Annotated in this window: 57 protein-coding genes and 1 pseudogene (2 of these 58 running past the window's edge); 26 read left to right on the top strand and 32 right to left on the bottom strand. The window is 68.8% G+C overall.

The window, feature by feature from the left end:
• Together ET475_RS10575 and ET475_RS10570 are read left to right on the top strand one after the other, a co-directional pair.
• On the top strand, nt 1-201 hold the 3' portion of the coding sequence (locus tag ET475_RS10575) for a cation diffusion facilitator family transporter (protein ID WP_129389675.1). Its footprint begins 765 nt before the window's first position; the window shows 201 of its 966 coding nt (coding positions 766-966); the start codon falls outside the window, past its left edge; the stop codon is at nt 199-201.
• Nucleotides 201-1,124 (top strand): TIGR03560 family F420-dependent LLM class oxidoreductase, encoded by a 924-nt coding sequence (locus ET475_RS10570; RefSeq protein ID WP_129389672.1) that lies wholly within the window; start codon nt 201-203, stop codon nt 1,122-1,124. Before ET475_RS10575 ends, ET475_RS10570 begins: the two co-directional genes overlap by 1 nt.
• On the opposite strand, the pseudogene ET475_RS10565 reads toward ET475_RS10570, so the two are convergent.
• Nucleotides 1,123-1,313 (bottom strand): annotated as a pseudogene (locus tag ET475_RS10565) (transposase domain-containing protein); the annotation flags it as partial. The gene ET475_RS10570 and the pseudogene ET475_RS10565 sit on opposite strands and share 2 nt — an antisense overlap.
• Before the next feature lie 98 nt (nt 1,314-1,411).
• The gene (gene tadA, locus ET475_RS10560) at nt 1,412-1,843 is read right to left on the bottom strand and encodes a tRNA adenosine(34) deaminase TadA (protein WP_129393874.1); all 432 of its coding nucleotides are present in this window, start codon (nt 1,841-1,843) and stop codon (nt 1,412-1,414) included.
• 51 nt (nt 1,844-1,894) lie between these two features.
• Between tadA and upp the strand changes: the two genes are divergently transcribed.
• Nucleotides 1,895-2,527 (top strand): uracil phosphoribosyltransferase, encoded by a 633-nt coding sequence (gene upp, locus ET475_RS10555; protein ID WP_129389669.1) that lies wholly within the window; start codon nt 1,895-1,897, stop codon nt 2,525-2,527.
• Nucleotides 2,528-2,566: 39 nt separating this feature from the next.
• Here the strand turns inward: upp and ET475_RS10550 are convergent, their stop codons facing one another.
• A complete protein-coding gene (locus ET475_RS10550) occupies nt 2,567-2,869 on the bottom strand; it encodes a DUF3467 domain-containing protein (protein ID WP_129389666.1) in 303 nt (100 codons plus the stop codon).
• A 22-nt stretch (nt 2,870-2,891) separates the two neighbouring features.
• Nucleotides 2,892-6,407, bottom strand: a complete 3,516-nt coding sequence (locus ET475_RS10545; protein WP_129389662.1) for a TM0106 family RecB-like putative nuclease — start codon at nt 6,405-6,407, stop codon at nt 2,892-2,894.
• A 158-nt stretch (nt 6,408-6,565) separates the two neighbouring features.
• On the opposite strand from ET475_RS10545, the gene ET475_RS10540 reads away from it, so the two are divergent.
• Complete coding sequence (locus ET475_RS10540; RefSeq protein ID WP_129389659.1) at nt 6,566-8,629, top strand: NAD(+) synthase; 2,064 nt, start codon at nt 6,566-6,568, stop codon at nt 8,627-8,629.
• Nucleotide 8,630: 1 nt separating this feature from the next.
• Here the strand turns inward: ET475_RS10540 and ET475_RS10535 are convergent, their stop codons facing one another.
• Nucleotides 8,631-9,230, bottom strand: a complete 600-nt coding sequence (locus ET475_RS10535; protein ID WP_129389656.1) for a hypothetical protein — start codon at nt 9,228-9,230, stop codon at nt 8,631-8,633.
• 119 nt (nt 9,231-9,349) lie between these two features.
• Here ET475_RS10535 and ET475_RS10530 point away from each other — a divergent pair, with 119 nt between their 5' ends.
• The 3 genes from ET475_RS10530 to ET475_RS17995 all read left to right on the top strand — a co-directional run bounded on the left by ET475_RS10530 (nt 9,350) and on the right by ET475_RS17995 (nt 13,470).
• On the top strand, nt 9,350-10,810 hold the full coding sequence (locus ET475_RS10530) for a phytoene desaturase family protein (RefSeq protein ID WP_129389653.1): 1,461 nt from the start codon (nt 9,350-9,352) through the stop codon (nt 10,808-10,810).
• A 125-nt stretch (nt 10,811-10,935) separates the two neighbouring features.
• Nucleotides 10,936-12,411 (top strand): lipase maturation factor family protein, encoded by a 1,476-nt coding sequence (locus tag ET475_RS10525; protein WP_129389650.1) that lies wholly within the window; start codon nt 10,936-10,938, stop codon nt 12,409-12,411.
• Between the two features lie 132 nt (nt 12,412-12,543).
• A complete protein-coding gene (locus tag ET475_RS17995; RefSeq protein WP_207205336.1) occupies nt 12,544-13,470 on the top strand; it encodes a hypothetical protein in 927 nt (308 codons plus the stop codon).
• 3 nt (nt 13,471-13,473) lie between these two features.
• Here ET475_RS17995 and ET475_RS10510 read toward each other — a convergent pair whose 3' ends face one another.
• Entirely contained in the window at nt 13,474-16,461 is a 2,988-nt protein-coding gene (locus ET475_RS10510; protein ID WP_129389647.1) for an AAA family ATPase, read from the bottom strand.
• On the bottom strand, nt 16,458-17,609 hold the full coding sequence (locus ET475_RS10505; RefSeq protein ID WP_129389644.1) for an exonuclease SbcCD subunit D: 1,152 nt from the start codon (nt 17,607-17,609) through the stop codon (nt 16,458-16,460). Before ET475_RS10505 ends, ET475_RS10510 begins: the two co-directional genes overlap by 4 nt.
• On the opposite strand from ET475_RS10505, the gene ET475_RS10500 reads away from it, so the two are divergent.
• From ET475_RS10500 to ET475_RS10490, 3 genes are all read left to right on the top strand, one after another.
• Nucleotides 17,580-18,518, top strand: coding sequence for an MOSC domain-containing protein (locus tag ET475_RS10500; protein WP_242497599.1), 939 nt, complete (start codon nt 17,580-17,582; stop codon nt 18,516-18,518). The genes ET475_RS10505 and ET475_RS10500 overlap by 30 nt on opposite strands.
• A gap of 69 nt (nt 18,519-18,587) precedes the next feature.
• Nucleotides 18,588-18,782, top strand: a complete 195-nt coding sequence (locus tag ET475_RS10495; RefSeq protein WP_129389641.1) for a hypothetical protein — start codon at nt 18,588-18,590, stop codon at nt 18,780-18,782.
• A 106-nt stretch (nt 18,783-18,888) separates the two neighbouring features.
• Complete coding sequence (locus ET475_RS10490) at nt 18,889-19,668, top strand: alpha/beta fold hydrolase (protein ID WP_129389638.1); 780 nt, start codon at nt 18,889-18,891, stop codon at nt 19,666-19,668.
• 38 nt (nt 19,669-19,706) lie between these two features.
• Here the strand turns inward: ET475_RS10490 and ET475_RS10485 are convergent, their stop codons facing one another.
• Together ET475_RS10485 and ET475_RS10480 are read right to left on the bottom strand one after the other, a co-directional pair.
• The gene (locus ET475_RS10485; protein WP_129389635.1) at nt 19,707-20,012 is read right to left on the bottom strand and encodes a GNAT family N-acetyltransferase; all 306 of its coding nucleotides are present in this window, start codon (nt 20,010-20,012) and stop codon (nt 19,707-19,709) included.
• A gap of 9 nt (nt 20,013-20,021) precedes the next feature.
• On the bottom strand, nt 20,022-20,594 hold the full coding sequence (locus tag ET475_RS10480) for a P-loop NTPase family protein (RefSeq protein WP_129389633.1): 573 nt from the start codon (nt 20,592-20,594) through the stop codon (nt 20,022-20,024).
• A 450-nt stretch (nt 20,595-21,044) separates the two neighbouring features.
• On the opposite strand from ET475_RS10480, the gene ET475_RS10475 reads away from it, so the two are divergent.
• From ET475_RS10475 to ET475_RS10455, 5 genes are all read left to right on the top strand, one after another.
• Entirely contained in the window at nt 21,045-21,782 is a 738-nt protein-coding gene (locus ET475_RS10475) for a winged helix-turn-helix domain-containing protein (RefSeq protein WP_129389630.1), read from the top strand.
• A 162-nt stretch (nt 21,783-21,944) separates the two neighbouring features.
• Nucleotides 21,945-22,913 (top strand): DNA-3-methyladenine glycosylase family protein, encoded by a 969-nt coding sequence (locus tag ET475_RS10470; protein WP_129389627.1) that lies wholly within the window; start codon nt 21,945-21,947, stop codon nt 22,911-22,913.
• Nucleotides 22,914-22,953: 40 nt separating this feature from the next.
• Entirely contained in the window at nt 22,954-23,373 is a 420-nt protein-coding gene (locus ET475_RS10465) for a VOC family protein (RefSeq protein ID WP_129389624.1), read from the top strand.
• The gene (locus tag ET475_RS10460; protein ID WP_129389621.1) at nt 23,370-23,936 is read left to right on the top strand and encodes a YdeI/OmpD-associated family protein; all 567 of its coding nucleotides are present in this window, start codon (nt 23,370-23,372) and stop codon (nt 23,934-23,936) included. Before ET475_RS10465 ends, ET475_RS10460 begins: the two co-directional genes overlap by 4 nt.
• Nucleotides 23,937-23,956: 20 nt before the next feature.
• Nucleotides 23,957-24,175, top strand: coding sequence for a hypothetical protein (locus ET475_RS10455; protein ID WP_129389618.1), 219 nt, complete (start codon nt 23,957-23,959; stop codon nt 24,173-24,175).
• A 59-nt stretch (nt 24,176-24,234) separates the two neighbouring features.
• Here the strand turns inward: ET475_RS10455 and ET475_RS10450 are convergent, their stop codons facing one another.
• The gene (locus ET475_RS10450; RefSeq protein ID WP_129389615.1) at nt 24,235-25,068 is read right to left on the bottom strand and encodes an aldo/keto reductase; all 834 of its coding nucleotides are present in this window, start codon (nt 25,066-25,068) and stop codon (nt 24,235-24,237) included.
• Between the two features lie 71 nt (nt 25,069-25,139).
• On the opposite strand from ET475_RS10450, the gene ET475_RS10445 reads away from it, so the two are divergent.
• Nucleotides 25,140-25,619 (top strand): MarR family winged helix-turn-helix transcriptional regulator, encoded by a 480-nt coding sequence (locus ET475_RS10445; protein ID WP_129389612.1) that lies wholly within the window; start codon nt 25,140-25,142, stop codon nt 25,617-25,619.
• Between the two features lie 62 nt (nt 25,620-25,681).
• Nucleotides 25,682-27,124: an MATE family efflux transporter gene (locus tag ET475_RS10440; protein ID WP_129389609.1), complete on the top strand. Its 1,443-nt coding sequence runs from the start codon at nt 25,682-25,684 to the stop codon at nt 27,122-27,124.
• A gap of 41 nt (nt 27,125-27,165) precedes the next feature.
• Here ET475_RS10440 and ET475_RS10435 read toward each other — a convergent pair whose 3' ends face one another.
• Entirely contained in the window at nt 27,166-27,549 is a 384-nt protein-coding gene (locus ET475_RS10435) for a DUF5655 domain-containing protein (RefSeq protein WP_129389606.1), read from the bottom strand.
• Nucleotides 27,550-27,648: 99 nt separating this feature from the next.
• Between ET475_RS10435 and ET475_RS10430 the strand changes: the two genes are divergently transcribed.
• A complete protein-coding gene (locus tag ET475_RS10430; RefSeq protein ID WP_129389603.1) occupies nt 27,649-28,284 on the top strand; it encodes an NADPH-dependent F420 reductase in 636 nt (211 codons plus the stop codon).
• A gap of 162 nt (nt 28,285-28,446) precedes the next feature.
• Here the strand turns inward: ET475_RS10430 and ET475_RS10425 are convergent, their stop codons facing one another.
• Nucleotides 28,447-30,240: a hypothetical protein gene (locus ET475_RS10425; RefSeq protein WP_129389598.1), complete on the bottom strand. Its 1,794-nt coding sequence runs from the start codon at nt 30,238-30,240 to the stop codon at nt 28,447-28,449.
• Between the two features lie 269 nt (nt 30,241-30,509).
• Here ET475_RS10425 and pgi point away from each other — a divergent pair, with 269 nt between their 5' ends.
• The gene (gene pgi, locus ET475_RS10420) at nt 30,510-32,186 is read left to right on the top strand and encodes a glucose-6-phosphate isomerase (RefSeq protein WP_207205335.1); all 1,677 of its coding nucleotides are present in this window, start codon (nt 30,510-30,512) and stop codon (nt 32,184-32,186) included.
• A gap of 147 nt (nt 32,187-32,333) precedes the next feature.
• Here the strand turns inward: pgi and ET475_RS10415 are convergent, their stop codons facing one another.
• Together ET475_RS10415 and ET475_RS10410 are read right to left on the bottom strand one after the other, a co-directional pair.
• Complete coding sequence (locus ET475_RS10415; RefSeq protein WP_129389592.1) at nt 32,334-32,537, bottom strand: hypothetical protein; 204 nt, start codon at nt 32,535-32,537, stop codon at nt 32,334-32,336.
• An 81-nt stretch (nt 32,538-32,618) separates the two neighbouring features.
• On the bottom strand, nt 32,619-32,981 hold the full coding sequence (locus ET475_RS10410) for a cupin domain-containing protein (RefSeq protein ID WP_129389589.1): 363 nt from the start codon (nt 32,979-32,981) through the stop codon (nt 32,619-32,621).
• A gap of 198 nt (nt 32,982-33,179) precedes the next feature.
• Between ET475_RS10410 and ET475_RS10405 the strand changes: the two genes are divergently transcribed.
• The gene (locus ET475_RS10405) at nt 33,180-33,728 is read left to right on the top strand and encodes a hypothetical protein (protein WP_129389586.1); all 549 of its coding nucleotides are present in this window, start codon (nt 33,180-33,182) and stop codon (nt 33,726-33,728) included.
• Between the two features lie 47 nt (nt 33,729-33,775).
• On the opposite strand, the gene ET475_RS10400 is transcribed toward ET475_RS10405, so the two are convergent.
• The 4 genes from ET475_RS10400 to ET475_RS10385 all read right to left on the bottom strand — a co-directional run bounded on the left by ET475_RS10400 (nt 33,776) and on the right by ET475_RS10385 (nt 38,327).
• Nucleotides 33,776-34,288, bottom strand: coding sequence for a DUF3817 domain-containing protein (locus ET475_RS10400; protein ID WP_129389583.1), 513 nt, complete (start codon nt 34,286-34,288; stop codon nt 33,776-33,778).
• 107 nt (nt 34,289-34,395) lie between these two features.
• A complete protein-coding gene (locus ET475_RS10395; RefSeq protein WP_129389580.1) occupies nt 34,396-35,019 on the bottom strand; it encodes a response regulator in 624 nt (207 codons plus the stop codon).
• Complete coding sequence (locus tag ET475_RS10390; protein ID WP_129389577.1) at nt 35,016-36,200, bottom strand: sensor histidine kinase; 1,185 nt, start codon at nt 36,198-36,200, stop codon at nt 35,016-35,018. The genes ET475_RS10395 and ET475_RS10390 overlap by 4 nt, the downstream gene beginning before the upstream one ends.
• A 12-nt stretch (nt 36,201-36,212) precedes the next feature.
• Entirely contained in the window at nt 36,213-38,327 is a 2,115-nt protein-coding gene (locus tag ET475_RS10385) for an MMPL family transporter (protein ID WP_129389574.1), read from the bottom strand.
• A gap of 161 nt (nt 38,328-38,488) precedes the next feature.
• On the opposite strand from ET475_RS10385, the gene ET475_RS10380 reads away from it, so the two are divergent.
• Both ET475_RS10380 and ET475_RS10375 read left to right on the top strand, forming a co-directional pair.
• Nucleotides 38,489-38,719: a heavy-metal-associated domain-containing protein gene (locus ET475_RS10380; protein ID WP_129389571.1), complete on the top strand. Its 231-nt coding sequence runs from the start codon at nt 38,489-38,491 to the stop codon at nt 38,717-38,719.
• Nucleotides 38,720-38,724: 5 nt separating this feature from the next.
• A complete protein-coding gene (locus ET475_RS10375) occupies nt 38,725-40,689 on the top strand; it encodes a heavy metal translocating P-type ATPase (protein ID WP_129389569.1) in 1,965 nt (654 codons plus the stop codon).
• On the opposite strand, the gene ET475_RS10370 is transcribed toward ET475_RS10375, so the two are convergent.
• The 6 genes from ET475_RS10370 to ET475_RS10345 all read right to left on the bottom strand — a co-directional run bounded on the left by ET475_RS10370 (nt 40,664) and on the right by ET475_RS10345 (nt 45,026).
• On the bottom strand, nt 40,664-41,359 hold the full coding sequence (locus ET475_RS10370) for a Crp/Fnr family transcriptional regulator (protein ID WP_129389566.1): 696 nt from the start codon (nt 41,357-41,359) through the stop codon (nt 40,664-40,666). The genes ET475_RS10375 and ET475_RS10370 overlap by 26 nt on opposite strands.
• 36 nt (nt 41,360-41,395) lie before the next feature.
• Nucleotides 41,396-42,037, bottom strand: coding sequence for a LysE family translocator (locus tag ET475_RS10365; protein WP_129389563.1), 642 nt, complete (start codon nt 42,035-42,037; stop codon nt 41,396-41,398).
• Nucleotides 42,034-43,230, bottom strand: a complete 1,197-nt coding sequence (locus tag ET475_RS10360) for an alpha/beta hydrolase (protein WP_129389560.1) — start codon at nt 43,228-43,230, stop codon at nt 42,034-42,036. The genes ET475_RS10365 and ET475_RS10360 overlap by 4 nt, the downstream gene beginning before the upstream one ends.
• Nucleotides 43,227-43,730: a MarR family winged helix-turn-helix transcriptional regulator gene (locus ET475_RS10355; RefSeq protein ID WP_165310874.1), complete on the bottom strand. Its 504-nt coding sequence runs from the start codon at nt 43,728-43,730 to the stop codon at nt 43,227-43,229. Before ET475_RS10355 ends, ET475_RS10360 begins: the two co-directional genes overlap by 4 nt.
• 135 nt (nt 43,731-43,865) lie before the next feature.
• On the bottom strand, nt 43,866-44,552 hold the full coding sequence (locus ET475_RS10350) for an alpha/beta fold hydrolase (RefSeq protein ID WP_129389553.1): 687 nt from the start codon (nt 44,550-44,552) through the stop codon (nt 43,866-43,868).
• A 6-nt stretch (nt 44,553-44,558) separates the two neighbouring features.
• The gene (locus ET475_RS10345; RefSeq protein WP_129389550.1) at nt 44,559-45,026 is read right to left on the bottom strand and encodes an SRPBCC family protein; all 468 of its coding nucleotides are present in this window, start codon (nt 45,024-45,026) and stop codon (nt 44,559-44,561) included.
• Between the two features lie 109 nt (nt 45,027-45,135).
• Between ET475_RS10345 and ET475_RS10340 the strand changes: the two genes are divergently transcribed.
• The gene (locus tag ET475_RS10340; RefSeq protein WP_129389547.1) at nt 45,136-45,600 is read left to right on the top strand and encodes a winged helix-turn-helix transcriptional regulator; all 465 of its coding nucleotides are present in this window, start codon (nt 45,136-45,138) and stop codon (nt 45,598-45,600) included.
• Nucleotides 45,601-45,624: 24 nt separating this feature from the next.
• A complete protein-coding gene (locus tag ET475_RS10335; RefSeq protein WP_129389544.1) occupies nt 45,625-46,344 on the top strand; it encodes a class I SAM-dependent methyltransferase in 720 nt (239 codons plus the stop codon).
• A gap of 94 nt (nt 46,345-46,438) precedes the next feature.
• Here ET475_RS10335 and ET475_RS10330 read toward each other — a convergent pair whose 3' ends face one another.
• The 5 genes from ET475_RS10330 to ET475_RS10310 form a co-directional block, all read right to left on the bottom strand.
• On the bottom strand, nt 46,439-46,675 hold the full coding sequence (locus ET475_RS10330) for a helix-turn-helix domain-containing protein (RefSeq protein WP_129389541.1): 237 nt from the start codon (nt 46,673-46,675) through the stop codon (nt 46,439-46,441).
• Nucleotides 46,676-47,128, bottom strand: a complete 453-nt coding sequence (locus tag ET475_RS10325) for a DUF2975 domain-containing protein (RefSeq protein ID WP_165310872.1) — start codon at nt 47,126-47,128, stop codon at nt 46,676-46,678.
• A gap of 215 nt (nt 47,129-47,343) precedes the next feature.
• Entirely contained in the window at nt 47,344-47,652 is a 309-nt protein-coding gene (locus tag ET475_RS10320; RefSeq protein ID WP_129389534.1) for a hypothetical protein, read from the bottom strand.
• Between the two features lie 3 nt (nt 47,653-47,655).
• The gene (locus ET475_RS10315) at nt 47,656-48,636 is read right to left on the bottom strand and encodes a GNAT family N-acetyltransferase (protein WP_129389532.1); all 981 of its coding nucleotides are present in this window, start codon (nt 48,634-48,636) and stop codon (nt 47,656-47,658) included.
• Between the two features lie 3 nt (nt 48,637-48,639).
• Nucleotides 48,640-49,689, bottom strand: coding sequence for a S66 family peptidase (locus ET475_RS10310; RefSeq protein WP_129389529.1), 1,050 nt, complete (start codon nt 49,687-49,689; stop codon nt 48,640-48,642).
• A gap of 474 nt (nt 49,690-50,163) precedes the next feature.
• Between ET475_RS10310 and ET475_RS10305 the strand changes: the two genes are divergently transcribed.
• On the top strand, nt 50,164-51,612 hold the full coding sequence (locus ET475_RS10305) for an aldehyde dehydrogenase family protein (protein ID WP_129389526.1): 1,449 nt from the start codon (nt 50,164-50,166) through the stop codon (nt 51,610-51,612).
• Nucleotides 51,613-51,814: 202 nt separating this feature from the next.
• Here the strand turns inward: ET475_RS10305 and ET475_RS10300 are convergent, their stop codons facing one another.
• On the bottom strand, nt 51,815-52,111 hold the full coding sequence (locus tag ET475_RS10300) for a hypothetical protein (protein WP_165310640.1): 297 nt from the start codon (nt 52,109-52,111) through the stop codon (nt 51,815-51,817).
• 200 nt (nt 52,112-52,311) lie between these two features.
• On the bottom strand, nt 52,312-54,138 hold the full coding sequence (locus ET475_RS17990; protein ID WP_207205334.1) for a DUF2207 domain-containing protein: 1,827 nt from the start codon (nt 54,136-54,138) through the stop codon (nt 52,312-52,314).
• Between the two features lie 36 nt (nt 54,139-54,174).
• Between ET475_RS17990 and ET475_RS10290 the strand changes: the two genes are divergently transcribed.
• A complete protein-coding gene (locus ET475_RS10290; RefSeq protein WP_129389520.1) occupies nt 54,175-54,612 on the top strand; it encodes a MarR family winged helix-turn-helix transcriptional regulator in 438 nt (145 codons plus the stop codon).
• A 23-nt stretch (nt 54,613-54,635) separates the two neighbouring features.
• Here ET475_RS10290 and ET475_RS10285 read toward each other — a convergent pair whose 3' ends face one another.
• Nucleotides 54,636-55,023 carry the 3' portion of an ABC transporter permease gene (locus tag ET475_RS10285; protein ID WP_129389518.1) on the bottom strand. The gene runs 347 nt beyond the window's last position, so 388 of the gene's 735 nt are visible here — the last part of the coding sequence; its start codon lies off the right edge, out of view; it ends in the stop codon at nt 54,636-54,638.

Below are 55,023 nucleotides of genomic sequence, written 5' to 3'. Positions count from 1 at the left end.
GAGCTGCTGGTGGCCGCCAAGCTCGCGTTCGCTGCCGACAAACCGCTGTCAGCGGTCGCCGCCGACATCGACACGGTCGAAGGGCGCATCCGCGCTGCCGTGCCGATCGCCCGGGTCATCTACCTCGAACCCGACGTCTACCGGCCCAGCGCCGACCCCGCGCCCTCGACCGAGGCGTTCATTGTGAAATCGGAGGATTGATGGAGTTCTGCGTGTTCACCGAACCCCAGCAGGGATTCAGCTACGACGAGCAGCGCGTGCACGCGCAGGAGGCCGAACGTCTCGGTTTCGACGGGTGGTTCCGCAGCGATCACTACATGCGCATGGGCGACGGGTCACCGCTGCCGGGCCCGACGGACGCGTGGACGACGCTGGCGGGGTTGGCCGTGCAGACCTCGCGCATCCGGCTCGGCACGCTCGTGTCGTCGGTGACCTACCGGGTGCCCGGGGTGCTGGCCATTCAGGTGGCGCAGGTGGACGCGATGAGCGGCGGCCGCGCCGAGCTGGGCCTGGGCACCGGCTGGTTCGAAGCAGAACACAAAGCCTACGGCATCCCGTTTCCGCCCAAGAGATTCGGGATGCTCGAAGAGCAGCTCGAGCTGATCACCGGACTGTGGGCGACCCAGGGTCGCTACGCGTTCGCCGGCGAGCACTACACGCTCGTCGACGCCCCGGCGCTGCCCAAGCCGGTGCAGGAGCGCGTTCCGGTGATCGTGGGCGGCGGCGGCGTGAAGCGCACTCCGGCGATCGCTGCGCGATTCGCGACCGAGTTCAACATCGGCTTCCAGCCCGAGGACGTGATCGCGGACAAGTTCGCGGGCGTGCGGGCCGCATGCGAGGCCGAGCAACGCGACCCGGCGACGCTCAAGCTGTCGGTCGCGCTGCCGACGCTCGTGGGTACGTCGGAGGACGAACTGTCACGCCGCGCGGCTGCCATCGGCCGCGATTCGGGCGCGATGCGCGGCGATGATGTCATCGCCGGCACACCCGACGAGGTCGTCGAGAAGGTCGCGCGGCTGCGTGCGCTCGGCGCGCAGCGCGTGTACTTCCAGCTGCCCGATCAGCGCGACCTTGAGCACCTCGAACTGCTGGGCTCGCTGCTGCCGCAGCTGCGCGCGCTCTGAGCCCGTCCGCGAGCTGGCCGAGGACGTCCTCATAGGAGCCCTCCGAGTACAACGCCAGCCCGATCGAGAAGTACGCCATCACCCGGGCCGGCAACGTCCGATGACACTGCTCGGTGCGGCCCCGCCTGAGCGATGGCCTCATCGACCAGCCCTGGCGCGGAACACCTGCGTCAACACACCGACCGACATCAAATCCGACAACAGGCGCTCAGATACCGGCTTCTTCCACCCCGCCCGCGGCGTACCCCCACGCAACACCGACACGTGCTAACTGAACGGTATTGGCGTCAGCGGCGGGCGTCGAAGAACGCACGTAGAAGGGCCGAGGACTCGGCCTCGCGCACTCCCCCGACGACCTCGGCGCGATACGGCAGACGGCGATCGCGCAGCACGTCGTAGACAGATCCGGCGGCCCCGGCCTTGTCGTCCCACGCCCCGAACACCACCCGGCCGATGCGCGCCTGCAGAATCGCCCCGGCGCACATCAGGCACGGCTCGAGGGTGACCACCAGCGTGTGGTCCTCGAGGTTCCAGGAGCCGAGGGATGCCGCGGCCTGTCGCAGAGCCATGACCTCGGCGTGCGCGGTGGGATCGCCGGTCTCTTCACGCTCGTTGCGCCCCTCGGCGATGACCCGCCCCGCCGAATCGGTCACCACCGCCCCGACCGGCACGTCGCCGGCCGCCCCCGCCGCGGCGGCGAGAGCGAGGGCGCGATCCATGGCGGCAGCGTTCGTCACGTGTTCAGCGTACGGCCCAGCTACCCTGGAAGCATGCGCGTGCACATCGCCGACCACCCGTTGATCACCCACAAACTCACGGTGCTGCGCGATGCGCGCACACCCTCGCCGGTCTTCCGCCAGCTGACCGAAGAACTCGTCACGCTGCTCGCGTATGAGGCCACACGCAATGTGCGGGTGGCGCCGGTGCAGATCACCACGCCGGTGACCACGACGACCGGTGTGCGCATTGACGAGCCGCGCCCGATCGTCGTGCCCATCCTGCGCGCCGGGCTCGGGATGCTGGAGGGCATGGTGAAGCTGCTGCCGACAGCCGAAGTCGGGTTCCTCGGCATGGTCCGCGACGAGCAGACGCTGCAGCCGACGACCTACGCCGAGCGGCTGCCCGCCGACCTGAGCGACCGGCAGTGCTTCGTGCTCGACCCGATGCTGGCCACCGGCGGCTCGCTGGGTGCGGCGATGGAGTTCCTCTTCGCGCGCGGCGCGCAGGACATCACCGCCATCTGCCTGCTGGGCACCCCCGAGGGCATCGCGAAGATCGAAGAGCAGGTCGGTGACCGCGACGTGACCCTCGTGCTGGGCGCGCGCGACGAGCGGCTCAACGAACACGGCTACATCGTGCCGGGCCTGGGCGACGCGGGCGACCGCCTGTACGGCACGGTCTGACGCCGGAGGGCGTCGCTCACGCCCCGTGCGCAGCCCGCGTCATTCGGGCGACCGCTTGCCCGTCTCCTGCTCCCAGTACTCGAGCTGCTGGGTGAGTGCCTTGGCGAGTTCGAACACCTGCTCGGGTGGGATCCGAATGCGGCTGACCACCCGCGCTGGCACGACGGCGACGCGTTCTCCGGTGTCTTCGTTTGTCTCTTCGCGCGGCGGCTGGGCAAGGGTGACGAAGTCCATGACGAAGACCGTCGGGGTGTGCCACACGTTCGCGAAGTCGGCGTAGTTGCCCGGGATGATGTCGGGCGGCAGGTCGATCTCGAACTGCTGGGGCAGATCATCGCTCATGCGCCCGAGTCTACGGGGCGGGTCACCGCACCCCGACAAGTCGCGCGAAAGCACTCAACCGCACAACGCCGTCGGGCGTGCGCGGTAGATCGTCGAGAAGCCCCGGCGCGTACACGAGGTACGCCGCGAACTTGGCGCGCGAGAGCGCGACGTTGAGCCGATTCTGCAACAGCAGAAACTCCAGGCCGCGCGGGGCGTCCTTACCGCTGGATGCGGCGAGCGAGACGATCGAGACCGCGGCCTCCTGCCCCTGGAACCTGTCGACGGTCCCCACCGGCACGTCGCCGAATCCGGCATCGGCAAGCGCCTGCTCGACCATGACCTGCTGCGCGTTGTACGGCGTGACCACGATGATGTCGCTCTGCTGAAGCGGCCGCGGCGTGACAACGATGTCGTCGACGACATCGGTCCACTCTCGACCGAGCAGCTCACGCACCAGACGCACGACCTCGGCGGCCTCTTCTGGCGATTGCGTCGCGTTGCCGTGGTGGCGCACGGCGAGCGGATGTACTCCGGGCTCCACCCCTTCCAAAGAACGCAGCGCAGCGCTCGGGCGCGACGCCAGCTCGCCGTCGTACGACAGCCGCGACACAGCGGATGCGACATCCGGATGCATCCGCCAGGTGTGGTCGAGAAAGAACCCGTACTCGGCAGGAAGCACCGCCGCGCCATCCATCACCCAGCCCAGCGCCGACGCGTCGACCGGTTCGGGATGGATCCCCTGGCTCACCTGCGGCAGCTGTTGCGGATCGCCCAGCAACAGCAGTCGTGGCGATGCCGCGGCCACCGCGATCGTCGATGCCAGCGAAAACTGCCCCGCCTCGTCGATCACCAGCAGATCGAGGGAGCGCCGCGGCACCCGGCCCGGATGGCTGAAGTCCCACGCCGTGCCGCCGACGACAAAGCCGGTCTCGGCGTGCTCGGCCGCGAAGCCCGCAAGGCCGTTCTTCGCAAACGCGGTGAACGAGACGTCGCCGTCGGCCCCTGCCTTGCGCGCCTTTCCGACCTGGGCAGCGGAGACCCCGGCATCGACGATGCGGTCGAGCATGTGCTCGACGACGGCATGCGACTGGGCGACGACCCCGATCTTCCAGTGATGCTCGCCGACCAGACGGGCGATCACGTGCGAGCCGACGTACGTCTTTCCGGTACCGGGCGGGCCCTGCACCGCCACGTAGCTGCGCTCGAGGTCGCGCAACGCGGCCACGATCGCCGGCACCGGCTCGGCGGCGCGGCCGTCGAGGGCACCCGAGCGCAGGCGTGGTGGGCGGCGGCGCAGAATGTCGCTGGCGGGGTCGTCGGGAAACCCGGGGGCCGCCGCCACCACGGCATCCGCCCACTCGTCGATCGCGATCTGCTGGTTGCCCGCGCGCGGCGGCGCCGCCGGAGTCAACGCAATCGGCAACTCACTCCAGGTCTGTCCGTCGACGGCGCTCTCGGCCACGATCGCGCCGTCGTCGAGAACCTCGAGCACCTCGACCTCGCGAGCCACGTGCACCCATCGCGGCATGGTGCGCGCGGCGAACGGCGCCGGCATCTCGTAGAGGGCGAACGGCCGGGTGCCCTCACTCAACCGCGTGCCCGGTGCCAGGTCGCCACGCAGCCGCAGGATGCGCCGCACCGAGCGCGGACCGGGATGCCACTGCTCCACCGTCTCGCTGCGTGCGGCATCGATCACCACGACGTCGCGGGTGTCTTCCCACACTGTCACCGGCTCGCGCAGACGGAGGAAATGCGTCGCCCAGAACGCCTTCGACTCGCGCGGGTAGTAGTCGATGGCGGCCGCTCCCAACCGCAGCGCCTCGATATCGGCCTGGGACGCGTCGGTCGCCGCGTCGGCCAGCCGACGCAACGCCTCGGCCTGCTCCCGCGCCTCGTAGACGACCTCGACCGATTCGATGTCGACCGACGGGCGCAACCCCGCCTCGCGCGCACGATCGACCAGCCAGTCCCGCAGGCGCCGGGTCGACACGCAGTCGTACCGGTTGTAGTCGGCCAGATCGTCGAACACCGTCTGAGCCGCGGCTTCCTGCCCCGCCTCGCGCAACGCGCGGGCTTCGACGTACTTGACGATCGAATCGTCACCGCGCTGCACATCACTCGTGCGCACCTGGTCGCCCATGTACAGCGGCTCGAGCTTCTTGATCGAGTACGACCGCGACCCCACCCGCAGCGCCCGGCGCACGATCGGGTACAGGTCGACGAAGACCCCGTCGCGCAGCAGGCCGTCGACATCGATCTCGCGCACGCCGTATCGCGCGGCCATCGCCAGCAGGTGCGTCGGCTCGTAGGGCGCGTAGTGGTAGATGTGCATCTCGGGATGCTGCCGGCGCACATCGGCGACGATGTCGAGAAAGCGCTCGAACGTCGCCTTCTCGGCGGCGAAATCGTGCGCCCACAGCGCCGTGTACTGCTCGTGGATGTCGACCCAGCCGAACAGGTAGTCGATGCCCCACTCGCGTCCGTCGCCCTCGGTGTAGAGCGGGTCGCCCTCGAAATCGAAGAACAGGTCGCCGCGGTCGGGCCGCGGCAGGGCACCCAGCGCCTTCGGGAAGACGACGTCGTAGGTGGGGATGGGCGCCCTGGTCTCGGGTTCGGCCTGCGGCGGATCCGCCGCGGCGGGAGCGGGCACTCCGGCCGGGCTGGCCAGCTGCAGCCGGGCCTGCGTGCGCAGACTGACGAACGTCTCTGCTCCCATCCGCTCGGGAGGACGGGATGCCGCCGCCAGCGCGTCGATCGTGCTGATACCGGCCGCGCGCAGCCGTTCGCGCTGCACGGGACGCATGCCTGCCACCAACAGCAGGTCGCGGTGCGCGACCACCTCTTGCTCGCACGTCGCACAGCGCCCACACGCGAGGACGCCGAGCTCACCACGGCCGTCACCCCAGGCGATGGCGGGATGGCTGAGCCCGGATGCCAGCCGACGATCGGCGATCAGCGCGCGCAGTCGTTCGCGACGCAACCGGAAGACCGGCATGAGGTCATCGACGCGGTGAGTGCTGGTGGTGCCGTCACCCAGCAGCAGGTCGACGTGGTCAGCGCGTGGCACCTGCAGCCGGTCGAGCTGGTCGACATATGCCGCCAACTGCATGAGGGCGGTGACGCGGGCGTGGCGGGCGAGCTTGGAGTCTTGCACGATCCATCGCCCGTCGTCGTCGCGCACGAGAAAATCGGCGAAGCCGACGAATTCGCCGGTCGAGAAGGCGGCCTGGTAGATCACTCGGGCTGCGGGGTCTTCAAGCGCCGCACGAGTGGCGGCCGCGGCATCCCGCAGCGCGTCGTCATCACTCGAGCGCGTCTCGGCGATCTCGATCACGCCTGGCCCGAACTGCTCGCGGTAGCGGGCGAGCACGCGCAGCTCGTGCGCGGTGCCGAGACGGCCGGCGCGGGCGAGGGTGGCGTCTTCGGGCTCTTCTACCGGGGCCACGCGGCCAAGCTTGGCGTCGATCGCCCGCAGCCAGGCGAACTCGCACTCGGCGGCGGCCTTCAGGTCGCTCGCACTCCAGACGACCCGGCCCGCGTCTTCGATGTATCGCATCGCTCCCCTTTCGCTTCGACACTATCCGCCGCCTCCGACACCCCTCCCCCGTGCGGAAATTCCATATGGAATTTCCTTGCCCACATGAGATTTCCGAAAAATTGATGTGGGTTGGGAAATTCCATATGGAATTTCCCCGAGGTGCCAGACTGGGGTGCATGAGCCTGCCCTTCGCCAGCGCGTACCGGCACGGGTTCGCGCGCGTCGCCGCCTGCACGATCCCGGTCGCCCTGGCCGATCCGGCGACCAACGCCGAGGCCGTCCTCGAGGCGGCCCGAGCCTGCGACGCCGACAGCACCGCGGTCGCGGTGTTCCCCGAGCTGTGCCTGACCGGCTACTCGATCGACGACCAGCTCATGCAAGACGCGGTGCTGGATGCCACGGTCACGGCGCTCGAGCGGCTGGCTGCGGCATCCGCCGACCTTTTGCCGATCCTCGTGGTCGGCGCACCGCTGCGCCACCGCAACCGCCTCTACAACTGCGCCGTGGTGATCCACCGCGGCGAGATCATCGGCGTCGCGCCCAAGGGGCACCTGCCCACCTACCGGGAGTTCTACGAACGGCGCTGGTTCGCCGCCGGCGAGCCGTGGTCGGGAGAGCCGATCCGCATCGGCGAGCGCGATGTCGCATTCGGCACCGATCTGCTCTTCGACGTGCGCGATGTGCCGGGCCTCGTGCTGCACGCCGAGGTGTGCGAAGACGTCTGGGTCCCCGTGCCGCCCTCGTCGCAGGCGGCCTTGGCCGGAGCGACGGTGCTCGTGAACCTCTCGGGCAGTCCGATCACTATTGCCCGCGCCGAAGACCGCAAGACCCTGTGCCGCTCGCAGTCGCTGCGTTGCCTGGCCGCCTATGCGTATGCCGCCGCTGGCATGGGCGAGTCGACGAACGACGTGTCGTGGGACGGCCAGACCATGATCTTCGAGGGCGGCGATCTGCTCGCCCAGACCGAGCGCTTTCCCGACGGGCCTCGCTGCTCGGTCGCCGACGTCGACCTCGACCGGCTGCGACAGGACCGCATCCGCCAGGGCACGTTCGACGACAACCGCATCTCGGCAGGCGTCGGAGAGTTCCTCACCATCGAGGTCTACCTCGACCCGCCCGCCGACGACATCGGCCTGCGCCGGCACGTCGACCGCTTTCCGTTCGTGCCCGACGACGAACAGCGTCTCGCGCAGGACTGCTACGAGGCGTTCAACATCCAGGTCTCAGGCCTGATCCAGCGCATGCAGGCCATCGGCAATCCCAAGCCCGTGCTGGGCGTGTCCGGCGGTCTCGACTCCACCCACGCGCTGCTGGTGATCGCCCGCGCCATGGACCGCATGGGCCGGCCGCGCAGCGACATCCTCACCTTCACGATGCCCGGCTTCGCCACCAGCGACCACACGAAGGCGAACGCCATCGCGCTGGCCGAGGCGATCGGCGCCTCGATCGAGACGATCGACATCCGGCCGGCCGGCATGGAGCTGCTCACCACAATGGGGCATCCCTTCGCCAGTGGTGAGCCTGTGCACGATGTCACGTTCGAGAACGTGCAGGCAGGTCTGCGCACCGACTACCTCTTTCGGCTGGCCAATCAGCGCGGCGGCTTCGTCGTGGGAACGGGCGATCTGTCCGAGATCGCTCTGGGCTGGTCGACGTACGGTGTCGGCGACCAGATGAGCCACTACGCCGTCAACACGGGCGTGCCCAAGACGCTCATCCAGCACCTCATCCGCTGGGTGATCTCCACCGGTGCCGACGAGGGATGGGTGGATGCCGCAGCCGGCGCCGTGCTGCAGTCGGTGCTCGACACCGAGATCAGCCCCGAACTCGTGCCGGCCGGGCAGGACGGCAAGATGCAGTCCACCGAAGACCGCATCGGTCCGTACGCCCTGCACGACTTCGCCCTTTTCCACACCCTGCGCTACGGCGCACGCCCGTCGAAGATCGCGTTCCTCGCGCAGCACGCCTGGCAGGATCCGGATGCCGGAGCCTGGCCGCCGGGCTTTCCGGCCGAAGACCGCTACGGGTACGACCTGCCGACGGTCGCGAAATGGCTGCAGGTGTTCCTGCAGCGCTTCTTCGGCTTCGCGCAGTTCAAACGCTCCGCAATCCCGAACGGACCCAAGGTGTCACCGGCGGGTTCACTCTCGCCTCGCGGCGACTGGCGTGCCCCCTCCGACGGCAACGCGAGGGTGTGGCTGGACGAGCTGAAGGCCGCCCTGCCCGACCTCGTCGACTGAGCTATTCGGTCGCCGGCTCGCCGTACGCCAGTGTGATGACGAAGCCGTTGCGCGACAGGTCGACGAGCCGGTAGTCGCCCTTGCGGTCGGGTGTCCACGCCTTGGCGAAGGGCGGGTCCAGCCGCACCTGCTCGGGGCGCACGCTGATCCCACGCGGGTCGGCCTGGCGCACCGCCTGCACGCGTGACCAGTGCAGTGCCAGCTGCTCGGGCGTGGCCTTGTTCCACAGGCTGTCGTCATCCCACAGGTGCGAATGGCCGCGGATCTCATGCAGCGCGGCCTCGTCGGGTCTGTGGTCGCGGATGTCGAGTCCGACCAGCAGGTCGGGCTCGGCGACCGCGACCACGCTGGCTGTGCGGAAGCTTGCCGTACGCACGGAAAGCGGCACGGGAAGTCCGTCGACCACAGCGATCGGCTGAGGGTGATGCCCGAACTGGGCCGGGGCCTGCCGCGAGACATCGATGAAGGTCTCGTCGATCTGCAGCCGATCGGCGAGGATCTCCTTGGTCAGCTGCCGAACCCGATCAGATGCCTGCGATCCCGGCGCCCACCCCACGCGCGCCTCGATGCCCTTCGGAGCGTCCAGCTTCGTCGATTCCATCTCGACCACCCTCCCCCTTCGCGAGCTTTGCCTCCATCATCCCCTGTTCACCGCTCGCATGGCACCCGGCGCCCGGGCAACCCCCTTCTTCGACGTTCGCACGGTGTCAGACTGGACGCATGGCACCACGCGCGACCATCGTCGGCAGCGGGCCGAACGGCCTCGCAGCCTCGGTCGCCCTCGCTCGCGCCGGCTACGACGTGCGGGTGATCGAGGCAGCGACCGCATCGGGGGGCGGAGTGCGCACCGCGGGCCTCACTCTTCCCGGCTATCGCCACGATGTGTGCTCTGCCGTGCATCCGGCAGCGCTGAGTTCGCCGTTCTTCCGCGCATTCGGGCTCGACCGCATCGACTGGATAGTGCCCGAGGCATCGTTCGCCCATCCTCTCGACGACGGTCGCGCCGCCGTCGCGTGGCGCGACCTCGACCGCACCGTCGCCGGGCTCGGCACCGACGGCAAGGCCTGGCGCAGCACCGTGCGACCACTCAACCGGCATCTGGCCGAGGTCGTGGATTTCACCGGCAACCAGCTGCTGCGCATGCCGCGGCATCCGCTCACCGTCACCCGATTCGGCATGCGGATGCTGGAGCTGGGCACGAGCGCCGGGCGGCGCGCGTTCGGCACCTTCGGCACCGAAGCGGCCGCGGCCCTGTTCACCGGCGTGGTAGCCCATGCCAACGCGCGGCTGCCGTCGCTGGCAGCCACGGCGTCGGCGCTGTACCTGCTGGCTCATGCGCACTCGACGGGGTGGGGATATCCGCGCGGCGGCGCCGACGCCATCGCCCACGCGCTGCGCGACGACCTGTCGGCGCACGGCGGCCACATCGACACCGATCATCGCGTCGGCGACCTCTCGGCGCTGGACTGGGGTGACCCGGCCGCCGGCGATCTGCTTCTGCTGGACACCGCGCCGCGCCTGGCCCTGACCCTGCCCGACGTGCCCGCCGGGTACGCCCGCGCGGTGCGCCGCTATCGCTACGGGCCGGCCGCCGCGAAGGTCGATTTCGCCCTCGACGGGCCGGTGCCCTGGACGCACCCCGACGTGGCGCTGGCACCCACCGTGCACCTGGGCGGCACGCGCGACGAGATCGAGGCCTCCGAGAACGCCGTCGCGCGCGGCAGCGTGACCGAGCGACCGTACGTGCTCGCGGTGCAGCCCAGTGTGCTCGACGACAGCCGCGCCCCAGCCGGCTATCAGGTGCTGTGGGCGTACATCCACGTGCCCGCAGGATCGACGCTCGATCCCACCGAACTCGTCACGCGCCAGGTCGAACGGTTCGCGCCCGGCTTTCGCGACCGGGTGATCGCCTCGCACGCGATGACGGCCGCGCAGCGGCAGGCCTACAATCCGTCGGATGTCGGCGGCGACATCCTCGGCGGCTCGTTCTCGATGCTTCAGGCGGTGCGCCGGCCGGTGCTCTCGACTGCGCCGTGGCGCACGCCGATGCGTGGCGTGTACCTGGCGTCGGCAGCCACCCCGCCCGGGCCCGGGGTGCACGGCATGCCCGGGTGGCTGGCCGCCCGTCAGGCCCTGCGCGACGCGGGCACTCCGGCCGAACTCGGTGACCTGTTCGGGTGATCGCATGAACCGGCGTGCAGAACTCATCCCATTCGTGCGGTCCGGCCCGGGACACGCCCCTTCATCGCAGGTTCCGGCACGGATCGGCGGAGTTTTGAACGCCGAACGCAGCAGACAAGGCTGAGATGGACGGCTTCGCGGCGGTGGACTTCGCGTTCGCACGCGAAGTGCTCCAGCGTGGCATCGCGGCGTTGTTCGTGATTGCGTTTCTATCCAGCCGCAACCAGTTTCCCGCCCTGCTGGGCGAGCACGGACTGCTGCCCGCGCCCCGCTTGCTCGCGTGGGCGGCATCGTCCGAGCGCGAACGGCGCACGCCGCGACGCGCACACCTGCTTCGCCCGACGGTGTTCCGTCGCTGGCGCTACACCGATCGGCGGCTGCGGGCACTGTGCGGGGGCGGCATGGTCGTGGGCGCGGTGCTGGTGGTCGGCATTCCGCAGCTGGGCCCGCCCTGGGTGCCGATGCTCTGCTTTCTCGCGCTGTGGCTGGGCTACATGTCGATCGTGTCGATCGGCCAGACCTTCTATGGATTCGGCTGGGAGATGCTGCTGCTCGAGGCCGGGTTTCTCGCGGCGTTCCTCGGCTCACGCGACCAGAGCCCGCCGGTCGTAGTGATCGTGCTGTTCTGGTGGCTGGTGTTCCGGCTCGAATTCGGGGCCGGCATGATCAAGATCCGCGGTGGCCGCGAATGGCGCGACCTCACGGCGCTGATGTACCACCACGAGACACAGCCGATGCCCGGACCGCTCAGCCGGCAGGCCCATCTGCTGCCCGCCTGGTTTCATCGCGGCGAGGTGCTCGGCAACCATTTCGCCCAACTGATCGTGCCCTGGTTCTTGTTCGCGCCGGCCGTGGGGCTGTGGGTCGACTCGCCGATTCCCGCGATCATCGGTGCCGTGGCCGCGACCCTGGTCATCGCCACGCAGCTCTGGCTCGTGCTCACCGGAAATTTCGCCTGGCTCAACTGGGCCACTATCGTGATCGCTTTCTCGGGCTACGGCATCCCCCGCCTCTCTTCAGGAGGCGGGCCGATCCCGCTGTATTGGACACTCATCACCGGCGCGGTGTTCGCGCTGTATGTCGTGCTCAGCTGGTGGCCGGCGCGCAATCTGATGGCCCGCCGGCAGCTGATGAACGCGAGCTTCAACCGCTGGCAGCTCGCCAACGCCTATGGCGCCTTCGGCACGGTGACGCACACTCGCATCGAGTACATCATCGAGGGCACACGCGACCTCGACGCCGGTACGGCCACCTGGACCGAGTACGTGTTCAAGGGCAAGCCCGGGCCGCTGCGGCGGGTTCCCCGGCAGTTCGCGCCGTATCACCTGCGTCTGGACTGGTTGATGTGGTTCCTGCCCCTGGGCCGGTCGTTGGAGGGCTGGTTCGAGCAGCTGCTGATCATGCTGTTGCGGTCGGATGCCGCGACTCTGCGACTTCTCGCGGCGGACCCGTTCGACGGCGCATCGCCGCGATGGGTGCGGGTGGTGTCGTACCGCTACCGGTTCGCCACCCGTGCCGAGTATCGCGAGACCGGTCAGCGGTGGATGCGCGACCGGCGGCAGGTGCTGGTGCGGCCGGTCTCGCTCGATTCCCTGCGGTGAGACTCGGCCGCCGGGCGCTCGCCGGGAACACCCTGCGGTGAGACTCGGCCGCCGGGCGCTCGCCGGGGGGACACCCCGCGGCGGGCCGCCCGTTAGGCTCTTAGGGCATCCGTCCCCATCTTGGAGTCTTCTGTGTCCAATCCCCACGATCCGTACGCCGACCCGAACGGGCAGAACGCCGCACCCCCGGTGCCTCCGGCACCCGCGGGTTACCCGAATGCCGGCGCGTACCCGCAGCAGCCCGCTGGCGGCTACCCGCAGCAGCCCGCCGCCGGCTATCCCCAGCAGCCTGCGGGCGCGGGGTACCCGCAGAGCACCGCCGCCTATCCGCCGGTGCCGCCGACGGGGTATGTGCAGCCTGGCCCCGGTCTGCCCAAGCAGCCCGACAATCGCCCGAAGACGCTGGCGCTCGTTGCCCTGATTCTCGCGGTCGTCGGATTCATCGCTGCCTGCATCGGATTCGCTCCGATCGGGCTGCCGTTCGTGATCGTGGGCGGCGTGCTGCTGCTGGCGGCGTTTGTGCTGTCGATCGTCGTGCTGGCCAACCGCAAGCAGGGTGGCAAGGGTCTCGGCATCGCGGGCCTGGTCGTCTCCGTCGTCGGCGGCATCGTGTTCGTGTTCGCGCTGCTTGTCTCCATCGCGTGGGCCGTGTGGGCGGGCGTGGGAGGCGGGCAGGCTCTCGGCGAGAGGCCGGCGGTATCGGCGCCCGTCGCGCCCTCCGACGAGGCGACCGACGATCAGGGCAACAACACCACAGCGACCGGTGACTACGATGAGGCCGCGTATGTGGCCGAGCTGCGCCCGACGGTGCGGGCGATCTTCAAGGAGATCGAGCCCAACGCGACCGACGACATCATCGATTCTGCCTACACAGACGACACGCTCGTCTACCTCGGAACAACGTTGCTGACCGAATACACGACGCTCGGCGATGACGCGATCGGCCAAGAGGCCTCCGACGCCGTCGATTCCAGCGACGGCCTTTTCAGCGAGGACCAGGCCGAGCGCCTCATGCGCGCGATCCTCGAGGCAGCCCAACACCACCTCGTCGAGCAGTAGCCCTCACACCGGGTCGAGCGCGCTCTGACGCACCGCGCTCGGCCCGTGGGCAGTCGCTTCCACGACCAGCTGCGCAGGAATCTGCTCCTTCATCGCCTCGACGTGGCTGATCACCCCGACCGTGCGACCGCCCTCGCGCAGCTCATCGAGCGTGCGCATGGCCAGCTCCAGCGTCTCAGGGTCGAGCGAGCCGAACCCCTCGTCGATGAAGAGCGTGTCGAGCCGGATGCCGCCGGCCCGATCGGTGACCACCTGCGCGAGGCCGAGCGCCAGGGCGAGCGAGGCCAGGAACGTCTCGCCGCCGGACAGCGACTGCGCGGGGCGCGCCCGCCCGGTGTAGGCGTCGACCACCTCGAGCCCCAGCCCGCTGGCGGCGTTGCGCGCTGCCAGCGCGTCGGTGTGCGCCAGGCGGTAGCGCCCCGCCGACATCGCATCCAGGCGCACATTCGCTGCCGCCACGATCTGCTCGAGCTCGGCGGCGAGCACGAACGTCTCAAGATCCATCTTGCGTTCGTTGCGACCGGCGACGGCATCGGCGATGCCGGCGACCAGGCGCCGGTGTGCGTCGAGTTCGCCGATCTGCGCATGTGCGTCGTGCGCGCGCTCGCTCGCTCGCTCGAGGGATTCGACGGCTTGGACGACCGCCGTCGCCGCCCCCGCTGCTGCCGCCGCCGCTTCGCGGGCATCGGCGAGCGCCGCCGCACTCGCCTCGAGGTCGGGCAGTGGATCGTCGGCCCCAGCCAGCTGCAGCTCGAGCTGCACCAGCTGGCCCTTGAGTTCGGCCAGCGCCGTGTCGTGCGCCCGCACCTTCTCATCCAGGCGCGAGCGCTCGGCGTCGTCACGCAGAGCAGCGCGCGCCGCGGCGGCGTCGACGAAGTCGGATGCCGCCACGCGACGGTCGCGGTCGTCACCGGCGGCGCGTGCGGACTCGGTCGCTGTCCGGGATGTCTCGATCGCGGCGCGCAGCGCGACGGCGGCCGCTCGCCGTCGCGCTCCGTCGTCGATCCGCGCGGCCACGGATGCGAAGTCGTCGCGGGCAGCGGCGACGACGGCCTGCGCCGATGTCAACCGCTCGCCCAGCGTGGTCAGCTCATCCTGCGCTTCGGTGACACCGGCTCGCGACCGGTCGATGTCGGCCGCGATGCGCGCGTCTTCCTCATCAAGCCCATCGCGTTCAGCCCGCAGGCGATCCCGCTCTCTCGCCGCCGTCTCGGCCGCCGTGAGCCGATCCACGGCCTGATCGAACGCGCGCCGCGCGCCGTCGGGATCGAGTCCTCCCGACCGGGCAGCGGCATCCGCGTACGCGGCGAGCGCGGTGGCCGCCGTCTCTCCGGCCTCGTGCGCACGCTGCTGTGCGGCATCCCGGGCGTTGTCTGCCGCCTCGAGCTCGTCGTCGCCGACGGGCTCGTCGGCACGCGGTGCCGGGTGCGGGTGCTCGACCGAACCGCACACCGGGCACGGCCGGCCAGCCTCGAGTGCGGAGGCCAGTTCGCCCGCCCTTTGCTCGATGCGACGGCGCAGCAGCGCATCGGCTGCAGCGGCGGCGGCCGTGGCCTCCTCCTGCCGGGCGAGCTTGGTCTTGTCTGCCTCGTGGAGGGTCTCGGCGCGCGTGCGGGCCTCTTCGGCGGCGTCGCGACGTGCGCGCGCCTGTTCCACGACCCGCCGCGCGTCATCGGCCGTCGCCGCCACGGCGACGTGTGTGCGCAGCGCCTCGTCGAGTTCAGCACGCCGCGCCGGAAGCGCCGCGCGCTGCCTCTCCAACTCTGCGATCCGTGTCTGTGCCGCCGCCACCCTCTGCTCGGCGGCGGCATGCTTCTCGCGCAGCGATGGAAGCTCCGCCTCCTGCGCCGCGGCGCTCTGCCAGAGCGCCAGCCGGCCGGTGAGATCGTCGATGAGTGCGGCCAGCGTCTGGGCATCGGCGTCCTGCTGCCCGCCCGCCTCGTCCCACGCGGCGCGGGCCGCCGTCTCGGCACGGCGCGCCTGCTGCGCGGCCGCCTCGGCATGAGCGGCATGTTCGAGCGGGGCGCGCAGTCCCTCGGCGCCGCGCGCATCGTGCAGAGCTCGGCGGTCGGCATCGATCTCGGTCGTGCGCGCCTGACGCTTCGCGAGTGCCTCGCGCGCGGCATCCCGCGCCCGCGCCCACTCGTGCAGGGACTTCACCTTCTCGTGCGCGGCGAAGGCCTCGTCGCGGGCGGCGATCGCGGCGGTCTGAGCCTCGGTCAACACCTCGACCCGATAGCGGCCTCGTTCGATAGCACGATCCAGCGCGCCAAGTCGGTCGGGGAGGGCGTTGCCCGGTGCCCCTTCGCCGGCCAGTTCGTGTGCCGCGACGGTGTTCTCGGCGTCATCGAGCGCGAGTTCGATGACGCGCCGCCGGTCGGCCAGGGCATCTTCGGCGTCTTTGCGTCGCTCGTCGAGTAGGCGCTCATACTCTTGATACGTGCGGCTGCCGAACAAGGTGCGCAGCAGTGCCTGACGGTCGCCGCCCGATGCCAGGAGGAACTGCGCGAACCGGTTCTGGGCCAGCAGAATCACCTGCTGGAATTGCTCACGGTTCAGCCCGAGGATCTCGCCGAGCAGTTCGCCCGCCTCGCGCGGCTTCGCCGCCCGGCCCACCCATTCGCCGTCGACGAGCTCTTCGACCACTGCCCGGTGCTCTTCGGTCGTCAGCCCAGTGCCGTTGCGCTTCGGCCGCTCGTATTCGGGTGAGCGCGTGACCCGCCAGCGCCGGTCGCCGACGGTGAACTCGAGTCGCACCTCGCTGCGGTCTTCGGGTCGGCAGTGGTCGCTGCGCAGCCGTTTGGCTCCGCCGTCGTAGCGGGGTACACCGCCATACAGCGCGAAGCCCACCCCGTCGAGAATGCTCGACTTGCCGGCGCCGGTGCGCCCGGCGATCAGGAAGATGCCGTCGTCGTCGAAAGCGTCGAAGTCGATGACCTGACGCTGTAGGAACGGCCCGAATCCCTCGAGCTCGAGACGATGCAACTTCATACCGCGGCCTCCGCCCCCACCCGCTCGCCGATGACCTCACGCACGAGATCGGATTCGTCGTCGGAGGCCCCCTGACCGTTGCGCACATGCGCGAGGAACGCGTCGATCAACCGTGCGTCGTCGGCGCCGGCGGCCTCGACCCGCGCGGTGAACGTGCGGGTGTCGGCTGCCGCGCGCACCGCCGGAGTGTGTCGCACCTCGGCGCAATGCACGAAGCGCTGCTGCAGCCGTCGCATCGGATCGGACTGTGCCACGGTGTCGGTGTAGCGCGCACTGACCCACGCGTCTTCGTCGGGTATGAAGCGCGGGTCGGTGAGAAGCTCGTCGAGGCTTCCGGTGAGCTGCACAAGTCGGCGCGGTACCGGAAGATCTATCCACTGCACCTCGGCCAGGCCTTCGGCATCCATCTCCACCAGCCACGCACCGCGCGGCTTGTCACGCTCGCCGAAGCTGTAGTGCAGCGGCGCCCCCGCGTACCGCACCCGCTCGGAGAGCACGCTGCGCCCGTGGATGTGCCCGAGCGCCACATAGTCGGGTCCGTCGAACGCCGCCCGCGGCACCACGTCGAGACCGCCCTGCTGAATATCGCGTTCCAGGTGCGGTGTCGCCTCGACTCCGGCGGCGAAGCAGTGCGCGGCCGCGACGAAGCGGCCACCGCGCACCGCAGCATCCGTGCGCACCAGATCCATCGCGCGGGTCAGTGCCTGCGCCTGCGTGCGCACGCCGGGCCACAGCCGCCGCACCAGCACAGGTTCGAGGTACGGGATGCCATAGAAATGCACTGGTCCGTGCTCATCGGCGATCGTGATCGGCGTCGCTATCGCCGCCGGATCGGTCAGCACATGGATGCCGTTGCGCAGCAGCTTCGCCTGAAAGCCGAGACGCGCGGCCGAGTCATGATTGCCGCTGGTGACCACCACGCGCGCGCCCGTGTCGCGCAGCGCCGCCAGCGTGTCGGTCAACAGCGTGTAGCAGTCGGCGGCCGGCGTCGCCGAGTCGAACACGTCGCCGGCGACGAGAACCACATCGACCGCGCGCGTGCGCACCTCGGCGACAAGCGCGTCGAGCACGCCGCGCAGCGCCGTCAGCGTCGAGCTGCCGTGAAAAGTGCGCCCGATGTGCCAGTCGGAGGTGTGCAGGATCCGCATGACTCCACGGTACGTGCGGCATCCGACATCGCCGGCACGGCGGGCCGGGCCCGGCTTGTTAGATTTGCCGACGTGCACGTCGCTTCGCTGGCTGTCTATCCCGTCAAATCCACCCGCGCCCTCCCCGTTTCCACGGCCACCGTGCATCCGCACGGGCTCGAACACGACCGGCGCTGGGCTGTCGTCGACCACGCCGGCGCCGTCATCACGGCGCGCACGCGCGACCGGATGCTGCGCATCAGCGCCGCCCCGACCGCGACCGGTCTGCACCTGAGCGCACCCGATATGCCCGACCTGCACGTGCCGTTCCCGGTGGGCGGCGCCGTGGTGCCGGTGGGTGTCTCGCGCATGCCCGAAGCCCGGTACGGCGGCGACGATGCCGCCGCCTGGTGCTCGCGGGTGCTGGGCGAGCCGGTGCGTCTGATCTGGCAGGACGACCCGCGCGCACGCTCGGTGGCTCCCGAGCACGGCGGGCGAGACGGCGACCATGTCAGCCTCGCCGACACCGGCCCGCTGCTGCTGGCCAGCACCGCGTCGGTGGCGCGCCTGAACGAGTGGATCGCCGAGACCGACCCCGATGCCGCGATCCCGGTCGGCCGCTTTCGTCCGAACGTTGTCGTGGACGACGCAGACGGAAAGCTGGAGGCCTTCGACGAGGATCGCTGGGCGCGGGTTCGCATCGGTTCGGTGACCTACCGGTTCACCGAGCAGTGCGACCGGTGCGTGCTGACCACCATCGACCCCGACACCCTCGCGCATGGCAAGGAGCCGCTGCGCACCCTCGCGCGGCACCGCAAACGCGCGGGCAAGACCTGGTTCGCCATCCGTCTGGTCCCCGAGCATTCCGGCACGATCACGCTCGGCGATCGCGTCGACGTGCTCGAAAGGCAGTCACCCGCACCCGAATGAAGCGGCCGCCGCGGGAATGTCGGAGCCCCCTTCTACCTTGAGATTGGACAGGGAAAGAAGGAACAGACGATGTACGAGGCGTATATGGCCGAAGTGTTGTCTCGGTCCGAAACTGAACAGATCACGCGCCGGATCGAGCGGCGCCGCGTCGCCCTCGAGCGCTCGGCGCTGGCGCCGGCGCCCATCGAGCAGGTCGTGCGACGCGAGCCGCGCGCGGTGCGCATGCCGCAGCCGACAGCGCCATGTGTGGGGTGCCCCGCCTGACCGGGGCCGCCCTCACCGTGTCGGCCCCACCGGTGCTGCCCTCACCGGGGCCGCCGGGGAAGGGGCTTGACCGGGCGAACCCGCCCCTGCGAGATAGCCTCGGAGCATGGCGGATGAACTCGACGGCAGCGCCACCGCGGGCGCGCCCCGCGACCCCGCCCCGACGCGGTTCACCCACGCGGGCGCCACCCTCGTGGCCGAAGAGCAAGGCGAAGGCGAGCGCGTCTTCCTGCTGATCCACGGCGTCGGCATGGGTCGCAGCGTCTTCCGCGGGCTGGTCGAGCTTCTCTCGGCGCACGGGCGCGTGATAGCGATCGATCAACCCGGCTACGGCGAAGCCCCCGAGCCGATGCGCACCCTGACGATGGAGCGCACCGCCGACCTCGTCGCAGCTTTCGTGCGATGGCGGATGCTGCCACCCGTGGTGGTCATCGGCCACTCGATGGGCACGCAGGTGGCCCTGGAACTGGCCGTGCGCCACCCCGGTCTCGTCGACAGACTCGTGCTCGTCGCGCCGACCGTGAACGTCGCCGAGCGCACGGCGCGGCGGCAGCTGCTGCGGCTCGTGCAGGACCTGGCTGTGGAGAGCCCACTGGTCGTGCTGCGCGGCGCGCGCGAGTACCTGCGTGCCGGACCGCACCTGGCGCGCAAGATGCGCGCGATGCTCGTGCACCGGCCCGAAGACCGTCTGCCGCACGTGACGGTGCCTACGCTCGTGCTGCGCGGCGCAGAAGACCGGGTATGCCCGGTGCCGTGGTGCCGCAGGGTGGCGGGGGCGATCCCGGGGGCGTGGTACGAAGAGATCCCCGGGCATGGCCACGAGACCATGATCCGCGATCCGCAGGCCGCCGCCGCACGCATCGTCTCGTTCGCATCAGAACGCTGAGCGCCCCGACGCGTTCCAGGGGTGAGGGCGCCGACGCGTCAGCAGACGGACTGCGCGGGATGAGAGAGGATGCCGCACCGCTCCGGATGCGCGGCGAACCAATCGGCGACATACCAGCACACCGGAACCACCGTGCGTTCACCACTGTGCTCGAGAGTGGCCACCGCACGGTCGACGAGTTCGCCGGCATAGCCGTTGCCTCGGAAGGGCGGAACCGTATAGGCCCGGGTCAGGGCGACGCTGCGACCGTCGTCGCGATAGTCCAGCACACTGACCAGATCGTCACCGCGGTGCAAGGTGTAACGCGACGCGTCGGGTTCGTTCGCGAAACGGAAATCACTCACGCCGCAAGGCTAACCCCGCCCGGACCCGTCGGCGTCGCGCAGCGCCCGAACCCAGGCATCCACCGCGTGCTGCCCGCGCAGCCGCACGATCGCCTCGCCGTCGGCGATGCGCTGTGCAAGCTGGGCGCGGCCGACCGGATGCTGCGTCCATGACCACAGGATGATGTTCTCGTCGGGATCCCGGCGAAGCCACGACGTCGGGCGCTCGCGGTTGCCGTGCCAGAGTTCCTCGCGAAAGATCGCGCGCCGCAGGGTGCGCCGCACGACCCGGCCGAGCGTGCGCAGCCGGGAGTGGTCGATCCATACCGTCACGTCGGGTGCGTGCGGTGGATCGAGCACATCGCCCATACGCGAGGTCCAATTGCCGTCCATCACCCAGCCGTCGGGGTGCGCGACGACGAAGTCGGCGATCAGAGAGCGGGCCTGACCGAGGTCGCGCAAGGTCCAGTCGACATCCCAGAAGACGGCGTCCAGCTCGAGCCGGGGAAGGCTGGCTTCGGCCGCAACGCGCTCCGCGAGCCGGGACTTTCCCGACCCCGATGTCCCGACGATGCGCACCTTCACGAGGGGATAGTCTGCCATCCGAACAGCGGCAGGACGCCGTCTCACCCACCTCGACACCGGGTCGCAGCGCGCCGAACTGAGCAATCTGTCACATTTCGTCACGGTTCGCACGTGGCATCCGTGCGATTTGACGCACGGGGACGAATTCCGTCATAATCGGGCACATGACGAGCAACGTGCGATATCTGTCCGCCCGGGAGGCGAACGGAACAAACGGCATCATGATGCCGTGTCGCGTTGCCATGTGTTGTCGAATGTGCCGCTGAGTCGGTAACCCCCGCCGGGCTCGCGCACGCTGCCTTCTCCACCTCGAAGGTCATCGCGCTGGAAGCCCCCGAGCACCTCGCCGCACACCGCGCAAGGATGCCTCGCACCCGGCCCCGCTTCGGGCCGCGATCGCAACACACCCGTACCCGGTTCGGGTCGAATCACCGACCACCGGGTCCCCGCAGTCAAGGACTTCATCCCATGTCGAACACCGCCCTTCTCGAGCGTCCCACCACCGCCACCAGCACGACCGCCCGCCCGACGCTGCGGCTGGTCACCGACCGGCCCGCCGAGGTTTCGGCGCCGGCTGCCCCGGCGAGCAACCTGCCCGCCGGCACCACCCCCCGCGGCTTCGCGCTCTATGTCGGCTTCGACGAGGCCAAGGCCGCGGCATCCGGCATCTCGCTCGGCGCCATCGTCGATGCCCTGCGGCGCACGCTCGCCGATGTCGCGCCCGGCGCCGAGACGTATGCGACCGTGGCACTGGCCCCGGTCGGCGCCGGCGGCCGCGACGTCGACGTGGTGCGCCGTGCGCTGCAGGAGCCGAGTGCCATTGCGCGTACGAAGACCGAGCCCGATGCGGATGAGGAGGCCACCGGCAGCCGCGTGACCGTCGACATCTCGCGCAAGCGCGTGGTCATCGACGGCGAGTCGGCCGCCCTCACGTTCAAGGAATTCGAGCTGCTGCAGTACCTCGTGCTGCGCGAGGGCCGCACGATCGAGCGCGGCGAGCTGGTGTCGTCGCTGTGGCAGGGCTCGACTGACAAAGACGCTCCGGGCGAGCGCACGATCGACGTGCACGTGCGTCGGCTGCGCGCCAAGCTCGGCCGCTACGAAGACATCGTGCGCACGGTGCGCGGCGTCGGCTACCGCTTCGATCGGCACGCCGATGTCGTGATCCGCTACGGCCACGGCACCCCGTCGCCCGACCGCTTCTGACCCCCCGCCCTCCGTCGCTCCCACCTGGGAAATTCCATATGGAATTTCCCTGTCCACATCAATCTGCCGCCGGTTTGATGTGGACAGGGAAAAGTGATGTCGACTCCCCGACGACACCTTCACGAGAGCAGGATGTCGGAGGCCACCGCTTAGGGTGGGGTCATGCATCCCGCGGCCCTGACGAGCGCGCGCCGCGACCCGCGGCCTGCGCGCGAGCGGCCGCTGGAGACCGAGTATCGGCCACGGCATCCACTCGATCTCATGCGCACGGTCAGCATTCAGCAGCGCGGCGCGCACGACCCGACCTTCAGCGTCGCGGCGAGCGTGATCTGGCGCGCAAGCCGCACCCCTGCCGGCATCGCGACGCTCGCGTTGCGTGAAATCTCCCCCAGTGTGATCCGCGCGGCCGCGTGGGGCCCCGGACGCGAACAGGCCCTCGCACAGGTACCTGCCCTGTGCGGCGCAGACGACGAGCTCGAGGGCTTCGACGCCTCGCGGCATCCTCTCGTCGCCCAGACCCATCGCCGCCACCCCGGACTGCGCTTGAGTCGCACCGACGGAGTCTTCGACGCGCTGGCGGGGGCGATCCTCGAGCAGAAGGTCACCGGCATCCAGGCCTTCGGCGCGTGGCGGCGCCTGGTCACGTGGTGCGGCGAACGCGCGCCGGGCCCCACGCCTGTTCCGATGTTCGCGCCACCGACGATCGACGGCTGGCGCGGCATCCCTTCGTGGACCTGGCATCGCGCGGGGGTCGAACCGCCGCAGGCGCGCGCGGTCATCGAGGCCGCCCGGCGCGGTCCGTCGCTCGTGCACGCGGTGACCGCCGCAGCCGATGGCGAAGGACGGGATGCCGCCCTGACGGGCGTCCGCGGGATCGGCGCGTGGACGGCGGCAGAGACCCGCGCCCGCGCCCTGGGCGACCCCGACGCGGTCAGCGTGGGCGACTACCACCTTGCTCACGAGGTCGGTTTCGCCCTGACCGGCGCGCGCACCGACGACGACGGGATGCTGCGGCTGCTCTCCGCGTGGCCGGGGCACCGGCAGCGGGTCATCCGGCTGATTCGGCTCAGTCCCGCGCGCGAACCGCGCCGCGGCCCGCGGCTGCACCCGGAAGACCACCGCGACCGTTGACCCCCTTGCCGATGTCGGAGGTCAGCGCGAGACTCACGGGATGACAACACTCAACCCCTACCTCTCGTTCCAGAAGAACGCGCGCGAGGCGATGACGTTCTACCAGTCCGTGCTCGGCGGTTCGCTCGACATCGCCACGTTCAAAGACTTCCCCGATATGCCGCACGAGGCCTCCGACGAGGACCTCGTGATGCATGCATACCTGCACACCGAAGACGGCATCCAGCTGATGGGCGCCGACACCCCCGCCGGTGTGCCGTACAGCCCGCCCGCGGGAGTCGCGCTGTCGCTCGAAGGCACTGACGAGCAGACCCTGACCGGCCAGTGGAACGCCCTTGCCGACGGCGGCACCGTGAGCATGCCGCTGGCGGCCGCACCCTGGGGCGGCGGAAAGTTCGGCATGCTCACCGACAAGTTCGGCGTCGCCTGGTACGTGACCATCGACTCCTCCGATTCGTGACCGAGCCCGTCGACGAGCTGGTCGTCGCCGACGCCGCGGCGTGGCGGGCGTGGCTCGACGTGCATGAGGGTGAGGATACCGGCGCCTGGCTGGTACTCGCCAAGAAGGGCACGACGAGCCCGACGACGCTGAGCTACGCCCAGGCGCTCGACGAGGCGTTGTGCAGCGGCTGGATCGACGGTCCCAAGCGCAGCCGCGATGCCGCGACATTCCTGCAGAAGTTCACGCCGCGGCGGGCTCGCTCGATGTGGTCGGCGCGCAATGTCGAGCACATCGCTCGCCTGACCGAAGAAGGGCGCATGCGCGCCCGCGGGCAGAGCGAGGTCGACCGCGCGCAGACAGACGGGCGATGGGAACGCGCCTACGCAGGGTCGGCGGCAGCCGAGCCGCCCGCAGCACTGCTGCGCGCGCTCGAGGCCGCACCGGGCGCCCGTGCCGCGTTCGACGCGCTCACCCGTGCCGACAGGTATTCGATCCTGCACCCGCTGATGACCGCGCCGTCACCGCAGTCGTTCGACGCGCGCCTGCAGCGGGCACTCGATCGTCTGACGTCGTCCGGGTGACAACCGCCTACGCTGGAGGCATGGCAGGATCCGGATGGCCCCGCGGGCGCGTGCAGTGGCTGCTGGGCACCGCGCTGCTGCTGGCCGTCGGCGCGCTCGTCGGCCTCGTCTTGGGCAGCATCTGGCTCGGCCTGCTTCTGGCAGCGCTCGTCTCGATCGGGTGGCTCATCGCCTACGAGTCGCAGCGCGGGCGCTCCCCCGGCCTGCACGACGACGATGACGACGGGGCGCGGCTGTAGCACCCCGCGGATCTGTCGGGCCGCGCCCGCGCGCCGCGATACGCGACCCCGCGCAGCTCCTACATCTCTTCGTGCGTCTCGGGGTCGCCGTCCCACAGTCGGCCGCGCTCAAGGCCCGACAAAGCAGCGACCTCGTCGTCAGCGAGGGTGAATCCGAACACATCGGCGTTCTCGCGCTGCCGGCCGGCGTGCGCCGACTTCGGAATCGGCGTCGAGGCCAACTGCACATGCCAGCGCAGCACTGCCTGCGTCTCGGTGACGCCGTGCGCGGCTGCGACATCCTTCACTATCTGCTCGTCGAGCAGCTCGCTGCGCCGCGCGAGCGGGCTCCAGCTCTCGGTGCGGATGCCGCGCTCGGCGTGGAAGGCACGCAGCGCCACCTGCGGAAAATACGGGTGCAGCTCAACCTGATTCACCGCCGGAGTCACACCGGTCTCGTCGATGAGGCGCGTGAGCATCGCCTCGGTGAAGTTCGAGACGCCGATCGAACGGACAAGCCCCTCATCGCGCAGCCGGATCATCGCCCGCCACGAATCCAGGTACTTGTCCACGCTCGGGTTCGGCCAGTGGATGAGATAGAGATCGATGCGCTCCAGTCCCAGCCGGTCGAGCGAGCCGCGGGCGCTGGCGATGGTCTCGTCGTAGCCGTGGTCGCGGCCGGGCAACTTCGTGGCCACCAGCAGCTCCTCGCGATCGACACCGCTGGCTCGCACGGCCTGGCCGACCTCGGACTCGTTCTTGTAGTTCACCGCTGTATCGAGCAGACGGTAGCCGGTCGCGATCGCGCCGGCGACAGCGTCCACCCCCTCATCTCCGGTCAGGTTGTACGTGCCCAGCCCCAGCTGCGGAAACCAGGTGCCGTCGTTCAGGGTCACTGTCGGGATCGAAGTCATCCCCCCATCTTGCACACTGGATACCTGCATGCGACTTGACAGTTAAGGTCTTAACTATTAGCTTCTTAACTATGACAAGTCATGCCGAACGCCTCACCGTTGCCATCCGCACGCTCGGTTTCGCCCAGCGGGGCGCTGCCGACGACTGGGTACGTGAGAGCGGGTTGACACGACAGCAAGGGTTCACGCTCGGCTACATCGAAGAGCACCAACACCGCGGAGTGATCGCCCGCGAGCTCTCCGAGGTGTCCGGAACGACCCCGGCCGCTGTCGCCGGCCTCTTGCAAGGGCTGGAAGATCGCGGCTACATCACGCGGACGCCGTCACCCGACGACTCGCGCGTCAAACTCCTGAACATCACCCCCGAGGGCTCACGCCTCATCGAGGGTTTCGACGAACAAATGCGCTCGGCACAGGAGCGCCTCTTCTCCGCACTCAGCATCGACGAGCAGGATCAACTGCTCGCGCTGCTCGAGCGCCTCATCCACGACTCCGGCGTGCCCACATCGCCGCCCGCGCCCCGACGCGGCCGCGACAGAGAACGTCGCTGACACCCGCTCTCCTCTTTCTCCTCTCTTCTTTCGAAAGCCGTTCCCGTAACGGAGGTATCACCATGTCTTCGAGCAACCGTTTCCAACTCGCATCCGCCCCCATCTGGCGCGCACTCATCCACCTCTGCATCCCGATGATCGCCGGCATGTCGGTCGGCGCCGTCTACAACATCATCAACTCCGGCTTCATCGGCGCCCTGCACTCGACCCCGATGCTGGCCGCCCTGACCTTCTCACTGCCGGTCTTCGCCCTCATCATGGCCGTCGGCGGCGTGTTCGGCGTGGGCGGAGGCACCTACATCTCCCGCCTGCTCGGATCGGCTGACCAGGAAGGGGTGGATGCCTCGACCCGCTCGGGCTCGCCGGACGAGAGTGCCGCAGCCGCGGCATCCCGCATCAAGAACGTCTCGTCGTTCACGCTGTGGGCCTCCCTCGCCGCCGGAGTCGTGATCGGCATCGCCGGTGTCGTCTTCGCCACCCCGATAGCCGCCGCTGTCGGCGCGACGGGCGACTCCCTGGCACCGACCGCGGTGTACATCGGCGCCATGTTCGCGTTCGCGCCGATTCTGGTGGCCTGTTTCTCGCTCGAGCAGATCGTGCGTGCCGAGGGCGCCGCGGTCGCCTCGATGACCGGCCTGATCGCCTCGACCGTCGCGAATCTCGTCTTTGATGTGCTGTTCATCCTCGTGCTGGGCTGGGGCGTGCTCGGCGCCGGTATCGCACTGGGCTTGTCGAACGTGGTCATGGTCGGCTACTACATCTGGTGGCTGGCTCGCCGCAGCGAGGTCGTCTCGCTCGCACCACGCTGGTTTCGGGCGGACCGCGAGATGTTGAAGACGGTGTTCGGCATCGGGGTGTCCGAGCTTCTGCAGTCGTCGTTCCTCATTGTGACCACGCTCGTCATGAACTGGATCGCCATCGGCTACGGTGCGGCACTGCTGGCATCGATGGGTGTCGCCCTTCGGATCTCGCAACTTCCCGAGATGATGTGCATGGGCGTGTTCGTGGGCGTCATACCGCTGCTGGCCTACTCCTTCGGCGCACGCAATTCCGTACGGCTGCGTCGGGCGATCACCGGTGCCGCCCTGTCGATCGTGGGCATCACCATCGTCTTCTCGACGCTCGTCTTCGTGTTCCGCGATCAGGTCTTCTCGCTCTTCAGCGCCGACCCGGCCGTGCTGCAGGACGGCACCCTCGTACTGACGGCGATGCTCGTCTCGACGATCTTCAACGGCATCACGGGCCTGGTGATCGCGATCTTCCAGGCGACCGAGCAGATGCGCAACGCGACCATCATGTCGATCGCGCAGGGTGTGCTCTTCATCCCGGTGGTGCTCGTCGGCAACGCCGTGTTCGGCATCACCGGGGTCATCTGGGCGATGACCGTCACCGAAGTGCTGACGTTCGCGCTCGGGATCCTGCTGTTCGTCACCTCGCACCGCGCGCTGGAGGCCGAGCCATCGGCGCAGGCCATTGAGGCGGCGCAGGAGGCCGTCACCGTCTGAGCGCGGAGGCAACCCGGTTCGGCGGCCGGACGGCGGAGTGATCAGCGCAGCAGGTGCGCGCCGCAGCCGACCGCGTAGCCGTCGCGGAGCCACCCGGTGAACACGTCATCGAACTGCTCCTCGCGCTCGATGCGCCAGTTGTGCACGAAGAGACTGCGGCTGAACGGCGCGGCGGATCGGATGCGCTCGTCGAGTGGCAGCGGCTGCATGAGGTCGAGGTAGCCGACCAGGCCGTCGCCACGCGGCTTCGCCCCCGCGAAGCCGCGCCGGGTGCCTTTGAAGGTGATCATCGATTTCGAGACCGCGATACGGATCGGCCCGAAGCCGTGCAGGATCTCGCTGAACCGCTCGTAGAGCGCAATCGTCTCCGGCGAGCCGGCGCGCATATGTCGCTCGACGGTCCACTCATCCACGTCCGTCGCCATGGCATCATCCCCTCCTGTACGGGTGTCGCGAGTCTATAGACCAGCGCCGACATTCCCTCGCCTCGGGAACAAGCCGCGGCATCCTGCGTTGTCCCCCACATGACAACAGTGGGAATCATCGGAGCAGGACACATCGGCAGCACTCTTGCGGAGGGCCTGGTCGCCCGAGGCTACGACGTCGTGATCGCGAACTCGCGTGGGCCCGAGACGCTGTCTGACCTCGTCGCAAAGCTCGGCGGCAAGGCACGCGCCGCGACGGCGGCAGAAGCCGCGGATGCCGCGGACTGGGCGATCGTGACGGTGCCGCTCAAGGCACTCGGTGATGTCCCTGTCGAGCCGCTCGCCGGGAAGATCGTGCTCGACACGTGCAACTACTACTGGGAGCGCGACGGGCGCATCCCCGCGCTCGACGACAAGCAGACGACGACCTCGCGGCTGGTGCAGGATCACCTGCCGACCTCACGCGTGGCCAAGGCCTTCAACCACATCATGTCCACCGACATCCTGGTCGACGGCACCCCGGCCGGCACCGAGAACCGGCGGGCGCTGGCCACCGCGGGTGACGATGAGGATGCCGTCGCCTTAGTGACGGCGCTGTACGACGAATTCGGCTACGACACCGTGAGCGCCGGCCCGCTCTCTGAGAGCTGGCGGGTCGAGCGCGACCAGCCCGCCTACGTCGTGCGGCAGAACGCCGAGGAACTGCGCGCGAACCTCGCCGCTGGCACGCGCTGACGGGTCGGCCGGCCGTCCCGCCCGTTGTAAGGACGGGTCGGCCGGCCGCGCGTTCAAAATTCAGCTCACATGGACGCGAAGGCTCGGTTCTGAGCCGAATCGGCACGCAACGCGGCTCAATGAGCTGAGTTTTGAACACCCCAAGAGGTCCGAGGCCCGGCGTCAGTGGATGACTGGCGGGTGGTACTCCGCAAGGACGAAGTCGATGTTCTCGACGACCCCGTCACCGCTCGGGTTCTGGCGCTTGCGAACCAGGTGCGAGATCTGATCGCGCACCGCGTCGAGCCGCCGCGTGTCCACATGCGGCGCGGACACCGTGACCTTCGCCGCCGGCGAGGCCGCGGCATCCGGCTTCGCGAACTGCAGCAGTCGCGAGAGCTGAACGCTCTTCGGCGGCAGCGGTTGCGGGTTCAATGCTGACTCTTGGCCGCGCAGCGCCCCAGCGACCGCACGCTGCGCGCTCGCGTTCAGCCGCAGGTTCGGCAGTTCGTCGATCAACCGCTTTTTGCTCTTCTCGGGCATCCGATGCACGGTGACACTGCCCTGCCACCCGTCGGGTTCCGCGGCGACCTGCGCGACGGATCCGTGCCACTCCTGCCCGTCGGCGAGCCGCGCCCGGACGGTCAGCGGCACGTCGGTCGCGACATCCACCACGCGGTACCGGCGACGCATGGTCGTCTCATCGTCGGCGGCCCATAGGCCCGACATCCGGCCCACCACACGGTCTACCGCGAACATTCCCGGCCCCGGCGAGACCGGCGTCGTCACCTCGACGACAAAGTCCGAGCGTCCGTGCGCTATTTCGTCGATCAGGCGCGTTGCCACCGCCGTTCCCAGAGTGGAGAAGAAGCGGGATGCCGCACCGCGGCGCAGTTCGGCGACGGCATGCAATCGCTCGTCGGTGGACAGCGCGGCCATCGCCTTGCCGACGGCGCCCTCGTCGGCGGGCGAGCGCACCCCCGCCGTGAGCCGGGGCACCGCTGCCTGCTGCGCGGGTGTCATGTCGGCGGTCAAGGTCACCGCGGCGGGCGCGGTCGCCGCCGGCGGCGCGGCAACGTGCGCCGAGTTCAGCACCATGCTCGTCGCGCGACTGAGGTCGACCAGCTGTGCGCTGATGGGCAAACCTGGGGCACCGAGGGCGGCCGGCCAGTGCACCTCGCCCTCGATGACGCCTGAGCGATCGAAGCCCCAGACCTTCAGCACGATGCCGAGCTGGTCGGCGGGCGCTCCCGAGAATCCGGTGAACGACTGCGCGTGCAGCGAGCCGCTGTGCCCGTCGAGCTGGTCGACGAGCACGTCGAGGAACCAGTAGCCCTGATCGGCGAGCTCGGTCAGCTTCGCATTGAGCGGGGCGAGCGCGTCGTTGAGGATCGAGGCGAAGTCCATCGCCGCCACGAGCTTCTCGACCTCGGCGATGGCATCGGTGCCGCTGAACCATTCGAAGATGTCGTTCAGCAGGAACGCGAAGTCAGCGATGAGGTTGTCGGGCTCGACGTCGGGCGCGAGAATGCGCGCGTGCGAGAACCCCGTCGTCGACACCGGCGCCGTCAACGGCGGGATGTCGAGCACGTACGAGACCGACAGCGCGAACGTGATCACCACGGCGGGGTCGGCCCACTTTCCCGCCGCCGTCGGCTGCGTCGAATGCGTCTCGATCCTGTTCGTGCCGGTCGTGACCGAGATGACGACGTCGTCGGTGTCGGTGCGATCGATCGTGTACGCCAAGTCCGACGAGATCGACACGTGCGTGTCGTACAGGCTGAATCCCTTCGCGAACAGATCGGGGGTGCGCAGCAGCTGCGTGAGCTGCTCTTCGAGTTTCGGATGGTACGTCGACCACGCCTTCTGCAGCGCCGTGTCGAGGATGTCGCCGAAGTATCCGGCCGGCGACAGCGTGCCGCCCGTATTGTCTTGCGTGGTGACGATGCCGATGCCGCCACCGATGGGCACTCCCATGGTGCACCTGCTTTCCGGCGACAGACGTCGCCCCTACGTGCGAAGAGGGCGCGCCCCGCATGCGCGATACATGCCCGGCCGCAGGCGTTGCGCGTTCAAAACTCAGCCAGAATCGGCCCCGGAGGCCGCCGGGTGCGCCGATCCGGCCGCAAACCGACCGAACGGGCTGAGTTTTGAACGCCGGGCGCGGCGTCACCACCCCCAGCCCACCGAGGTGAGATGCGCGAAACGTAGCTGACCGCACCCGCCGGGCGCACTACCGTGGGATCATGACCGCTCCGATCGATGCCACCACGACCTCCGCCTGGGCCGAACTGCAGCAGCACAAGACCGACCTGAAGCCCGATCTTCGCGGCTGGTTCGCCGCCGACGCCGACCGCGCGAAGCGCTTCACCTTCGACGCCGCCGACCTGCACGTCGACCTGTCGAAGAACCTCGTCACCGACGAGATTCTCGCCTCGCTCGTGCGACTGGCCGAGCAGACCGGTGTGGCCGAGCGGTTCGCGCAAATGCTCGCCGGCGTGCACATCAACACGACCGAAGACCGCGCCGTGCTGCACACCGCGCTGCGCCGGCCCGCCGGCGCCACGCCCGAGCTGAACGTCGACGGGCAGCACATCGACCACGACGTGCACGAGGTGCTGGGCCGGATGCGCGCGTTCGCGACGCGGGTGCGCAGCGGCGAATGGCAGGGGGTGACCGGCAAGAAGGTCACCCACGTCGTCAACATCGGCATCGGCGGATCCGACCTCGGGCCGGTCATGGTCTACGAGGCGCTCAAGCCGCTGGCCACCGACATCCAGGCGCGGTTCATCTCCAACATCGACCCGACCGATCTCGCGCAGACCACGGCCGACCTCGACCCCGAAACGACGCTGTTCATCGTCGCATCCAAGACCTTCACGACGCTCGAGACCCTCACCAACGCGCGCCTCGCGCGCGACTGGCTGTGGGCCGGGCTGGTGGCATCGGGCGCCATCGACGACACCGACGAGGCGAAGAAGGATGCCGTGGCCCACCACTTCGTCGCGGTCTCCACAGCCCTCGACAAGGTGGCCGAGTTCGGCATCGACACCGACAATGCGTTCGGCTTCTGGGACTGGGTCGGCGGCCGCTACTCGGTCGACTCGGCCATCGGCCTGTCGCTCGAGCTGGCGCTGGGTCCCGACGTGTTCGAGGAGCTGCTGGCCGGATTCCACGCGATCGATGTGCACACGGCATCCACTCCCCTGGCACAGAACGTTCCCGTGCTGATGGGGCTTCTCAACGTTTGGTACAACAACTTCCTCGGCGCGCAGTCGCATGCCGTCCTCCCGTACGCACAGCTGCTGCACCGCTTTCCCGCCTACCTGCAGCAGCTGACGATGGAGTCCAACGGCAAGTCGGTGCGCTGGGACGGGTCGCCGGTGACCACCGACACCGGCGAGGTGTTCTGGGGCGAGCCCGGCACGAACGGGCAGCACGCGTTCTACCAGCTCATCCACCAGGGCACGCGGCTGATCCCGGCCGACTTCATCGCCTTCGTGAACCCGGAGTATCCGCTGCGCGACGGCGACCGCGACGTGCACGGGCTGTTTCTCGCGAACTTCCTCGCGCAGACCAAGGCACTCGCCTTCGGCAAGACCGCCGAGGAGGTCGAAGCCGAAGGCACGACCGGCGCGCTCGTGGCTGCGCGCACGTTCAGCGGCAACCGGCCCACGACCTCGATCTTCGCCCCGGCGCTGACCCCGCGCGTGCTCGGCGAGCTGATAGCGCTGTACGAGCACATCACCTTCACACAGGGCACGATCTGGGGCATCAACTCGTTCGACCAGTGGGGCGTCGAGCTGGGCAAGCAGCTCGCGCTGCAGATAGCGCCCGCGATCGAAGGCGACGAGCAGGCGGTGGCAGCCCAGGATGCCTCGACCCGCGAGTTGCTCGCCTACTATCGCGCGCACCGCAAGTAGCGGCATCCCGCCGGGTTCGCGGCAGATCGGCATTCCGCGGCCGCAATGGAGTGCTTACTCACCCACGCCCAGGCTGGAGGACATCGATCCCCTTCGCTCTGGCCGCATCGGCGAGGCGGTCATCGTAGGTGAGAAACCGCGTCGGCTTCAAGAACGAGAGCCGTCGCCAGGTGCAGTGCGACGAGCGTGCCCAGGTGCCTGTACGGCAGCCGCCCAGGCCAACTGCAGCACGGCTTCGGAGAGCCGCACGACCCAGAACAAGCCGATCACGTCTTCGGTCGAATCCGCAGCGAGCTCCAACCGGATCGCTGCGCGGCGCAATTCGGTGACGCCGAGCTGCGAGATGACCATCGAAGTGCGCGCCTCGGTCGATTCGCGGACAAGCGCCTCGAGCGCGGAGGATTCGTAAAGCGAAGGCGGCCGACGGGCCCGTCAGCCGGTGATCCCCGCGGGCACCGTGATCTCGGGCGCGCGCTCGGGGGCCTTGCGCAGCAGCATCAGGATCATCTTCGACGGCTCGACCGCCCGCACCGAGTGCGGAATACGGGCGTCGAGATGCAGAATGCCACCGGGGCGCAGATGTTTGGTGATGCCCTCGGCCGTGAACGTGAGATGCCCCTCCAGCGCCTGCACGACGATCGGGCCGGGGGCCGTGTGCTCGGTGAGCTCGGCACCGGCGTCGAAGGCGAAGACGACGACCCGCACCCCGTCGCCCGACAGCGCCACCTGCGAGGTGCGCGTGCCGGGCTCGACGACCACGAGCGCGTCGATGTTCTCGATCGCGGTGATTCCCATGCCTCCATCCTGGCGCGGAATACCGATGGTCGGCTCGTTCCCGATCATCCATGTATCAGGCGCACGTGAGCTGCCTCTCATCATTCAAGTGGCAGCGCGGTTCCGATTGGGGCATTCGGTTCTGGGGAGCGCCGAGACGCCGATCGGGGGGAATCTTCGGAACCGCGCTGTCGTCCATTCGTCGCTGGGGGAACGATCATGGGCACGCTGGAAATGCTGGGCACGCTGGGGAGCGTCGATCCCGACCCGGGAATCCGGGCCTGGATCGACGCCGTGTCGGCGTTCGACGAGGGACAGTCGCGCAAGTGGGCGCTCGAGCAACTGCGCCGCCGCGGCACCGAAGGGGTCGAGGTTCTCGCGCGCGCCTATCACGCTCGATGGCAAGACGACGCGGTGCGCACCAGCCTGGTGCAGTGCGCGGTCGAGTTGGGAACCGTCGAGGCCGGCACCTTTCTCGTGGAGGTCCTGGATGCCGCCATCCCGCCCGAGTCGTCACTCGCTGTGGAGACCACCCGACGCGTGCTGGCGCTTCGCGGGCTGACGCCGCTCGCATCGACCGGGGATCGCGATGCCGCCGATGCCATAGCGCGCGCCATGCGGCATCCCCTCGCCTCGATCAGGTATGCGGCGTACGCCACTGTGCGCCGTCTGCCCGGTGAGATCCAGCAATCCGCAGAGCTGCGGTTCGGGCTGCTCGTGCTGGCCGACGAATTCCGCGATCTCTACGAGGTGGATGCCGCGGTCTGAACAGGCCGCCACGGACCAAGATCACGCAGCGCCGATCTCGTCGCCGCTCAGCGACTCCAGCCGCCGGGAGGACCCACGAGCAGCAGCGCTGTCATGGTCACAGCGATGCCCACGACGAACGTGAGAACAAGCGCGACGGGGCGATGCAGCATCCATCGCAGAAATCGGCGCGTCCAGGCCTGGTCGCGCGGGTCATCGGTCGCCTCGAGGTGCCAGTCGCCCTCGAGGATCCCCTGCCGCTCGAGCCACCGGTCGAACGGAATCGTGGCGTACGGCACGATGGCGGTGGCAACCGCTCCGATGATCCGACCGATGCTCCACCGCTGATTCACACCGATGAGCACAGCGGACATGCCGTAGGTGATGAACACGAAGCCGTGGATCGACCCACCGATCAGGACGGGCAGTGTGCCAAGGCCCGCGACGTACTTGAGCAGCATCCCGGCGATCAACAGCGTCCAGGTGATCGACTCGGCGATCGCGACCGTGCGGTACCAGCCCCGCGGGCTGACACGGTCGAGAAGCGCGGGCCGGATCACGGCACCTTCGGCGATGGTCATGGGAACGCCCTTCGGGTCGCAACGGTGGTCATGCAACCAGTCTTGGCGATCGGCATTGCCCGCACATCGACCGAAATGATGACGTCACCGGACCACCGGCGCGCCCGTCACGGCAGAATGCCCTGTTCGCGCGCCCGCGCGACCGCCTGCGTGCGGCTGTCGACGCCGAGTTTCGTGTAGATGTGGCCCAGGTGCGTCTTCACGGTGGCCGCCGTCAGGAACAGTGCCTTGGCCGTCGCCTCGTTCGAATGCCCGGCCGCGACGTGCGTGAGCACCTCGACCTCACGCGCGGTCAGCGACGCGGCCGGCGATCGCAGGGCCTCCAACACCCGGACCGACAGCTCGGGCGCCCAGGCGGTGCGTCCGGCCGCGGCATCCCGGATCGCCCGGATGATCGCATGCGGCGCGGCGTCCTTCAGCAGATAGCCGGCAGCACCCGCCTGTGCGGCACGGTAGATGTCGTGGTCGGTGTCGTATGTGGTGAGGATGACGACGGCCGGGGCGGGATCGAGCGCACGCAGTGTGCGGGTCGTGGAGATGCCGTCGGCCCCCTCCCCGAGACGCAGATCGCACAGCACGACATCGGGACGCAGCGTCTCGCACAGCGCGACGGCCTCGGTGCCGTCGGCCGCCTCGCCGACGACGTCGAGCTCGCCGTCGGAGGTCAGCACGGCCCGCAGTCCCGATCGCACGATCGGGTGGTCGTCGACGATCACCACTGAGATGCTCATGCGTCCTCCGGGGTATGCCGGGTGGGGGCGAGGGGAACGTGGGCGGACAGAGCGGTTCCGGCATCCACCGCCGCCTCGATGTCGAGCCCGCCACCGAGTTCGCGCAGCCGATCGCGCATGGCGCGCAGACCGTATCCGCCGTCGCCGCCGACCCACTTCTGCAGGTCGAAACCTCGCCCATCGTCGACGATGTCGAGGCGGATGCCGTCGCCGACGTCGGTGAGATGCACCACGACGCGGCTCGCCTGCGAGTGCAGGCGCACGTTCGACAGGGCCGACTGCGCGGTGCGCAGCAGCGCGACATCCACCTGGACCGGCAGCTGCGGCAGGTGGTCGTCGGCGTCGAGCGAGGTGAGGATGCCGGTGTCTTCGGCCAGGCGGTCGAGCATGCGCCGCAGCGACACGACGAGGGTGCCCTCCTGCAGCTGCGCTGGGGCCAGGGCCGCGACGATGCGCCGCACATCGACGAGCCCCGACTCGGCGACCGTCGCGATGCGGCCGAGCGTGGCCTCGGGGTCGTCGGGTTGGGACCGGGCGAGCAGCACGATCGCCGAGAGGGACTGGGCGATGGTGTCGTGGATGTCGCGTGAGAGGCGGGTGCGCTCCTGGAGGACCCCCGACTCGCGCTGGGTCGCACCGAGCTCGTCGTGCAGGCGCGCCATGTCGTCCTGCGCCTGCAGCAGCGAGGCGACCAACCGCTGGCGCTCGCGGGCGTCGGCGAGAAGCCGCAGATAGCCGCGCGAGATGCCGTAGGCGAACAGCCCGCCGACGACCGGGCCGACGATGTAGGCCGTATCGATCTGTCCCGTACGGGCGATGGGCGCGACGATGACGATGGCGAGCACGATGGCGCTGAACACCGCGGCCGACACCATGCCCATCATCTGGCCAGCCAGCAGCCACAGCGGAAATGCCAGCCAGATGAACTCCGGCGCCTGCACCGAGGTCGCCGCCCAGATCACGGCGAGCACGATCAGCCAGATCATGCCCAGCCGCCGCGACCGCTGGTGCCCGACCAGCACGGCTCCGGCGATGTACCAGGCGACGAAGACAGCCGCAGCCGACAGCGCCACGACCGGCCGGTCGGCGCGCAGCGCGCTGGCGGCGCCGATGACCACCAGCACGGCGGTGATTGCGTGCAGGCCGGCGCGCATCATCCGCGTTGCTGTGCCGGTGGTCATCGGTCCCCGCTCTCAGCCCTCACCGCGTGTGCCGACGAGCTCGGGCTCGCGCTGGGGGTCGTCTCGACGGTAGCGCGCCGCGGACCGGTGCGGCCACCAGATCGGGTCGCCGACGAGCGAGAACAGCGCGGGTACGACGATAGTGCGCACGACAAGAGTGTCGACGATCACCCCGAGACCGACGATGAGCCCGAGCTGCCCGAGCGTGACCAGAGGCAGCACGCCGAGCGCCGCGAACACTCCCGCCAGCACGATGCCCGCGCTGGTGATGACGCCGCCGGTGGATGCCACGGCCCGCGCCATGCCCGCTTTCGTGCCGTGCGCATCGGCCTCGATCTTGGCTCGGTGCACGAGGAAGATCGTGTAGTCGATGCCCAGCGCGACCAGGAAGAGGAACGCGAGCAGCGGCACGGCGAGGTCGAGCGACTCCCACCCGAACAGAGTGCGCCCCAGCCACGCGCCCGCGCCGATCGCGGCGGTGGCGCTGGCGAGGTTGACGACCAGCAGCAGGAGCGGTGCCACCAGCGACCGCAGCAGCACGACGAGCACCACGAAGCTGATGGCCATGACGAACGGCGCGATCAGCAGCAAGTCGTGCCGGGCGCCTTCGCGGGCGTCGAGGTCGGTGGCCACTGCTCCGCCGACCACGGCGTTCGCACCGGGCACGGCGTGCACGGCCGTGCGCACATCGCGCACGAGGGCGAGGCCGGCGTCCGAGCCGGGCTCGGGCTCGCCCACCGCGACGATCTTGGCCACCGTCGCACCGTCGACGGTCGCGGTGTCGCGACTGACGGTTGCGCGGGTCACACCGGGCACGTCTGCGGCGGCGTCGGCGACAGCCTGCGCGTGGTCGGCGCGGGTGACGATGATCATCGGCTGTGCCTCGCCGGCGGGGAAGTGCGCGGCAAGCGTGGTCAGGCCCGTCGCTGACTCTGAGCCGCCGCAGAACTTCTCGACCTGGGTGAGGCCGACGGTCGTGCCGAACAGGCCCGCGGCCATGACACCGACGATGACGAGGCCGCCCACCAGCGCCGGGGCGGGGCGCTTCACAACCCGGTTCGCGATGCCGCCCCACACCCGGCCCTGAGCGACGTGCTTTTCGGGACGGGGCGTGAACGGCCAGAAAACGCGGCGGCCGCAGACGGCGAGCACCGGTGGCAGGACGAGAAGAACGGATGCCGCGGCGATGACGAGACCGACGGCGCCGGCGATGCCCAGCCCATGGGTGCCGGGAATGACGGCGAACACGAGGGTGGCCAGCGCCAGCACGACGGTCAGGTTCGAGGCGACGATGGCCGGCACCGTCTTGCGCCATGCCACCGCCAGCGCGGCGCGGTGACTGTGCTGGCGGGCCAGCTCTTCCCGGTAGCGCGAGATGAGCAGCAGCGCGTAGTTCGTGCCGGCACCGAAGACGAGCACGCTGACCACGCCGGTGTCGAACTGCAGACCCCAGGCCGTACCGAGGGCCGCGGTGACCTTGGCGGCGAGCTGGTCGGCGATGCCGATCACGGTCAGCGGCAGCAGCCAGAGCACCGGCGAGCGGTAGGTGATGATCAGCAGCAGCGCGACGATCGCGATCGTCACCAGCAGCAGCGTGATGTCGGCGCCCGCGAAAGCGTTCGTGATGTCGGCGCCGAAGGCGGGGCCGCCGGTGACGAGAACGGTCAAGCCCGCGGCATCCATCCCCGCGATCGTCTTGCGGACGGCGTCGACCCTCTCGGCGTTCGTGCCGGTGTCGTCGGTGACCGTCAGCGGCGCCTGCATGACCGCCGCCTCGCCGTCGTCGCTTACCGAGATGCGGCCGGGCTCGTGCCCGGTCTGCGCGTCGACGGCGGGGGCGAGGTCGGCGAAGGCTGCCTTGTCGGCGCCGGTGAGGGCGCCGCCGTCGGTGCGGACGGCGACGATCGACAGCGACTGCACGTCATGGTCGGGGAACTCGTCGAGGATGCGCTGCGCCTGCGCCGATTCGGACGACACCGGTGCCGCATCGTTGCCGCCGGGTGCCTCGGCGCGACCGAAGAGAGCGAACAGCGCGAGAAAGACGAGGACGGCCAGGCCCAGGGCGATCCACGCGCCGCGGCGCGAGGTCAGACGCGCGGCGAAAGAGAAGGGAGGTTCGGGTTGCATGCTTCCAGTCCAGCCGCGGCACCGCTCCCCCACATCGCGTGCACGGTGGAGATCTGGATCAGCCTTTCGGATGATGGTGCCCCGGACTTGACCGGCGTCAAGGACAACGCCGCCGCACAGCGGTCGAATGGGGGCATCCACTCACCAGAGGAGGTTCCGAAATGACCCACGTCACGTTCAGCACCACCGGGTTCACCTGCCCGTCGTGCGTGAAGAAGATCGAGAAGACCGTCGGGCGTCTGGCCGGCGTCGACGACGTCGCGGTGATGTTCAACGCCAACAAGGTGCGTGTCACCTTCGACGAGACGGCCCAGCAGGCTGACACCATCGCGCGCACCATCGCCGATCTCGGCTACCCGGTGACGGCCACCAGCCGCCCGGTCGCCGTCTGAGTGCTATGAAGCGCTCCCATCCCGCGACCCTGAATCCCGCCGCGTCGCAGGCCGTCGTCCTCGTCGGTAGTGGCATTCTGCTGCTGACAGCCCTCGTGCTGCATCTTGCCGGCGCAGAGGCGGGGCGCGATGCCGCGCTCGTCGTGGCCGCGATCGTCGCGGGCACTCCCACTGCTGTCAGCGCGATGCGCTCGCTGCGCCACCGTGCCGTGGGCATCGACCTGCTCGTGACGATCGCCGTCGCCGGCGCGCTGGTGATCGGTGAGGACGTCGAGGCCGCGGTCGTCTCGACGCTGTTCGTGTTCGGCGCATATCTGGAGGCGCGCACGCTCGCCCGCACGCGCCGCTCGCTGCGCGAGCTGCTCGATCTCGCGCCGCGCGAAGCTCACCTGCTGCGCGGGAGTGCGGTCGTCACCGTGCCTCTTGACGACGTGACCGTTGGCGACCGCATCGTCGTGCGCACCGGATCGCGCGTTCCCGTCGACGGCACTATCGTGCGCGGATCGGCGAGCGTCGACGAATCGACCGTGACCGGCGAGCCGCTCGCGGTCGTCAAGCAGGTCGGCGACCGGGTGTGGTCGGGCACGGTGCTCGAGAACGGCTACGTCGAGTTCGACGCCGACCGCGTGGGCGAAGACACCGCGTTCGCGCAGATCGTCGAGCTCATCGAGCAGGCGCAGGACTCGCAGGCGCCCACGCAGCGGTTCCTCGATCGGTTCGCCCGCTGGTACACGCCGGCGATCGTCGTGGCAGCCGCGATCGCGCTGATCCTCACGCGCGACATCCGGTTCGCCCTCACCTTTCTGGTGATCGCCTGCCCCGGGGCTCTCGTGATCTCCACACCCGTCTCGCTGGTCGCAGGCCTGGGCAACGCGACGCGCCACGGCGCGCTCATCAAGGGTGGCGACGCGCTCGAGCGCCTTGCCCGGTTCGACGCTGTGGTGCTCGACAAGACCGGGACGCTCACCCAGGGCAGTCCCGAGGTCACCGCGGTGGTCGGCATCTCGCGTGACGACGACGGGCTGCTTCGTCTGGTGGCCACCCTCGAGCAGGCGTCCGAGCATCCGCTGGGCCGCACGCTCGTGCGGGCCGCGCACGAGCGGGGGCTCACGCTGGGGGCAGCCCCTGCCGCTGTCGAGGTCGTCGCGGGCCGCGGCATCCACGGTCTCGTCGGTGAGGGTGCGGCGGTGCGAGTTGTCGCGGTCGGCGCGCAGCGGATGCTCGATGACGCGGGTCTTGTCGCGCCGCCCGCGCTCGCCGACCGCGCGGCCGCGCTCGAAGCGGGCGGCAGCACCGTGTCGTTCGTGACGATCGATGGGGCGGTCGCCGGCCTCGTGGCCATCACCGACCCGGTGCGGCCCGAGGCGGCCGTGGCGATCGCGGCGCTGCGCCGTGCGGGCGTGCGGCGGTTCGCGATGCTCACCGGCGACAACCCGCGCACGGCGGCCGCGGTGGCGGCCCAGGTGGGCATCGACCGCGACGACGACATCGTCGCGGCGCGGCTGCTGCCGGCCGACAAGGTCGCTCACGTGCAGAGCCTGGCCGCGCAGGGGCAGCGCGTGGCGATGGTCGGCGACGGCGTGAACGACGCCCCGGCGATCGCCGCCGCGCACGTGGGGGTGGCGATGGGCGGGGGCACGGATGTCTCGGCTGAGGCCGCCGACGTCATCCTGCTCGGCGGTCGGCTCGACGCGCTGCCGCATGCGCGTGCGGTGGCACGGGCGACCGTGCGGAACATGCGCGAGAACACGACGATCGCCCTGGGCACCGTCGCGCTGCTCCTGGCCGCGGTGATCGGCGGGTTCGTGCACATGGGCGGCGGGATGCTGGTGCACGAGATCTCGGTGCTGTTGGTCATCGTCAACGCGATGCGGCTGATCCGGTTCCGGGATCGGGATGCCGCGGCTGTCACGCGTGCGGCAGGCGCCGCCGGCCAGCGCCCGGTCAGTCCAGTCCAGCCAGTGCGGTGAGGGCGTCGACGTCGGTGATCTCGACACGGCGCTTCGGCTGCTGCCGGATGAGTCCGGAATCGCTCAGGCGTCGCAGCTGGCGGCTGAGCGATTCGGGCGTGGTGTCCAGCAACGAGGCGATGTCCTTCTTGGGCAGGGGCATGGCCACCACCACGCCGGCGCCGCCGCGCGCCTGCACCGGCAGCGAGAGCAGGTAACCGGCAAGCCGCGCGCTCACGTCACCCGAGATGACGGCCGCCAGCCGCGATTCGGTCGCATCCAACCGGCGACTCACGCTCTGCAGCATCCGCCACCCGATGCCCGGGTGCTTCTCGACGAGTCTGCCGAGGTCGGCGTGGCGGAACGCGCACAGGCTGCCGGCCTCGACGCCGGTGGCCTCGTGGTCGGATCGGGCCCCGGACAGGAATGCCGACTCGCCCGCGAAGTCACCGGGTTCGAGCACGCGGAGCAGCTGTTCCCGACCGTCGGGGGTGATCCGGGAGATCTTCACCCGCCCGGTATGCACGACCATCAGCTGCGACATCTCGGAGCCGGCCGGATAGATCTGCTCGTTGCGCGCGAACCGGGTCGGGCGCGCGACGCGCGCCACCTCGAGCTGCTGCTCGCGGGTGAGGCCCTGGAACAGCGGCACACGGGTCACGCACAGGTCGTCGGTCTGCTGCTCGGGCATGGATTCTCCTCCGTTCCAGTATCGACACGTGAGAGCTCACACCGGCCGCTGCTGAGCAGTCGCAGCCCACGCCGCAAGCCCGAAGTACGCCAGCGCCGGCGCACGCCGGAGCGCACGATGCCCCGAGAGGCGAGAGCCCACAAGGCGGCTCACCCCGCCGGCGGCAAGGCAGTAGAACAGGTCGCAGACCAGACCGATCGCGGTGAACATAAGCCCCAGGACGAGCAGCTGCGGCCACGCGGCGAGCGCCGGGTTGACGAACTGCGGAAGGAACGCCAGGAAAAAGAGAATCACCTTCGGGTTCGCCGCTCCGAGCACAAACCCTCGCGCGTACGCGCGACGCCATGAGACCTGCGCCGGCGCGGAATGCTCCTCGGCATTGGGGCGCAGGTGCAGGCTTCGGATCCCGAGCCAGATCAGATAGCCGACACCCACCCACTTCAGCAACTGAAACAGCACGGCGCTGGTTGCGATCACGACGCCGAGTCCCGCCGCCGTCGCCGCGGCGAACAGCAGCGTCGCCGTCTCGACCCCCAGCGCAGAGCGCCACGCGTTCCGTGGCCCACGAGTGAGAGACGTCGTGACGAGGAACACGACATTGGGCCCCGGCATCAGCGCCAGGCCGAGGGCCGCGAGGCAGAACACCGCAGCATCAGAGATGGATATTCCTGGCGTCATCGGTCGCGAACCTCGTCGCTGGCCACGCCCCGGGTCTGGCCTGCAAGCGTCCACGCCGTGAAGGCCTCGACACCGTCGACCACCGCCTCGAATCTCGGCGAGTGGAACACGTCGAAAGAGTGCTGGCCACCGGGGAGTTCGGCGTAGACCACGGTGTTGACGCCTCCTCCGCGAGCCAGCTCCGCAACGTGCCGGGCCGCCTCCACTGTGCCCCAGCCGTCGTTCGTGCCGTGCGCAATGAACAGAGGCGGCGTGCGACCGGTGAAATAGCCCTGCGGCTGGAGCACCGACCCGGGCTCGGCAGGCGCCGCACCGAAGTAGTGCCCGTAGTACCCGTAGAGAAGTATCGCCCCGCTGACTGTCGTGTCGGAGTTCTCGAACCCGGGTTGAAAGCGAGGGTCGTTCGGGGTGAAGGCGCACATCCCCGCCAGGTTGGCTCCGGCAGAACTGCCCGATACGAACACCCTCGTCGCGTCGATGCCGTAGGCCTGCCCGTGTTCCCGGGCCCAGGCGATGACCTTCTTCGCGTCGATCTGGTGATCGGGGAAGTCTGCCTCGGGACGCAGGCGGTAATTGGCGCTGATACACACCCACCCGCGGCTCGCGAGTCGGGTCAGAAGCGGCCTGGCCTCATGGCTCTTCTTGCCTGTGGTGAAGCCACCGCCGTGGAAGTAGATCAGCACGGGTGCGTTCGAGGGAGCGTTGCGTCGGCGGTAGATATCCAGCAGGTTGCGGCGCCCGGCGTCGCCGTAACGGACGTCCTTGATTCGCTCCACATCCGGCCGCGACCGCACGAACGGAATCAGAAGGATGCGCAGCCAAGGCCGGTGCCGACGAAGCGTCACGTTCACCCGGCTTCGCCAGTCGGCTCCCAGTCCGCGCTCCAACGCCTGCTCGACAGCGCGATCGCTGAGCACTCCTCGCCAGGCCACGACCGCGAGGCCGACGAGCACCACTCCGGCGATTCCGGCCGCGACACGGCCGACGGGCGAGTGCAGATCGCCCTCTGCAGCCGCGAGCGCGGTGGAGGCGATCAGGAAGTAGATCGCCAGGAACGGCACCTCGTTGACGATCATGCCGAACAGCCAGCTCGACTTCGCGAGCAGGTTGGGGCGGCGGGGTGCCACGCATGCGAAGAACGTGCACCAGGCGACGATCGCCACAGTGATGACGTACCCGACCGGCCACGTCATGGTCGCTCCCCCGCCGGCGTGGTGCCATCACCTGCGCGCCGATAGTCCCGATGGTGTTCCACCAGCCTCTGCAGCAGTGCGACCAGCTGGTGCCGTTCACTCGGCGAGAGCGGTTCGAGCAGTTCGTCCTGCGCCGCGGTGGCGGCCGCCTCGAGCGCGGATAACGTCACCCGACCGGCAGGCGTGATCTCGACGGTGTTGCGGCGACGGTCCACCTGGTCCTTCTTGCGAACGATCGCCCCCTGCATCTCGAGCCGATTGAGCACGGCGACCAGGTCTCCGAGGTTGATCCCGAGACGGCGACCGAGGGCTGCCTGATTTATCGCACCGTACTGGGCAAGTCCCGCGAGAACCGCGAAATCCGTGCGCCCGGTCGAGTTTCCGAACGACTGTGCGACGAAGCGCCGCGCGTCCACTCCGGCGTGCCCCAGGAGCCACGTCGCCAACGCCCAGAGCTTGTCTGGTGGCGACGCCGCTTCCGGCGATTCCGTCTCCGTCATGACAGGCACTGTAGCAGATCGCTTGCAGTACAAACGATTATCGTGATCGGGTCCCATGACAGGCCGACGCCCCAGCGTCACGCCTGTGACAGGCATCCAGGGGTCGATCTCACTTGGCGCCGCGAGCACGTCGCGTCACCGTGGTCGGTCGATCAGCAGTTCGGCGACGGCATCCGGATCCTCGCGCATCGCGTTGTGGCCGGTCGGGATGTCGCGCACCCGCCAATTCGGGTCGGCACCGAGACGGGCGCGCAGGCTCGCGAAGGGAGTCTCGTCCTGCCAACCGGAGCAGAAGATGAAATCGCGCCGAGCAATGCCGTCGGCGGCGCCGGTCAGCCGGATGCGCTGCACGAGCGAAGCCAGCGGGTGCGGGCGACGACGCGCCTCGCCGCCACGCGTGGCCCGAAACGGCGGGCGAACGGCATAGCCCAGCTCTGCCGCACCGTCGATGAAGGACTGCCGGTAGGCATTGGTCGTCAACGACCAGCACGAGTCGCCGTCGCGAGGAACGTATGCATCGAGATACACCAGGCGGGAAACACGCTCGGCCGCACGATCCGCGGCGGCCGAGATCACCATCCCGCCGTAACTGTGACCCACGAGGGTCGCCTCGGCGATCCCGGCGGTCTCCAAGACCCCGACGACGTCATCCGCGTGCGTGTCGAGGTTCGCGCGCGCCGCTGTCGTGGCGTCGTGATCGGGTCCCAGGCCGGTCAACGTGAGGGCGTGCACGGTGTGACCTGCTGCCTCGAGCAACGGCGTCACCGCTTCGAAGGCCCAGGAGCCGTGCCACGCCCCGGGAACGAGAATGAACGTTGCCATCTGCGGCTACGCGCTCTGCAGCGCGGCCTCATCGGCGGGGGTGATCGGCGTTCCCGTTCCCGTGGTGATGAGTGCGCGCAGGCTTTCGAGCGCGTGTCGCGACCAGCCCACCGAGCAGCCCTCGTAGCAGTCCATCTCCGGCGTGAGGCCGATGTGGGTGAAGGTCAGTCGCGATCCGTCATCGGTCGGCTCGATGTCGAAGGTGATATCACTGCCGGCCCACTCGTCGGTCTCGGGCGACGAGGCGAACCAGTTCTCGACGACATGCCAGACGACTCTCTTGTGCGGCGTCAGCTCGGTGATCCGCGCGTGCGTGCGGTGGATCCCCGGCACCTCGTAGATGAACTCGCCCGGTCGATCCGTGTCGCCTGAGATGCGCTGTGACCACCAGCCACGCACATCGATGACCGCATTGAATACTTCGCCGGGCGACTGCGGCACATCGTAGGCGAAGGTGAAGTCGGTTTGCATCATGGTTCGTCAATCCTCTCGTCGGCTTCTGACATTCGCTTGCGTCACGCAAGTTCGACTACCCTTGCACGTAACCCTTTCGTGATGCAAGTACTGAGGTAGAATCAGGCTCATGTTGGGCAGGACGTACGACGGCGAGGTGTGCTCCATCGCTCGATCGCTGGAGGTCATCGGTGAGCGCTGGACCCTGCTGATCATTCGCAACGCCCTCTTCGCGGGCGTGACGAGATTCGGGGACTTCCAACGGCGCCTCGGCATCGCGACAAACGTGCTCACTTCGCGACTCGACGGCCTGGTCGCCGCCGACGTCATGGAGAAGTCGCACACCACAACGAATACGGAGTACCTGCTCACCGAGAAGGGTCGCGATCTCAGCGGAGTCCTCGTCGCGCTCACCGACTGGGGCGACCGCTGGGCTGCTCCCGATGGCCCGCCGATCATCTACCGTCACGGCAACTGCGACGGTGCAGTGCACAGCCGACTCGCCTGCGACACGTGCGGCGGCCAACCGGATGCCGTCACAGCCTCACCTGGCCCGGGCATGCCGGAAGAGCGGTGGACGGGGGCCGCGGAGTAATCGGCGCCGGATATCGTCGGACACATGGCGTATGAGGACTCGCGGCTCGTTGAGCTGTACGACATCGACAACCCCGACGGGTCAGACCACGACTTCTACCGATCGCTCGCCGACGAAGCGGCCGCTTCGTCGATCCTTGACCTCGGGTGCGGAACCGGGATGCTGACGGTGAGTTTCACGCACGCCGGACGCATCGTCGGGGTGGATCCCTCAGCCGCGATGCTCGCCTTCGCGCGGACCCGCCCCGGCACCGACCGCGTCGAGTGGATTCAGGGAGACAGCCGTGACATCCCGCGTCTCGACTTCGACTATGCGGTGATGACCGGCAATGTGGCACAGCACATCGGAGAGCTCGACTGGCCTCGCACTCTCCGCGATCTTCGGCGCGCGATGCGCCCCGGCGCAACACTCGCATTCGAGACCAGGAACCCGCTCGCTCGAGCCTGGGAGAACTGGCCGTCTCCTGAGAGGCGTACACGCGCGACGGCGCATGGACCGCTCGTCGAGTGGATGTTCGCAGACGAAACTACTCCTGGAACGGTTCGCATCCAAGCGTTCAACCTCTTCACCGAGACCGGCGAGACGGTGGTGGAGGATTTCGACTTGCAGTTCCGCGGGCGCATGACCGTTCAGGGCGATCTCGAGTCGGCAGGGTTCGACGTGGACGCCGTCTACGGCGATTGGAGCCGCAAGCCTTTTCAGGACGACGACCCTCTGATGGTCTTCGTCGCACACGCGCAGTGAGGGTGAGTTCTCCATCCCAAGAAGGGCTGGTCAGAGTGCAGGTGGCGGCGGGAAGAAACAGGGAAGACACCGCCGCCCGCTTGCGGGCCTTGCCTCATCCGGGAGCCGCGCCGTCATGGGGCGTTTCGTCATCGGCCCAGCTGAGGATGTCGCCGGGTTGACACTGGAGAACACGGCACATCGCGTCCAGCGTGGTGAACCTGACCGCACGCGCACGCCCGTTCTTCAGGACGGCGATGTTTGTCGGCGTGATGCCCACCGCGTCCGCGAAGTCACCGACTGACATCCCCCGCTGGACCAAGAGGCTGTCGATGTGGATGCGAACGGACATTCACACCACCTCATCGAGCTCGACCTGCATCGCGACAGCGCGACGCAGGAGTGCGCGCATGACCAGCAGCACAAGAGTGATCGCAATCCCCGTCGGCACGCAGGCTTCGACGAGCAGGAACAGCTGCGGCGGCCCGGGGATGAAGAAGAGCGCCGCAACGACCACCGCCGTCCCCACAACGAATGCTCCCACCAGCACATCGACCCACCGTAGGGTCGCAGGCCGAAAAATCCGATCGGATCTTGTGTAGCCGACGAGCACGCCGGTGGCCACGAGGATGACCAAGACACAGACCCCGAAGGCCATCGCGATCACGGCGAGCTGCCCCTTCGTGGGCGCCAGCACAGGGAGGAACTCTGCCAGATACCCGACGCTGTTGAACGCCCCTATCACTGACACCACGACCAGGACCAAGAGGCCACCGAGCGCCAACCACGTGAGCCAGGCAATCACGCCCGGGAGTCGCAGGTCGCTCTCGCGTCCACGCAGGTCGCTCTCGCGTCCCCGGTCGTCCAGCCACTGACAGAGAGTGTGTAGGTCGCCGGGCCTCTGTTGGCCGACGATGCCGCCCCCTCACTCATTCTCGTCGACCTGCTCACGACGATCACGAGTGCGCAGCACGCTCCGGGATAGCGACGGACACGGCAACTTCGGACGGCGTCAAGGGGTCACCATCGGACATCGGACTCGGTGAACGAGACCAACTTGCCCGCGGCGCGGGCATATGCGATCTCCCTGCTCGTCGACTCACCGATGTAGCCGCCCGGGTTGACGACGAGAACCCGATCCGCCAGATCGATCTTGCGCAGGTGAAGGGCGTCGAGCACAGACCTCTGGCTCTCGGAGACGGTTCCATTCATCTCGCCCGGCGCGAGCACGATGATGCCACGGAGAGTCAGCTCGCGGTTCGCCAAACGCATCGTTTCGACGAATCTCGACGAACCACAGATGCACACGATTTCCGGTCGGTCGGGCACGATTCAGTCTCTCTCCAAGCCCACCTGGCCCGCACGGCGCTGCAGCAGGAGAGGCGAACTCTCGAAGCCCGATCGCTCGTAGAGAGGTACGGACCGAGCGCTCGCGGTCACAAGGATCCGAGGTACGCTCCGCGCGTCGGCAGCGTCGCAAAGCGCATCGACAAGACGGCGCCCGATTCCGCGATTCCGGTGCGCTGGAGTCACATAGACGCTCTGGATGTCGGCCGTGAGCCTCTGCCGATCGGCGAAATCCGGAGCGCGCTCGAACAGCACCATCCACGCCATCCCGACGATCTGACCGTCGGCAACGGCCACTTCCACCACGAGCAAGTCGTCCTGACCCGCAATCCAGGTCGACAGAGCATCCGCGAACTCGTCGACCTCCTGGCGATTCGGTGACGGGTCGACCTGCGCCCATTCGATCTTGAGCTGAGCCAGATCGTGAGCATCGCCAGCGTCTGCCCGGCGCACATCGATGCCCACCACTGGCCCGTCGCCGGCGCTGAGACGCACGGCGGCTACGATCGTCGCTCGACCACCGTCCAAGCGGGCGAGGACGACGTTTCGTGACACTCGAGGCAGAGCCTCACCGGCTCCGAGGGCCGGCGTGAGCGTCACATGGGGTCGATAGCCCGCGTGCCAGTACGCGGGTTCGTCCGCGACAATGTGCGCGTCCACGCTAAGCTCGGCGATCAGCTCTTCGTGCAGCCCTATCGCCGACTCCGACCGCACCAATCTGACCGGGATGTCCCGATCACGGCCGAACATCGCCGTGTCACCGAACTCGAGTTGCAACGGTCGCTCCGGAGCGAGCGCGCGACGCATCTTCGCTGCGAGCTTGGCGGTAGACGCCTCAGTGGTGAAGTTCGACACGAGGGTCACGTGCGCCGGCCACTGCGTGCGATCGAACTCCGTCCCAACTTCCATCCCGTTGAGCATCGCCGCGATGACGTACCGCCGGGGGGATCCGCTGCCGGTCGTCATGTTTCAGTAGGCCGCGGTGAGGCGTCGCGATGCCGAGTCTAGTCGTACGGTACCGCCGTAAGGAACGATCCACTGCGGTCGCGTGTGACCGAATGGGGGGCCGATACACACGACCGCGTCGGGATTGTACCGGCTCACTTCAGCGATGATGACGTCACGTTGTTCCTGACGCAACCGACGACGCGACTCGGCATTGGGAACGGCATCATGGCTGCTCACCGGCGGGCGGGCGACGACTACAGCCTCTACGACACCGAGGACTCCTCGTTCGCCGAGAGCACGTATCCAGCGCTTGATGAGCACCGCCGGCGGCGCCTCTTCGCTCGACTCAAGGATCAGGACGCATCCGTGGAGCGACTCCAACGTCGGCATCCGCCCCGCGACGGCAAGTTGATCCACGACCTCGAAGCAGCCGCCCCAAGTCCTGCCCTCTGCGATCCGTTCCGGGCCAGCCCAGGTCCAGCTCTCTGTTGCCTCTCGCTGACCGAACTCCACAAGCGCCGCGGGTGTCAGCCAATCAGGCCCAAAGTCCTCGGACTCGCCAGGTTCGGTGATCTCAATCTCTCCTCCATCGAAGAGCGCAGCTCGCAATCCGACGAGGTGCGCGGCATCGATCCTCGGCCCGGGGCCAAGGTGAACCTGAGTCGAACCACCGTAGTAGGCAGGAAGGCCGAGTTGCCAGAGCCAGTTAAGGAGGTTGGTGTTGTCGCTGTAGCCGAAGAACGGCTTGGGGTTCGCGATCGCGACCGCCTCATCGAGGTAGGGAATCACGGTGATCTCATCGTCGCCGCCGATGCTCGCGAAGATCGCGCGGATGGTCGTATCCGCGAAGGCAGTATTGACATCGGCAGCACGTGCCTCCGGCGACGCGCCCAGCATTCGCGTCGTTGGGAACTCGACGGGGATCAGCCCCAGTTCGGTCTCGATTCTCCGCATCGCCTGGTCATGCACCATGGGAGCAAAGCCAGGAGCCGCAAACGAAGGCGAAAGCACCGCGACCCGATCCCCGGGACGCAGCCGTACGCCTCGGCTCTGAGTCGTCTGCTCCAACATCCGACCATTCAATCATTTCCCGGTTGCTCCAGCGGGCAGCGTGGACATCATCTCGCCGTCGTCGCGATCTATTGAGATGACACGACTGCGCCGCCACGCTCGGCAGGATCGACCTACGGCCGGCCTAACGTCCTGACTACAGATCGGTTGGCAGAAACTACAGGTCGTCTGTCAGGACCACAGACTCGATGGCAGAAACTACAGATGGGGTGTCATTGGACCGGACGGGCCGCGACTGATGCAAATCATGAGAGCTGCATAAGAATTACGAAAAGATAACGCTCAGGGCTGGCCTCCGTTATCTCGTCGTTATATAGTTGTCGCACGGTGGTTGTTTTGCTGTGGCAGCCACCGGCATGTGATTGCAGGACACTCTTGGTGCAAGGGAAAAGGCCCGGTCAGTAAGCCTCTCTGACCGGGCCTTACTTTGTGCGAGGCTTGCCTCGCGGCATCCATCGTGTGAAGCTCAGCAGCATGAGCACCTCCCCCTGGCACAACTCCCTCTTCTCCGACGGCTGGCGGCCCGGCGGCGGTGACCCGCTGCCGGTGATCGCTCCGGCAACCGGTGCCGTAATCGACACCGTTGCGCAGGCGGATGCCGCGGACCTCGACCGCGCGGTGGCGTCGGCCACATCCGCGCAGAAGACGTGGGCGAAGCAGCCCTATGCCGCGCGGGCCGCAGTCATGCTCAAGGCCGCGCAGCTGCTCGAGTCCGACCCGGCGCGCCTGACCGGCGTGCTCATCCCCGAGAGCGGGTCGGGCAGCGGCAAGGCCGATTTCGAGGCCGGGCTGGTGATCAGCGAGTTGCACGAGGCTGCGGCCGCGGCATCCCACCCCTACGGCGAGCTGCTGCGCAGCGTCAAAGACCGCACCTCGATCGCCCGGCGCGTTCCCCTGGGGGTGGTCGGGGTGATCTCGCCGTTCAACTTTCCGGCGATCCTGTCGATGCGGTCGGTCGCGCCGGCGCTGGCGCTCGGCAACGCCGTCATTCTCAAGCCCGACCCGCGCACGTCGATCTCGGGTGGGCTCGCCCTCGCGGCCCTGCTCGAAGAGGCAGGGCTGCCTCGGGGCGTGCTGCACGTGCTGCCCGGAGGTGGAGAGCTCGGCGCCGCGCTGGTCGTGCACCCCGGCATCCCGTGCATCTCATTCACGGGCTCGACGCCGGCCGGCCGCAAGATCGGCGCAGCGGCTGCTCCCCTGCTCAAGCGCGTGCACCTCGAACTCGGCGGCAACAACGCGATGCTCGTGCTGCCCGACGCCGATGTGCAGGCGGCAGCGTCGGTCGGCGCATGGGGGTCATTCCTGCACCAGGGGCAGATCTGCATGACCACCGGTCGGCACCTCGTGCACCGTTCTCACGCCGACGAATACGTCGCCGCGCTGACACAGAAGGCCCGCGGCATCCCCGTCGGTGATCCGGAAGAGGGGATGCCGCTGGGCCCGGTCATCGACGAGAAGCAGCGCGATCGCGTGCACGGGTACGTCACGGCGGCCGTCGAGCACGGCGCCACGCTGGCGGTCGGCGGAGAGTACGACGGCCTCTTCTATCGGCCGACGGTGTTGACGGATGTCGCAGCCGACAATCCTGCATGGGCCGAGGAGATCTTCGGCCCTGTCGCACCGGTGCAGATCTATGACGACGTCGACGAGGCGATCGACGTGATCAACGCGTCGGAGTACGGGCTATCGGTGTCGATCATCACCTCCAACCCGTACGCCGCGTACGAGCTGTGCGACCGGATCGAGTCGGGCGCCGTGCACATCAACGACGCCACGGTCGACGACGAAGCGGTGATCCCGTTCGGCGGATCAAAGGCTTCGGGGGTAGGCGGTCGATTCGGCGGTCCGCACGCCAGCCTGGACACCTTCACAGAGACGCAGTGGATCACGATGCAGAGCGCGGTGGAGAGGTACCCGTTCTGACGGCGGTTCCTCCACAGGTTGCGCATCGGGTGCCCGACCCACAGAACGCCCGCGGGAAGAGGGGTATCGACCCGTGATGTCGGAAGCGTCCGCGATCTTGTCGGCATGAACGCCGCATGTCGTATGCTTCATCGCCAAGTCAGTCTCCGCCCCGACCGAATCTGTTTAACACCTAAACACCCGGCGCGTTTAGCGACTAAAACTAGTCGGCGTAGCGCTGCTCGCTGTCGGCCTTCGCCTGCCGGGCGTCGTGCTGCAGCGTCAAATCGCGGGCGACGGCGCGGTATGCCTGTTCTTCGGGCACGCCGATCGCCGTCCAAGCCAGCCAGCGCGCCGTCAGCTCATCGGTCGAATACCCCAGCAGCTCGGACCAACCTGTTGAAAGCTCACGGAAATGGCCGTCGAATCCGGCCACACATGCGAGGTCGGCGCTCAATTCCAGCAGCCGTGCGGCCGCGGCATCCGGCCATGCGTCCAGCCCCAGCCCGCGCGCGGTCATCGTCGTCCTTCCCCTGCGTCCCCGCGTTCATGGTATTCCCGCGGGCCGCCGTGCGGGGCGTTTCGACTCGCTGCGCTCGCTCAACGGGCGGGAGTCCGCTCGCTCAACGGGCGGGGCTGCGCTCGCTCAACGGGCGGGAGTGCGCTCGCTCAACGGGCGGGACTGCGCTCGCTCAACGGGCGGGGAGCACTATGCCTGGGCTACACCCCGCCACCGCCTCCACCGCCGCCGCCACCGCCGGAGAATCCACCGCCCCCGGAACCGCCCGACGTGGAGGACGACGCCGCCGCGGTCGCCGACAGCGAGCTGATGCCGGCGGCGAACGTCGCGGCGTTGAAGGCGGCGACGTTGCCGGCGTACCAATACGGACTCTGATCGTGCGGGTACATCGTCGCCAGTTGCTGCGCCCACTCCTTCTCTTGCCCGAAGACCACGGCAAACGGCAGCAGCGCCTCGTAGAGCTTGATCATCTGTCGCGGGTCGCCGGTGTTCACCGGCACGCGCTCGGCGCCCGAAGGCGACTGCAGCATGCGGATGCGGTCGGCCTCGGCCCACTCGATGAACACCTTCAGACCCTCGAGATGGTCGCGAACCTCGGCACCGGCGGCGCTGAACGGCTTGCGGGCTATCAGCATGAGGGATGCCACGAACCCTGCCGTTCCCGTCACGATGAGTATCGCCGGCACGGCGGGGGCGACATAGGTGGCCAGCGCGATGATTCCCGCCAGGAGCGTGACCCCGAAGCCGGCACTCGCCACGATGATCGGCACGCGACGGGCTCCCCCGGGAACCGCCCGCCGCCAATGCCGGCGCTTGACCTCGGCGGCGCCCCACTTGAGCATCTTCTGACCGGCCTTGGCGAATTTCGTGTTCGTCTCACCGAACGTGAACACGTCGCCGGGCGCAGGCGTGCTGCCGAACATGCCGGCGAGCAGCATCCTGCCGTCTGCGTCTTGGGCGCGTGAGGCATCCACCAGCTCTGCCTGCATCTTGTGCGTGCCGAACACCCGCCGCGTGCCCTCAAGCAATCGGATGCTGCCACCCACCGCCTGCTCGAGAACCTCGGCCGGAATCGCCTTCGGCGTCTTTCCCAGCAACACGGCCGCCAGCAACGCGTCGACCCCGTCGGGCGGCGTGTACTCGGCGACGATCGTGGGGCGACCTGCGGCATCCCGCAGCTTGCGCACACGAACGATGATCGCCGAAATGACACCGCCGATCACACCGAGCAGGCCGACGCCCTGGATCCAGCCCCACGGGGAGGCCAGCGGAGAAGCGTCGAAGGGGGTGAAGGTGCCGGCCGTGAAGCCGACCGCCATCGACATGTTCTCTTCGGCGGCGATGTCTCGCACTGCGGCGTGCACGGTCGCCGATCCGTCAGCGTCGATGGTGGTGGAGATCTCGCACGACGTCGTCGCCCCGTACACCCCCTGATAGCAGGACTGCTGCCCGGTGAGGTCCCCGGCGAGCGCGGCGGGCACGTGCAGCGTCGCTGTCACCGCGCCGAAGGGCTGCGGCCAGCCGGTTCCGTTGACGTCCCAGTAGAACTCGTCGTCGCCGGTGTCGGGAAAATGCCAGGTCACATGCCGTGCGGTGTAGGTGAACACGAACGTCTGCAGCCCGTGCAAGTAGTGGTCGGCTCGCGAGGTGATGGTGAAGGTGCCGTCGTCGTCATCGGTTTCGGCCGGGCGAGGGTCGCCGTTCTCGTCGGTCACCGACACCAGGTGCAGATTCAGCGGCTGCCCGTTGTAGGTGTCGGGGATCTGCCGGCGCATCCCGTGGTTCTGGTCGGAGTCGGGGAACTCGGCGACGAATGTCTCGACGACCGTCAGCGTGCTGGTGCCGTCGTCGTCGCGACCGAGTGTGTAGTCGGCGTCGAGGCTCGCAAACGTGAAGTCGTCGACGTCGCCGGCGACGGGGCCGATCGCAAGGGGTGTCGCCGATGCCGAGGCAGCGGGAACGACCAAGAAAAGGGATGCCGCGGCCACCGTGGCCACGGCCAGAAGAGAGCGGACGAATCGAGGCATCCCTGTCAGCCTATGTGGTCCCGATACGCTGGAGCGATGACCGACCGTCGCCTGGCTGTCGCCGCGTGGGAGAGCCTATTCCGGGCGCAGCATGAGATCTTCGCGCAGATAAGTTCCGATTTCGACGAGGGAACGCTGAACCAGGCCGAGTACGACGTGCTGCTGACAGTCACGCGCTCCCCGCAGATGACGGCGCGATTGCGGGATGTCACGGCGAACATGCTGATCAGCCAGCCGAGTGTCTCACGGCTGGTGGAGAAGATGGTCGCCCGCGGTCTGCTGTCCAAGTGCGCCGATCCCGATGATGGACGCGGTGCGCTCGTGCGCGCGACACCTGAGGGGGCGTCTCGGTTTCGTGCGCTGGCCATCACCCACGCCCGCGGCATCGCCGAGAAGATGATGCCGCTCGACGATGCCGAATTGGCCGAACTGAAGCGGCTGACCGAGAAGCTGCGCGGCCCGAGCGTCGAATGATCACCGGGCACGAACAGGCGTGATCAGCGCGTGCGCCGCCGCAGCGTGAGCGAGGCGAGCACGAGGAAGCCGACCGTGAAGGCGAGCACTATCAGCAGCGGCCGCCACACGTCCCACTGCTCGTCGCCACCGGTCACGGCCTTTATCGCGTCGATGGCGTAGCTCAGCGGCAGCCAGTCCGAGATGACGTGCAGCACGTCGGGCATCTGATCGCGCGGCAGGAACAGCCCGCCCAGGATGATCTGCGGGAACACCAGCAGCGGCATGAACTGCACGGCCTGGAACTCCGTACGCGCGAAGGCGCTGGCCAGCAGTCCCAGCGAGGTCCCCGCCAGCGCGTCCACGATCGCGACCACACCCAGCTGCCATGTCTCCCCCTCGACCTGAAGGCCGCACACGACGACGGCGAAC

Origin of the sequence: Microbacterium protaetiae (assembly GCF_004135285.1) — a bacterium.
In the GTDB taxonomy this organism is placed as follows: Bacteria; Actinomycetota; Actinomycetes; order Actinomycetales; family Microbacteriaceae; genus Microbacterium; species Microbacterium protaetiae.
The sequence above is the reverse complement of the archived record's forward strand: the minus strand, read 5'-3'. Positions and strand labels throughout refer to the sequence as shown.

Coding starts and splice junctions, on each gene's coding strand:
- ET475_RS10385 (WP_129389574.1), bottom strand. CDS start 38,327: ATGCAACCCGAACCTCCCTTCTCTTTCGCCGCGCGTCTGACCTCGCGC.
- ET475_RS10370 (WP_129389566.1), bottom strand. CDS start 41,359: ATGCCCGAGCAGCAGACCGACGACCTGTGCGTGACCCGTGTGCCGCTG.
- ET475_RS10410 (WP_129389589.1), bottom strand. CDS start 32,981: ATGGGAATCACCGCGATCGAGAACATCGACGCGCTCGTGGTCGTCGAG.
- ET475_RS10360 (WP_129389560.1), bottom strand. CDS start 43,230: ATGACGTGGCCGGTCGGGTACGTCATCACTGTGGCGATCGTCGCCTGG.
- ET475_RS10400 (WP_129389583.1), bottom strand. CDS start 34,288: ATGACCATCGCCGAAGGTGCCGTGATCCGGCCCGCGCTTCTCGACCGT.
- ET475_RS10525 (WP_129389650.1), top strand. CDS start 10,936: ATGGACGGCTTCGCGGCGGTGGACTTCGCGTTCGCACGCGAAGTGCTC.
- ET475_RS10480 (WP_129389633.1), bottom strand. CDS start 20,594: ATGGCAGACTATCCCCTCGTGAAGGTGCGCATCGTCGGGACATCGGGG.
- ET475_RS10315 (WP_129389532.1), bottom strand. CDS start 48,636: ATGACGACCGGCAGCGGATCCCCCCGGCGGTACGTCATCGCGGCGATG.
- ET475_RS10390 (WP_129389577.1), bottom strand. CDS start 36,200: ATGACCACCGGCACAGCAACGCGGATGATGCGCGCCGGCCTGCACGCA.
- tadA (WP_129393874.1), bottom strand. CDS start 1,843: ATGGATCGCGCCCTCGCTCTCGCCGCCGCGGCGGGGGCGGCCGGCGAC.
- ET475_RS10545 (WP_129389662.1), bottom strand. CDS start 6,407: ATGCGATACATCGAAGACGCGGGCCGGGTCGTCTGGAGTGCGAGCGAC.
- ET475_RS10490 (WP_129389638.1), top strand. CDS start 18,889: ATGGCGGATGAACTCGACGGCAGCGCCACCGCGGGCGCGCCCCGCGAC.
- upp (WP_129389669.1), top strand. CDS start 1,895: ATGCGCGTGCACATCGCCGACCACCCGTTGATCACCCACAAACTCACG.
- ET475_RS10505 (WP_129389644.1), bottom strand. CDS start 17,609: ATGCGGATCCTGCACACCTCCGACTGGCACATCGGGCGCACTTTTCAC.
- ET475_RS10445 (WP_129389612.1), top strand. CDS start 25,140: ATGACAAGTCATGCCGAACGCCTCACCGTTGCCATCCGCACGCTCGGT.
- ET475_RS10540 (WP_129389659.1), top strand. CDS start 6,566: ATGAGCCTGCCCTTCGCCAGCGCGTACCGGCACGGGTTCGCGCGCGTC.
- ET475_RS10290 (WP_129389520.1), top strand. CDS start 54,175: ATGACCGACCGTCGCCTGGCTGTCGCCGCGTGGGAGAGCCTATTCCGG.
- ET475_RS10305 (WP_129389526.1), top strand. CDS start 50,164: ATGAGCACCTCCCCCTGGCACAACTCCCTCTTCTCCGACGGCTGGCGG.
- ET475_RS10300 (WP_165310640.1), bottom strand. CDS start 52,111: ATGACCGCGCGCGGGCTGGGGCTGGACGCATGGCCGGATGCCGCGGCC.
- ET475_RS17990 (WP_207205334.1), bottom strand. CDS start 54,138: ATGCCTCGATTCGTCCGCTCTCTTCTGGCCGTGGCCACGGTGGCCGCG.
- ET475_RS10495 (WP_129389641.1), top strand. CDS start 18,588: ATGTACGAGGCGTATATGGCCGAAGTGTTGTCTCGGTCCGAAACTGAA.
- ET475_RS10345 (WP_129389550.1), bottom strand. CDS start 45,026: ATGATGCAAACCGACTTCACCTTCGCCTACGATGTGCCGCAGTCGCCC.
- ET475_RS10430 (WP_129389603.1), top strand. CDS start 27,649: ATGACAACAGTGGGAATCATCGGAGCAGGACACATCGGCAGCACTCTT.
- ET475_RS10415 (WP_129389592.1), bottom strand. CDS start 32,537: ATGGTCATCTCGCAGCTCGGCGTCACCGAATTGCGCCGCGCAGCGATC.
- ET475_RS10440 (WP_129389609.1), top strand. CDS start 25,682: ATGTCTTCGAGCAACCGTTTCCAACTCGCATCCGCCCCCATCTGGCGC.
- ET475_RS10350 (WP_129389553.1), bottom strand. CDS start 44,552: ATGGCAACGTTCATTCTCGTTCCCGGGGCGTGGCACGGCTCCTGGGCC.
- ET475_RS10455 (WP_129389618.1), top strand. CDS start 23,957: ATGGCAGGATCCGGATGGCCCCGCGGGCGCGTGCAGTGGCTGCTGGGC.
- ET475_RS10310 (WP_129389529.1), bottom strand. CDS start 49,689: ATGTTGGAGCAGACGACTCAGAGCCGAGGCGTACGGCTGCGTCCCGGG.
- ET475_RS10355 (WP_165310874.1), bottom strand. CDS start 43,730: ATGACGGAGACGGAATCGCCGGAAGCGGCGTCGCCACCAGACAAGCTC.
- ET475_RS10570 (WP_129389672.1), top strand. CDS start 201: ATGGAGTTCTGCGTGTTCACCGAACCCCAGCAGGGATTCAGCTACGAC.
- ET475_RS10330 (WP_129389541.1), bottom strand. CDS start 46,675: ATGTCCGTTCGCATCCACATCGACAGCCTCTTGGTCCAGCGGGGGATG.
- ET475_RS10380 (WP_129389571.1), top strand. CDS start 38,489: ATGACCCACGTCACGTTCAGCACCACCGGGTTCACCTGCCCGTCGTGC.
- ET475_RS10510 (WP_129389647.1), bottom strand. CDS start 16,461: ATGAAGTTGCATCGTCTCGAGCTCGAGGGATTCGGGCCGTTCCTACAG.
- ET475_RS10395 (WP_129389580.1), bottom strand. CDS start 35,019: ATGAGCATCTCAGTGGTGATCGTCGACGACCACCCGATCGTGCGATCG.
- ET475_RS10450 (WP_129389615.1), bottom strand. CDS start 25,068: ATGACTTCGATCCCGACAGTGACCCTGAACGACGGCACCTGGTTTCCG.
- ET475_RS10465 (WP_129389624.1), top strand. CDS start 22,954: ATGACAACACTCAACCCCTACCTCTCGTTCCAGAAGAACGCGCGCGAG.
- ET475_RS10405 (WP_129389586.1), top strand. CDS start 33,180: ATGGGCACGCTGGAAATGCTGGGCACGCTGGGGAGCGTCGATCCCGAC.
- pgi (WP_207205335.1), top strand. CDS start 30,510: ATGACCGCTCCGATCGATGCCACCACGACCTCCGCCTGGGCCGAACTG.
- ET475_RS10375 (WP_129389569.1), top strand. CDS start 38,725: ATGAAGCGCTCCCATCCCGCGACCCTGAATCCCGCCGCGTCGCAGGCC.
- ET475_RS10535 (WP_129389656.1), bottom strand. CDS start 9,230: ATGGAATCGACGAAGCTGGACGCTCCGAAGGGCATCGAGGCGCGCGTG.
- ET475_RS10425 (WP_129389598.1), bottom strand. CDS start 30,240: ATGGGAGTGCCCATCGGTGGCGGCATCGGCATCGTCACCACGCAAGAC.
- ET475_RS10365 (WP_129389563.1), bottom strand. CDS start 42,037: ATGACGCCAGGAATATCCATCTCTGATGCTGCGGTGTTCTGCCTCGCG.
- ET475_RS10530 (WP_129389653.1), top strand. CDS start 9,350: ATGGCACCACGCGCGACCATCGTCGGCAGCGGGCCGAACGGCCTCGCA.
- ET475_RS10550 (WP_129389666.1), bottom strand. CDS start 2,869: ATGAGCGATGATCTGCCCCAGCAGTTCGAGATCGACCTGCCGCCCGAC.
- ET475_RS10470 (WP_129389627.1), top strand. CDS start 21,945: ATGCATCCCGCGGCCCTGACGAGCGCGCGCCGCGACCCGCGGCCTGCG.
- ET475_RS10475 (WP_129389630.1), top strand. CDS start 21,045: ATGTCGAACACCGCCCTTCTCGAGCGTCCCACCACCGCCACCAGCACG.
- ET475_RS10340 (WP_129389547.1), top strand. CDS start 45,136: ATGTTGGGCAGGACGTACGACGGCGAGGTGTGCTCCATCGCTCGATCG.
- ET475_RS10335 (WP_129389544.1), top strand. CDS start 45,625: ATGGCGTATGAGGACTCGCGGCTCGTTGAGCTGTACGACATCGACAAC.
- ET475_RS10435 (WP_129389606.1), bottom strand. CDS start 27,549: ATGGCGACGGACGTGGATGAGTGGACCGTCGAGCGACATATGCGCGCC.